Source organism: Klebsiella sp. 141251, assembly GCF_050600725.1.
GTDB lineage: Bacteria > Pseudomonadota > Gammaproteobacteria > Enterobacterales > Enterobacteriaceae > Klebsiella > Klebsiella aerogenes.
Genome location: NZ_JAQIRG010000016.1, coordinates 1 through 41,121, shown reverse-complemented (window position 1 = coordinate 41,121; position 41,121 = coordinate 1). Strand labels below are relative to the sequence as shown.

The window sequence follows — 41,121 nt, the reverse complement described above, 5'->3', positions numbered from 1 at the left end:
GACCCCATGCCGAACTCAGAAGTGAAACGCCGTAGCGCCGATGGTAGTGTGGGGTCTCCCCATGTGAGAGTAGGGAACTGCCAGGCATCAAATTTAGCGTGCTGATATGGCTCAGTTGGTAGAGCGCACCCTTGGTAAGGGTGAGGTCCCCAGTTCGACTCTGGGTATCAGCACCACTTTTTAGGTTAAAGTTCGGCACTTGTAAAGAATTTGCCTGGCGACGAGAGCGCGGTGGTCCCACCTGACCCCATGCCGAACTCAGAAGTGAAACGCCGTAGCGCCGATGGTAGTGTGGGGTCTCCCCATGTGAGAGTAGGGAATTGCCAGGCATCAAATAAAACAAAAGGCTCAGTCGAAAGACTGGGCCTTTTGTTTTTATGTTTTGCGGCCAGACGCGGCACCAGTTCCCCGGTGGCGCTGCGCTTACCGGGGCTACAGTCCTGTAGCCCGGAAAAGGCGCATCGCGCCGCCTCCGGGGAAAGCCGCTGCCATAGCAACGTAAACGAAAGGCTCAGTCGGAAGACGGGCTTTCTGCTTTTGTCTTTTGCGGCCAGACACGCCGCCATCTCCCCCGGTGGCGCTGCGCTTACCGGGGCTACGCAACCCGTAGCTAGGAAAAGGTGCGCAGCACTGCCTCCGGGGAAAGCCGCTGCCATAGCAACGTAAACGAAAGGCTCAGTCGGAAGACCGGGCTTTCTGCTTTTGTCTTTTGCGGCCAGACGCGGTACCAGTTCCCCGGTGGCGCTACGCTTACCGGGGCTACGCAACCCGTAGCCCGGAAAAGGTGCGCAGCACCGCCTCCGGGAAAAGCCGCTGCCATATCAACGTAAACAAAAGGCCCAGTCACACGACTGGGCCTTTTGTTTTTCTGGCGACTGAGCCAAAGGGAACGCCTCCAGGCTGAGCATTCATGGAGAGGAATTGCTAACGAGTCAGCGCCACGATACCTAACGTGAGACCGGCAACCGCTGCGGCCCCACCGGCGATCGCGCCAGCCATTTCCCAGTTATCCTGTGTTGTGCCTTTTACACAGGTATTGGTATGCACCAGTCGGCCCTGCGAGTCATAGACAGGCACGCACGGGGAATCATGGGCACAGCCAGCAAGCAACGTTGCTAACAATGTCACTAATATTAATTTTTTCATGGTATTACCTCTAAATAACCGTTTGCTGTCAACGTTGTTAACACATAACGGAATAGCTTATTTTACCACCGCAATGACCCGGGCCTGGAAGGGGAAATAATCTCAAATTATGAGCAGTGTAAATATCGTGAAGAGAAATGAGAAATAATGAAGAGAATATGCAGGAAGGGATATACCAATGCGTTAGTTGGGGATGAAAAATTAATATTTCTACTAACTTGTTGTTCTGATAGATATAAAAAAAGGCGCCGCGTGGCGCCTTGATAATTATAGTCGATTATTCTGCGTGGCGGGTAAAGCGACGCCTTACGACCACAAAGAACACCGGCACGAAGAAGATGGCCAGCAGCGTTGCAGTAAGCATACCGCCCATCACACCGGTACCGACAGCGTTTTGCGCGCCGCTACCAGCTCCATGGCTAATCACTAATGGCATGACCCCGAGAATAAAGGCTAATGAAGTCATTAATATAGGGCGTAGACGCATACGAGATGCTTCCAGGGGCGCCTCAATAATGCCTTTGCCTTCTTTATCCATAAGATCTTTAGCGAACTCGACAATAAGAATAGCGTTCTTCGCAGATAAACCAATAGTCGTTAACAGGCCGACCTGGAAATAAACGTCATTATTCAATCCCCTAAGCGAGGCTGCTAATAAAGCGCCAATAACCCCTAATGGCACAACCAGCATAACTGAGAATGGAATAGACCAGCTTTCATAGAGTGCTGCCAGACAGAGGAAGACGACTATCAGCGAAATAGCATATAGCGCTGGCGCCTGGTTACCTGATAAACGTTCCTGATAAGACAAGCCCGTCCAGTCATAACCGATACCCGCAGGCAGTTTACTGGCCAGTTGCTCCATCAAGGCCATGGCTTCCCCGGTACTCTTACCCGGAGCCGCTTCGCCGAGGATTTCCATCGAAGGCAGGCCGTTGTAACGTTCGAGGCGCGGAGAACCATATACCCAACGTGAAGTAACAAATGCCGAGAACGGCACCATTTCACCGTTAGAGCTGCGGACATACATGTTATTGATATCACCAGGCAGCATACGGAAACTGGCATCGGCCTGAACGTAGACTTTCTTCACGCGGCCGCGGTCAATAAAGTCGTTCACATAATAGCCGCCCAGCGCCGCTGATATCGTTTCGTTAATGTCGGATAACGAGACGCCAAGCGCCTGCGCTTTCTCTTGATCGACGTCGAGTTTAAACTGCGGTGTATCTTCAAGGCCATTAGGGCGAACGCGTACCAGCTGTTCAGGATGCTGTTTTACCATCCCCAGAAGCTGGTTTCGTGCCTGAGTTAGCTGTGTGTGTCCTAAGCCACCCTGGTCAATCAGCTCGAAGTCGAAACCGGTCGCGGTACCTAACTCGATGATGGCCGGCATGTTGAACGGGAAGACCATTGCATCTTTAATCTGGCTAAATGCGGCGGTCGCACGCTTGATAATGGCTTCAACGCCGTTTTCCGAACCGCTGCGCTCTTCCCATGGTTTCAGACTGACAAACGCCATACCGGAGTTTTGTCCTTGTCCGCTGAAGCTAAAGCCGTTAACGGTGAACACGCTCTCAACATTAGCTTTCTCTTTCTGTAGATAGTAGTCGCTGACGGAGTCGAGCACCTTTTGCGTACGCTCTTGCGTAGCGCCAGCAGGTAACTGAACCATGGTCAGGAACACACCCTGGTCTTCATCAGGCAGGAAGGATGTAGGCAAGCGGACAAACAGCATCGCCATGCCGATAACGATCAGCAGATAGATAACCAGGTAGCGCCCGGTGCCTCGCAGGATCCCGCTTACGCTGTTGGTGTAATGGTTAACGCTTTGGTCAAACCTGGCGTTAAACCAGCCGAAGAACCCCTTCTTGCCATGATGGTCGACGGATGACGGTTTTAACATGGTCGCGCACAGCGCCGGAGTTAACACCAACGCGACCAGCACAGAGAGCGCCATTGCGGAAACGATAGTAATTGAGAACTGACGATAAATCGCCCCGGTCGAGCCGCCAAAGAAGGCCATCGGGACGAATACCGCCGAGAGCACCATGGCGATACCAACCAGCGCCCCCTGAATCTGCTCCATTGATTTCTCTGTGGCTTCAACGGGGGAAAGCTTGTCCTCGACCATGACGCGCTCGACGTTCTCTACCACCACGATGGCATCATCGACCAGTAGCCCAATCGCCAGCACCATGCCGAACATCGTTAGCGTGTTGATGGAGTAGCCGAACATCGCCAGCACCGCGAAAGTTCCCAGCAAAACCACCGGCACGGCAATTGTAGGGATAAGCGTGGCACGGATATTCTGCAGGAACAGATACATCACGAGGAAGACAAGGATAATAGCTTCAAACAGCGTCTTGACCACTTCGTGAATCGAGATTTTAACGAATGGCGTGGTGTCGTAGGGATAAACAACTTTCATCCCTTGCGGGAAGAAGGGCTGCAGCTCGGCAAGTTTCGCCTTAATCGCCGTAGCGGTATCCAGCGCATTGGCGCCGGTCGCCAGTTTAATCCCCAATCCAGAGGCGGGTTTACCGTTAATGCGGGCGACAACGTTATAGTTCTCGCCGCCTAATTCAATGCGCGCGACATCCTTCAGGCGAACGACGGAACCATCGGCGTTAACCCGCAGCGTGACTTTACCGAATTCCTCCGGATCTTTCAGGCGAGTTTGAGCAATGATCGAGGCGTTAAGCTGCTGACCTTTAACAGATGGTGTTCCGCCAAGTTGCCCGGCGGCAATCTGATCGTTTTGCACCTTCAGTTGGTTGATAACATCGACCGGCGTGAGGTTATATTTATTCAGCAGGTTGCCGTCAAGCCAGATACGCATGGCATATTGCGCGCCGAACAATTGCACATCGCCAACGCCGTTAAGGCGGCTAATAGGGTCTTTAATGTTAGAGGCAACGTAGTCGGAAATATCATCCTGGGTAGTGTTTGGATTATCAGAGATAAAACCGGCAACCAGCAGGAAGCTGCTGCTGGATTTCTCAACGCTAATACCTTGCTGCTGTACTTCCTGTGGCAGCAGCGGCGTCGCCAGCTGCAGTTTGTTCTGTACCTGAACCTGAGCGATATCCGGATCGGTGCCGGATTTGAAAGTGAGCGTTATGGTCACACTACCGGATGAGTCGCTGGTAGAGGACATGTACATCAGATTATCGATACCATTCATGTTCTGTTCGATAACCTGGGTGACGGTGTCCTGCACGGTTTGCGCATCCGCGCCAGGATAGGTAGCAGAAATCGCCACCGCAGGCGGCGCGATCGTGGGATATTGCGCAATAGGGAGCTGCATGATGGCCAGGCCACCGGCAATCATCATGATGATTGCCAGCACCCATGCAAACACCGGTCGATGGATGAAGAACTTAGACATAGCGATTCATACCTTATTGTGCAGCTGGGGCAGCGGTATCTTCCGTCGCCTTCACGGTGACGCCAGGGCGAACCTTTTGTAATCCACTAACGATGACTTTGTCGCCGTTTTGCAGACCGCTGGTGATCAACCATTTATCGCCTATCGCCTGCGCGGCGGTGACCTCACGGTTTTCCACCTGGTTCTGCGCATTGACGATCATCACCGTGGCATCGCCGCGCGGCGTGCGGGTAACCCCCTGCTGTGGTACCAGAATCGCTTGCGGATTGATGCCTTCATCGATACGGGCGCGAACAAACATGCCCGGCAGGAGAGTGTGTTGCGGGTTAGGGAATACCGCGCGAAGCGTGATGGACCCGGTACTCTCATCTACGGTGACATCGGAGAATTGCAGCGATCCTTTCAAGGAGTAGGGCTGGCCATTTTCCATAATCAACTGCACGCTTTTGCTGTCATCGCCACGCTGCAGGCTTTCCTGCTTCAGACGCATAAAATCGTTGCTGGATTCGGTCACGTCGACATAGATCGGATCGAGTTGCTGCACCGTCGCCATAGCGTCAGCCTGGCCGTTGGTCACCAGTGCGCCTTCAGTTACGCTGGATTTACCAATGCGACCGTCAATCGGCGAGGTCACTTTGGTGTACGCCAGGTTGATACGGGCGCTTTCGACCGCGGCTTTAGCCGCCACGACGTCGGCATCGGCCTGATGTGCGGTGGCGACGGCCTGATCGTATTCTTGCTGGCTGATGTATTTCGTTCCAAGCAGAGGAACATAGCGTTTTACCGTCAGATGGGCGATAGCCGCTGCGGCTTCGGCTTTCGCCTCGTCGCCTTTGGCGCTGTTCCACGCGGCCTGATAAGTGGCGGGGTCGATTTGATAGAGCGATTCACCGGCCTTGATATCGCTGCCCTCGACAAAATTGCGTTTCAGGATAATGCCGCTGACCTGGGGGCGAACTTCAGCGACGCGAAAAGCCGAAGTCCGCCCCGGTAATTCGGTAGTAACGGAGAGCGGTTCGCTGCGCACCACATGTACGCTAACCTGAGGCGCTTGCGGCTGCGCCTGTTGATCACCTGAATTATCACAACCGGTAAGCAACAAGGTGGAGATAATTAGGCTGGCTAAAAGAGAAACTCTGGCATGACTCGTCATTGCTGTTCCTTATAGATTACGGGCCGGATAGGGCGGCGAATCTGCGAAGAAATAATGAATATTAAAGCGGTTCGTTATCCTACAAATAATCACCGATGGATGTAATAAATAGTTATTTTTGGACAATGAACAAGGCACGCAAAAACAAAAAACAGGCGATTGATTTAGCTCTTCTTCCTTTAATATTTCTTTTGTGAATATGTTCTTTGTTTATATTTGTCTCATGTATAAGATATCTCTGTTATTAAATGTTTGTATCTGCATTTTTGCTAAATAATAATATTTAAGGAATGTTAAGTTGGTAGGTATGTCAGTAAGATTTGTATTCACCGTTCGGCAGCTAGTGGGAAAGGTTATGGCCAGAAAAACCAAAGAGGACGCATTAAGAACGCGTCAGCTCCTGATTGAGTCCGCGATCCAGCAGTTCGCACAGCGCGGCGTTACCAATACCACGCTGACTGATATCGCCGACGCCGCTGGCGTCACGCGTGGAGCGGTATACTGGCATTTTTCCAGCAAGGCGGAGTTGTTTAATGAAATGTGGCAGCAGCAGCCGCCGCTTAGGGAGTTATTGCCCCATCAGCAGTGGGAACTGGATAACCAAAATCCGTTAATGGGGTTACGTAAAAAATTTATTACCGGGTTGCAATATATTGCCGAAACACCCCGACAGCAGGCGCTGTTACAGATTCTTTATCACAAATGCGAATTCGCCAGCGATATGCTGCCGGAAACGGAAATCCGCAAGCGAATTGGCTTTAATTACGCGATAGTCCGTGACGTACTACAACGTTGTGTCAGAAACAGGTTATTACCGGCGGAAACAAATATCGAAATCACGTTAATTATATTACATGGCGCTTTTACAGGAATTATTAAGAACTGGTTAATGGACCCTGAAAAATTCAATCTCTATGAGCAGGCGCCCGTGCTGGTAGACAATATTATGTCGGCGTTATCGCTGCAGCAACCTGGCCATAGCGGGTGGCCGATGGCTGCCGTGGGGCAGTAGTCCAGTATCAAAAATCAGGCCATAAAAAAAGGCGCTTCCCCATGCCGAAGAGCGCCTTTTTAATTCAGCAATTTACTGATTAATATCAGTTCATGCCGTATTTTTTCAGTTTCTTACGCAGAGTACCGCGGTTGATACCCATCATCAGGGCAGCGCGGGTCTGGTTACCACGGGTGTATTGCATCACCATGTCCAACAGTGGCTGTTCAACTTCAGCCAATACCAGCTCATACAGATCATTAACATCCTGACCATTCAGTTGAGCAAAATAGTTCTTCAGTGCCTGTTTAACCGAGTCACGCAGGGGCTTTTGAGTTACCTGATCCTGAGAGTTAACGGTAGAAACGGTCAGTACGTCAGAATTTACGCGTTGTTCGAACATAGTTCTGTCAGCTCTTTATTTCTATTACGCAAAATTTTCGAAGTATGCCTCCAACGCCTCCAGCTGTTCGCTGGCATCCTCAATGGCGTTGAATGTGCGCCGAAACTGGTCATTTGGAGCATGCTCCTGGAGATACCAGGAGACGTGTTTACGTGCGATTCGGTACCCTTTTGCCTGACCGTAAAAGTCATGCAGTTCCCGAACGTGCGCGCAAAGCAAGCGCTTAACCTCTGCCAACGGCAGGGGGGGCAGCAACTCCCCAGTGTCCAGATAATGCTGGATTTCCCGAAAGATCCAGGGTCTTCCCTGAGCCGCACGGCCTATCATGAGGGCGTCAGCCCCCGTGTAGTCGAGCACGGCTCTGGCTTTAAGCGGGTCAGTAATGTCGCCATTCGCGATAATCGGAATGGAAACTTTCTGCTTAACTGCCCGAATACTGTCGTATTCAGCTTCTCCGTTAAACAAGCAGGCGCGAGTGCGTCCGTGAATAGTCAGAGCCTGAATGCCACATTCTTCAGCCAGTTGGGCAATCTCTACACAGTTACGGTGTTCCGGTTCCCAACCGGTGCGAATCTTGAGAGTCACCGGAACGTCCACTGCCTTGACGACCGCGGTCAGGATTGACTTCACCTGATCGGGATACTGCAAGAGGGCTGAACCAGCGAGCTTACGATTCACCTTTTTAGCCGGGCACCCCATATTGATATCAATAATCTGGGCGCCGCTTTCCACGTTAATACGGGCGGCCGCGGCCATCTCTTCCGGTACGCTACCGGCGATTTGCACGGTACGAATACCGGGCTCATCAATGTGCACCATCCGTAACCGGGACTTGTCGCTCTCCCATACCTGCGGGTTGGAGGACATCATCTCGGAGACGGTTAAACCTGCTCCCATCTCGTAACACAGCGTCCTGAATGGTCTGTCAGTGATGCCAGCCATAGGTGCTGCGATCAGGCGATTTCTGAGCTGGTGGTGTCCGATGCGCATGAGTTAAGAAATGACCATACTGTGACTGCAAGGCGGCGTATATTACGCATTTTTTGCGCGAGATGAAAGGCCAAACTTTGACCAATCCTCTGTTACAGATCAATGAATCCAGGAGTAACGTAATAGTCATGAATAAATTATCATATTAATCATTGCGTTATTAGCAATGGGATAATTTGTGTCCAATTATAAAATCGCAAAACTTCTCGATTTTTCTGAGACGAAGGCGATACGAGACGGGATAAAACGCTGTTTTTGTAGCCAAAAAAGGGCATCGTAATGCGATCCGGCTCTCATTTCCTGGCAATATTCGGCGGTTACTGGAAACAAAAATGCGGCCCGTAGGCCGCAGTCTGACTTAGTTTTTCTGTCCGGTAATTCGGCACCACTCCTCTTTCTCCACCACCGGGTCGAGGGTGAAGAGCGGGGCGTAGGCTTCACAAACGCTTTCCGCTTGGCTTGCCAGTATTCCAGAAAGGCCCAGCAGGCCGCCTGTAACCGGCAGGACGCTGATTAAAGGGGCCAGCTCACGCAACGGGCCTGCCAGGATGTTTGCGACCACCACATCGGCTTTCATGGATTCTGGCTGATCCTGCGGCAAATAGAGTTCAAGGCGTTCGGAGACGCCATTACGCTGGGCGTTATCACGGCTGGCCTGAATGGCCTGCGGATCGATATCAATACCGATAGCTTTGGCGGCGCCCAGCTTCAGCGCGGCGATCGCCAGGATGCCGGAACCGCAGCCAAAATCGATAACCGTTTTGCCCTGAAGGTCAAGGCCATCGAGCCACTGCAGACACATCGCGGTCGTTGGGTGAGTGCCGGTACCAAAGGCTAGTCCTGGATCAAGCATCACATTGACTGCATTCTCATCAGGAACATCGCGCCAGCTCGGGCAAATCCACAGGCGTTCGCCGAAACGCATCGGGTGGAAGTTATCCATCCACTCGCGTTCCCAGTCTTTATCTTCCAGCTGTTCAATTTTATGCGCGAAGCCTGCGCCGAGCAGCGGATGCTGCTCAAGGATAGCAACCGCTTCGTTCATGTCGCTTTCCGCGTCGAACAGGCCAATAACGTCGGTATCGCCCCACAAACGGGTTTCACCCGGCAGCGGCTCAAACACCGGCGTGTCGTGGGTGTCCTGGAAGGTAATCGAGACCGCGCCGGCCTCCATCAGCGCGTCGCTCAGTTCTTCCGCGTGAGCGCCGGTCGTATTCAGTTTTAGTTGGATCCAAGGCATGGCAAAACTCTTTATTTATCAGTAGTCATAATAGGGGCTGGCGGTACGGGCTGACCGAAACGGTTCCCGACGACAAAAGCCAACAAACTTAGCAGCAGCGAGGGCACGATAGGGTGGAAGCCCAGGTACTGAATATTAAACGTCGCGAGCACGGCATACAGTACGCCGCCCACTAACATCGCGCTGAGCGCGCCAGCAGCATTTGCCCGCTCCCAGTAGAGACCCAGCACCAGCGGCCATAAGAACACCGCTTCCAGGCCGCCAAAGGCCAGCAGATTAAGCCAGATAATCATTTCCGGCGGCCGCCAGGCGGCCAGCATCATAAGTATGCCGAGCACTAAGGTGGCGATCGTTGAGATCCGCTTCAGCTTCTGCTCATTACGCTTTTTCGTAGGCTGAGCGCTGAGCCACAGATCTTTAATGATCGTAGCCGATGCCTGCAGTAAATGGGCGTTAACGTTAGACATAATCGCGGCCATCGGCGCCGCTAAAAATAGCCCCGCGGCCCACGGCGGCAGCACCTGGACCATCAACGTCGGGATCACCTGATCGGGGACGGTGAGGCCCGGCAGGACGGCGCGGCCAAGCGCGCCGGCGAGATGCATACCGAACATCAGAATCGCCACCACGATGGTGCCAATAACGATCCCGCGGTGCACGGCCTTGCTGTCTTTATAGGAGATACAGCGCACGGCGGTATGCGGCAAGCCGATGACGCCGAAACAGACCAGTACCCAGAACGAGGTCATAAAGGTTGGCGTGAGGATATCATCGGCGCCGTGAGGCGACACCAGCTGCGGGTCGATCCGCTGGAGCGTATCTACCGCCTGATGCAGACCGCCAGCGGCATGCACTACGCCAACCAGCAGGACGATCGTCCCGATCAACATCACCATTCCCTGCATGGTATCGTTGAGTACGCTGGCGCGGAAGCCGCCGAACGCGGTATAGAGCGCGATCGTGATGCCAAATATCAGTAGTCCGGTTTCGTATTTGATACCGGCGGCGGTTTCCAGCAGGCGCGCGCCGCCAATAAACTGCACCGCGATGGCCCCGACAAAGGCCACCAACAGGCTGACGCTGGCAATCCATACCACCGCGCGGCTTTGGTAGCGCGCCTGCAGCATATCGTTAAGGGTAATGGCGTTGTAGCGGCGCGCCAGGATCGCGAACTTCTTGCCGAGGATCCCGAGAGAGAGCCAGATCGTCGGTACCTGGATCATCGCCAGCAGTACCCAGCCCAGTCCATATTTGTAGGCGGCGCCGGGACCGCCGATAAACGAGCTGGCGCTAATATAGGTGGCGGTGAGGGTCATCGCTAATACAAAACCGCCCATCGATCGGCTGCCAAGAAAATACTCGCTAAGGAAGTTCCCGGTACTGCGTTTACGCATCGCGTAAAGAGACAGCCCGAAGACCACAAACAGATAAGCGATCAGCACCACGATAATCTCAAGCTGCATCGTTATCCTCCAGAGAGATATCGCGGAAGATAAAGCGCACCATCGCCCAGCACAGCAGAACGAACAGCAGCGGCACCAGCAGGCAGGCCAGTTCGAACCAGTGTGGCAGCCCGGTAAAGCCAATACCGACGCCCGGTAGATAGGCCGCAGCCAGCCAGGCGGCAAGATAGAGAAGGGTCAGCCACAGCGCCCAGCGCGCTTCTTTATGGGCCTGAACAAATCTTTTGTCCATTTTTTGTCCCTTGAGGATGAAGAAAGCGGGGATTGTACCGCATGGAAAAGTCGAGGGGAGAGAAAAAGAAAAAAGGCCGGATTATCCGGCCTTTTGCAGCGAGTACAGGATTATTTTTCCTGCAGTCCAAGTTTTTTCTCCAGATAGTGGATATTGGTGCCACCATGCTGGAAGTTCTCGTCGCTCATAATGCGCATCTGCAGCTCAACGTTGGTTTTGATGCCATCGATGATCAGTTCCTGCAGCGCGTTCTTCATGCGAGCAATCGCCACATCACGGCTTTCGCCGTAGCAGATCAGTTTGCCGATCATTGAGTCATAGTACGGCGGTACGGTGTAACCGGCGTAGATATGAGACTCCCAGCGCACGCCAAAACCGCCCGGCGCGTGGAAGCGGGTAATTTTACCCGGGCTCGGCAGGAAGGTGTTCGGGTCTTCGGCGTTGATACGGCATTCTACCGCATGGCCGCGAACCTGGACTTCTTCTTGCTTGATAGACAGCGGCTGACCCGCCGCGATGCGCAGCTGTTCTTTGATCAGGTCGACGCCGGTGATCATTTCGGTAACCGGGTGTTCTACCTGAATACGGGTGTTCATCTCAATGAAGTAGAACTCGCCGTTTTCGAACAGGAATTCAAAGGTACCCGCTCCGCGATAGCCGATATCCACACAGGCTTTCGCGCAACGTTCGCCGATGTAGCGACGCAGTTCCGGGGTAATGCCCGGCGCCGGCGCTTCTTCGACGACTTTCTGGTGACGACGCTGCATGGAGCAGTCGCGTTCTGCCAGATAGATAGCGTTGCCCTGGCCGTCCGCCAGCACCTGGATCTCGATGTGACGAGGATTTTCCAGGTATTTCTCCATGTAGACCATGTCGTTGTTGAAAGCCGCTTTCGCTTCCGCTTTGGTCATGGAGATGGATTGCGCCAGTTCAGCGTCGCTGCGCACGACGCGCATACCGCGACCGCCGCCGCCGCCGGAGGCTTTGATGATAACCGGATAGCCGATGCGTTTGGCATGCGCGCGGTTTGCGTCCATGTCGTCGCCCAGCGGGCCATCAGAACCTGGAACGGTCGGAACGCCAGCTTTCTTCATTGCGGTGATGGCAGACACTTTGTCGCCCATCAGGCGGATAGTGTCGGCTTTCGGGCCGATGAAGATGAAACCGGAACGCTCAACCTGCTCGGCAAAGTTAGCGTTTTCGGACAGGAAGCCGTAACCCGGGTGAATCGCTACCGCGCCGGTGATTTCCGCCGCGCTGATGATAGCCGGGATGTTCAGATAGCTTTTTACGGACGGAGCCGGGCCGATGCAGACCGTCTCATCCGCTAATAATACGTGTTTTAAATCGCGATCCGCGGTGGAGTGCACAGCGACGGTCTTGATGCCCAGTTCTTTACAGGCACGCAGGATGCGCAGTGCGATCTCGCCACGGTTAGCGATGACAATTTTATCCAGCATGTTCGCCTCGTTACTCGATGACAACCAGCGGCTCGTCGAATTCTACAGGTTGGCCGCTTTCGATCAGAATGGCTTTAACCACGCCGGCTTTGTCGGCTTCGATCTGGTTCATCATTTTCATCGCTTCTACGATGCACAGGGTGTCGCCCACGTTAACTTTCTGACCGACTTCCACAAAGGCTTTCGCGTCCGGGCTCGGGGTGCGGTAGAAAGTACCGACCATCGGGGAACGTACGATGTGACCACTGATTTCCGCTTTCGCTTCAGCGGCAGGTGCTGCTGCCGGCGCTGCGGCGGCTGGCGCCTGAGGCTGGGCGATTGGCGCAGCATAAGCTTGCTGCATTACCGGATAGCTGGCGGCCGGCGCTGCACGGCTGATGCGTACAGACTCTTCGCCTTCAGAAATTTCCAGTTCGGAGATGCCTGATTCTTCAACCAGCTCGATCAGTTTTTTAATCTTACGAATATCCATGAGTGGGTTCCGTACTCTTTGTTTAGTGTGTTTGTGACAGGCGTTTTACCGCCGTCTGTAAAGCGTATGAATAGCCGTCCGCACCTAATCCGCAGATAACGCCCGAGGCGACATCAGACAGATACGAGTGGTGACGGAACGGCTCGCGCGCATGCACGTTGCTCAGGTGGATCTCGATAAACGGGATACTCACGGCAAGCAGCGCGTCGCGGATGGCCACGCTGGTATGCGTAAACGCGGCCGGATTGATCAGGATATAGTCCACAGAGTCTTTAGCCTGATGAATTCGGTCGATGAGCGCGAACTCCGCATTGGATTGCAGGTGGTCGAGCGTCACGTTTAGCGCTTCCGCTTCTGCGGTTAAACGGTTAACAATTTCTGCCAGCGTTAGCGAACCATACTTCTCGGGTTCACGGCTGCCGAGCATATTAAGGTTTGGTCCGTTCAAAAGCAAAATGCGAAACTTATCAGCCATTGTGCAGCTATCTCCTGCTAATCTCGGGCAAAAAACAAAATATACCTTCGATGCGCGCTTGTCACCTTTTCAGGGTTCGAAAATCCCTTCAGGAAAACCAAAGTCGCACATTATAACGATTTCGTAGCAATTGGCAGCTAAATACTGGTCTTATCAGGGAAGATTATCAACCGCTATCGTAAAAAGAGTCGCGGTTGATAAACGTTCTGCGGGGAACTGCACATATCCGGAGATTAGCGCCACCACTGGCGAAACTTCTTATAGCGGCTGGCTAAAAGTACCATTGCCAGCCCGGCATAAATCAGCGGCTGCGGCGATAAAATTTTCACCGACCATAGATAATGTATAGGGGCGAGGATCGCGACCAGATAGACGAAGTTGTGCAATGTTTGCCAACGACGGCCTAATTTTCGTTGCATGTACTGGGTTGACGTCGCCGCCAGCGCCAGTAAAACCAGCCAACTGATTAAACCAAGCGTGAGATACGGACGGTTGATTATCTCGGAACCGAGTAACGCCAGATTGTTAATGCCTAGCTCCAGCAGCGTATAGCTGGTGAGATGCAACGTTGCCCAGGCAAAGCACCATAACCCTAATAAACGACGGGTGCGTATCAATAATGGCTGTTTAGCGTAACGCGCCAGCGGCGTAATAAGCAAGGTGGCAAGCAAAAACTTCAGTGCCATCCGTCCGGTAAAATGCTGGATATCCTTCGCCGGATCGGCGCTGAAGTAGCCCTGATGCCCGGCCCAGAACAGCCAGACCAGCGGTAAAAAACCGGCTAAATGCAGCACAACTTTCAGCCAGCCTATCTGTTTAACGCTCAGACGCACTAGAAATTCTCCCGTAAGTTAAGTCCGCGATACAGCGAGGCGACTTCCTCGGCATAGCCATTAAACAGCAGCGTTGGCTGGCGTTTTACGTCGAGTACGCCGCCGGCGCCGATGAACCGCTCGCTGGCCTGCGACCAGCGCGGATGATCGACGTGCGGGTTCACATTGGCATAGAAACCGTATTCATCCGGCGCCGCCAGATTCCAGGTGGTCGGCGGCCGCTCGCGGGTTAACTCAATACTCACGATCGATTTAATCCCTTTAAAGCCGTACTTCCACGGCACGGTCAGGCGGATGGGCGCGCCGTTTTGCGGCGGCAACGCTTTCCCGTAGACGCCAACGGTCATCAGCGTGAGCGGGTGCATCGCTTCATCAAGGCGCAATCCTTCGACATAGGGATAGGCCAGGCCGCCGCCGATGAAGCGATCTTTTTGTCCCGGCATCTGTTCCGGCGCATACAGCGTTTTGAAAGCGACGTAGCGGGCGTTGCTGGTGGGCTCCACCAGCGAGAGCAGTTTATGCAGGGGGAAGCCGACCCACGGTACGACCATCGACCAGGCCTCCACGCAGCGCATACGATAAATTCGTTCTTCCAGCGGGAAGCGACGGGTCAGGTCGTCGTGATCGAGCGTCAGGGGTTTGGCGACTTCGCCGCCGATGGTAAGCGTCCAGGGGTCAGTGCGCAGGCTGCCTGCGTTAGCCGCCGGATCGGCTTTATCGAGGCCGAATTCGTAGAAGTTGTTGTAGCCGGCGACTTTATCTTCCGGGGTGAGGGCGAGCTTACTTTGCCATGCTGCGGGTTTATCAAAGGTGAGGGCCTTTCCGGCGGGCGCCGGCGGGCGGTCATGGCCTTTGAACCAATCGAGCAGGTCGGCATGGGCCTTTGTTGAGAGCGACATCGCCGTCGCGCCGATACCGAGCATTTTCAGCACCTGGCGGCGCTGCAGGTTAAATACCGATTCCGCCGTTACGTCGGCTTCCGTCAGTTTTCTGGTTTTCATGGCGTCCTCCGTCATACTTTTTCCTAAGCATGACGGAGGCGGAGCGCGATCGCGAATATGTCACGAAAAATTGCAGATTAGCCGATTTTGACCAGCGTACGACCCTGGATCTGGTTGTTCATGATTTTATCGGCGAAGGCCGGGGCATCGGCAAGGGAGATTTCAGTCGCGCTTTGCGCGTAAAAAGATTCCGGCAGATCGCGCGTCAACCGGCGCCAGGCTTCGGCGCGGCGCGCAGGCGGGGTCATTACCGAATCGACGCCCTGCAGGCGTACGTTGCGTAGGATGAACGGCATCACGGTGGTCGGCAGCGCGAAACCGCCCGCCAGGCCGCAGGCCGCGACGCAGCCGCCATAGTTCATCTGCGCCAGTACCTTCGCCAGTACTTTATCGCCGACGGTATCGATAGCGCCCGCCCAGATTTGTTTTTCCAGCGGCCGGGTCTCGGTAAACTCATCGCGGCCCAGAATACGCTGCGCGCCGAGGCTTTTCAGAAAGTCATGGGTGCTTTCGCGACCGGAAACCGCCGCCACCTGATAACCCAGATGATGCAGCAGAGCGACCGCCGTGCTGCCGACGCCGCCGCTGGCGCCTGTTACGACGATCTCGCCATCCTGCGGTCGTACGCCGGCGTCTTCCAGCGCCATCACGCATAGCATGGCGGTAAAGCCTGCGGTACCGATGGTCATCGCTTTGCGTCCGTCGAGACCTTCAGGCATGGCCACCAGCCATTCACCTTTGACGCGGGCGCGCTCGGCCAGGCCGCCCCAATGGTTTTCTCCCACGCCCCAACCGGTGAGCAACACCTGCTGGCCAACGTGAAAACGCGGATCTTCGCTGGCATGGACGGTACCGGCAAAATCGATACCAGGAATCATCGGAAAGTTGCGGATAATTTTTCCTTTGCCGGTAATGGCCAGGGCATCTTTATAATTGAGGCTCGACCAGTGAATATCGACCGTCACATCGCCTGGCGGCAGCAGGTTGGCATCGATGTTTTGCACCGAGGAAAGGGTTTTGCCATCCTGCTGTTCTAAGATTAAAGCCTGCATATGTGGTTCCTCGCGGTTTGAAGATTGGAAAAATTATTCTGCAGACTATACTCGCTAACGGCATTATTACGTGGATGTAACGCAATAAATTGCCAGATACGCCAGCTTTGGTAGTATGCGTCGCTTCAGAAAGTTAGTACTTACTTAAGCAAAAGTCTTAAAAGGGGCCCGAATGCCCTTCGGGTAGTTATTCACACGCGGAGTTAACACAGGGATGCGATTAACGACGAAATTCTCAGCATTTGTTACGCTGCTCACCAGCCTGACGATTTTTGTCACGCTCATCGGCGCGTCGCTGAGCTTTTACAACGGCATTCAGATTAAAGTTGAGAATCGCGTGCAGGCGGTGGCGACGATGCTGGACAGCCGCCTGGTAACCACCTCTTTTGAAAAGCTCGAACCGCAAATGGACGAGCTGCTGACGCCGGTAGAAGTCGAACATATTGATTTTCTGCTCAACGGCAAATCGCTTTACAGCCATACCCGCGGCGACAGTTATCGTCCGCTGGGCAGTAACAACCAGTATCGTGAAATGACGGTACCCTCGCTCAAACATCCCGGAATTTCGATTCGTCTGGTCTACATGGACCCGATGGTCAATTATTTCCGCTCGCTTCACGTCACCGCGCCGCTCTCCTTCGCCATCGGCTTCATGGTGCTGATTATCTTCTTTTCGATTCGCTGGATCCGCCGCCAGCTGGCGGGGCAAGAACTACTGGAGCTGCGCGCGCGGCGCATTCTCAGCGGCGAGCGCGGGCCGCAGGTGCGCGGTTCGGTTCATGAATGGCCGGCCAGTACCAGCAGCGCGCTGGATATGCTGCTCTCGGAACTGCAGTTCGCCAGCGATCAGCGCAGCCGCATGGATACCCTGATTCGATCCTACGCCGCTCAGGATTCCAAAACCGGCCTCAATAACCGCCTGTTCTTTGATAACCAGCTGGCGACGCTGCTGGACGATCAGGAAAAGGTAGGGGCGCACGGTATCGTGATGATGATTCGCCTGCCGGAGTTTGATCTGCTGCGCGACAACTGGGGACGGGCGGCGGCGGAAGAGCATTACTTCACGCTAATTAATTTGCTGTCTACTTTTATTATGCGCTATCCCGGCTCGCTACTGGCGCGCTATCACCGTAGCGATTTCGCCGTCTTATTGCCGCATCGCACTTTAAAAGAGGCTGATAGTATCGCCGGGCAGTTACTCAAGGCGATGGATGCGCTGCCGTCAACGCGGGTGCTGGATAAAGACGACACGATGCATATCGGCATCTGCGCGTTCCGCAGCGGCCAGTCCACTTCTCAGGTGATGGAACACGCCGAAGCGGCTACCCGCAACGCCGTGCTACAGGGGAGTAATAGCTGGGCGGTTTACGATGATTCACTGCCGGAGAAAGGGCGCGGCAACGTGCGCTGGCGGACGCTTATCGAGCAGATGCTCAGCCGCGGCGGCCCGCGCTTGTATCAGAAACCGGCGGTCATGCGCGATGGGCGGGTACATCATCGCGAGCTAATGTGTCGCATCTATGACGGTAAAGAAGAGGTGATTGCCGCCGAGTATATGCCAATGGTGCAGCAGTTTGGCTTAGCGGAAGAGTACGATCGCCTACAGATTACGCGTTTGCTGCCGTTATTAAGTTATTGGCCTGATCAAACGCTGGCCCTGCAGGTGACCGTGGAGTCGCTGATTCGCCCGCGTTTCCAGCGTTGGCTGCGCGATACCATGATGCAGTGCGAAAAATCACAACGTCGGCGGATTATTTTTGAACTTGCAGAGGCGGATGTTTGTCAATATATCGGCCGTTTACACCCGGTTATGCGGTTGATAAACGCGCTGGGCATTCGCGTCGCCGTGGTTCAGGCCGGGTTGACGTTGGTTGGCACCAGTTGGATCAAGCAGCTGGACGTGGAAGTGATAAAGCTGCATCAAGGGCTATCGCGCAATATTGAAAAACGCAGCGAGAACCAGTTACTGGTTCAAAGTCTGGTGGAGGCCTGTAAAGGGATGCCGGTACAGGTTTTTGCGACGGGAGTACGCAGTCGCAGCGAGTGGCAGGTGCTGTCGCAATGCGGCGTGACCGGCGGGCAGGGGGAATTTTTTGCCGCCTCACAGCCACTTGACACAAATGTGAAAAAATATTCGCAAAGATACTCTGTTTGATCTGCCGTTTGGCGTGATTTCACGTAGAATAACGCGCGCCATAGTAAAGGGGGTGTGCTTGTCTACCCGCCGGAATGTCGCAACTTACGCAAGACTGACCTTTGACAGGTACAAACAGAGCACGGAGCGCAGCTGATTTATTCAGCGCCGAAGGGACTTCGTAAATGTTTGTAACAAAGGAAATGAACTGCACTAATTTTCACCGTAGCAGATGATTTTTGCGCCTTGTCGCTGCTGCGTGTGGTTGGTAAAGTAAGCGGATTTTGTTTTCCGCCCCAGCTTTCAGGATTATCCCTTAGTATGTTAAAAAAATTTCGTGGCATGTTTTCCAATGACCTGTCCATTGACCTGGGTACCGCGAATACCCTTATTTATGTAAAAGGACAAGGCATCGTATTGAATGAGCCTTCCGTTGTGGCCATTCGTCAGGATCGTGCCGGTTCGCCGAAAAGCGTTGCCGCTGTAGGTCATGAAGCGAAGCAGATGCTGGGCCGTACGCCGGGCAACATCGCGGCGATTCGCCCGATGAAAGACGGCGTTATCGCCGACTTCTTCGTGACTGAAAAGATGCTGCAACACTTTATTAAACAGGTGCATAGCAACAGCTTTATGCGCCCGAGCCCGCGTGTGCTGGTGTGCGTGCCGGTTGGCGCGACCCAGGTTGAGCGTCGTGCTATCCGCGAATCCGCGCAGGGTGCTGGCGCCCGTGAAGTTTTCCTGATCGAAGAGCCGATGGCGGCCGCGATCGGCGCAGGCTTACCGGTTTCTGAAGCGACCGGTTCTATGGTTGTTGATATCGGCGGCGGTACTACCGAAGTCGCGGTTATCTCCCTGAACGGCGTGGTCTACTCTTCTTCCGTACGTATCGGCGGCGACCGTTTCGATGAAGCCGTGATCAATTACGTGCGTCGTAACTACGGTTCCCTGATCGGCGAAGCGACCGCTGAGCGTATCAAACACGAAATCGGTTCCGCTTACCCGGGTGATGAAGTACGCGAAATCGAAGTGCGCGGCCGTAACCTGGCTGAAGGCGTTCCACGCGGCTTCACCCTGAATTCCAACGAAATCCTCGAAGCGCTGCAGGAGCCGCTGACCGGCATCGTCAGCGCCGTTATGGTCGCGCTGGAGCAGTGCCCGCCGGAGCTGGCATCCGATATCTCCGAGCGCGGTATGGTCCTGACCGGCGGCGGTGCGCTGCTGCGCAACCTTGACCGTCTGTTAATGGAAGAGACAGGGATCCCTGTCGTAGTTGCAGAAGATCCACTGACCTGCGTCGCTCGTGGCGGCGGTAAGGCGCTGGAAATGATCGATATGCACGGCGGCGACTTGTTCAGCGAAGAGTAGTCAGCCTGAAGGTCTGGGGCAGCTTAAGGGCTGCCTCTGGTCTTTACTGACACGAGAATACGCATAGCCTATGAAGCCAATTTTTAGCCGTGGCCCGTCGCTACAGATTCGCCTTATTCTGGCGGTTTTGGTGGCGCTTGGCGTCATTATCGCCGACAGCCGCCTGGGTACGTTCAGCCAGATTCGAACGTACATGGACACTGCCGTCAGTCCTTTCTACTTTATCTCAAATGGTCCCCGGGAACTGCTCGACAGCGTATCGCAATCGCTGGCGACCCGCGATCAGCTCGAACTGGAAAACCGCGCGCTGCGTCAGGAGTTATTGCTGAAAAACAGCGATCTGCTGATGCTTGGCCAATACAAACAAGAAAATGCCCGCCTGCGTGAACTGCTAGGCTCGCCGCTGCGTCAGGACGAGCAGAAGATGGTAACTCAGGTTATCTCGACGGTTAACGACCCCTACAGCGATCAGGTCGTTATCGACAAGGGCAGCGTTAACGGCGTTTATGAAGGCCAGCCGGTTATCAGCGACAAGGGCGTTGTCGGTCAGGTGGTGGCGGTAGCGAAAATGACCAGCCGCGTGCTGCTGATTTGCGATGCGACCCATGCCTTGCCGATTCAGGTGCTGCGTAACGATATCCGCGTGATTGCCGCCGGTAACGGCTGCACTGATGATTTACAGCTTGAACATCTGCCGGCGAATACCGATATTCGCGTCGGCGATGTGCTGGTGACTTCCGGGCTCGGCGGACGCTTCCCGGAAGGGTATCCGGTTGGGGTGGTCTCCTCGGTACGTCTGGATACTCAGCGTGCTTACACGGTAATCCAGGCTCGTCCGACTGCCGGGCTGCAGCGTTTACGCTATCTGCTGCTGCTGTGGGGCGCCGATCGTAACGGCGCCAACCCAATGACCCCGGAAGAGGTTCACCGCGTTGCCAATGAACGCCTGATGCAAATGATGCCGCAGGTGCTGCCTGCGCCTGATGCGATGGGGCCGCAGATGCCGGCGCCGGCGACGGGCCTGACGCCGCCGCCGTCCGCGCAACCTCTGCCAGCAGGGGGGCAATAGTGGCAAGTTATCGTAGCCAGGGACGCTGGGTTATCTGGCTCTCGTTTCTTATTGCGCTATTGCTGCAGATTATGCCCTGGCCGCAGGACATCACCGTCTTCCGGCCAAACTGGGTGTTGTTGATTCTGCTTTACTGGATCCTGGCGCTGCCGCATCGGGTTAACGTCGGTACCGGCTTTGTGATGGGGGCGATTCTCGACCTCATCAGCGGTTCGACGCTTGGCGTACGCGCGCTGTCGTTAAGTATCGTTGCCTATCTGGTCGCTTTAAAATATCAGCTGTTCCGTAATCTGGCGCTCTGGCAACAGGCGCTGGTGGTCATGCTGTTGTCTCTTGCCGTTGATATCATTGTTTTCTGGGCAGAGTTTTTAGTGATCAACGTCTCTTTCCGTCCGGAAGTGTTCTGGAGTAGTGTAGTAAACGGTGTGCTCTGGCCGTGGCTATTCCTGCTAATGCGTAAAGTGCGTCAGCAATTTGCGGTTCAATAAAGGTTGATATGACAACTCTGTATCTGGCTTCTGGTTCCCCGCGTCGGCAGGAACTGTTAACTCAGCTTGGCCTCTCTTTCGAACGCCTGGTTCCGGGTATTGAGGAACGGCGCGGCCCTCAGGAGAGCGCTGCGCATTATGTTGCGCGTCTGGCGCGAGAAAAAGCGCTGGCTGGCGTGGCTATGGCGCCGCGAGATCTGCCGGTGTTGGGGGCGGATACGATTGTCATTCTTAACGGCGAAGTGCTGGAAAAGCCGCGCGATGCCGGGCACGCCGCAGAAATGCTTCGCATGCTTTCCGGAAAAACCCACCAGGTGATGACCGCGGTGGCGTTGGCGGATAAGCAGCAAACGCTGGATTGTCTGGTGGTGACGGAAGTGACCTTCCGTCTGCTCTCCGAGCAGGATATCGCTACCTACGTAGCCAGCGGCGAACCTTTAGATAAAGCAGGCGCATACGGTATTCAAGGGTTGGGTGGTTGTTTTGTCAGGAAGATAAATGGCAGCTATCACGCCGTAGTCGGCTTACCGCTGGTGGAAACGTATGAGTTGCTGAGTAACTTTAACTCACTGCGTGAAGAAAAGGGATAAAGATGACGGCTGAATTATTAGTTAACGTAACGCCATCCGAGACGCGCGTCGCGTATATCGATGGCGGGATCCTGCAGGAAATTCATATTGAGAGAGAAGCGCGGCGCGGAATCGTAGGCAATATCTACAAAGGTCGTGTCAGTCGCGTGTTGCCTGGAATGCAGGCGGCTTTTGTAGATATTGGCCTGGATAAGGCCGCCTTCCTGCATGCTTCCGATATCATGCCGCACACCGAGTGCGTGGCGGGTGAAGAGCAGAAGCAGTTTACCGTTCGCGATATTTCCGAACTGGTGCGTCAGGGCCAGGACCTGATGGTACAGGTGGTGAAAGATCCGCTGGGCACCAAAGGCGCGCGTCTGACCACCGACATCACCATACCTTCCCGCTATTTAGTGTTTATGCCCGGCGCTTCGCACGTCGGCGTATCGCAGCGTATTGAAAGCGAGGCCGAGCGCGAACGCCTGAAAAGCGTGGTCACCGAATATTGCGACGAGCAGGGTGGGTTTATTATCCGCACCGCGGCGGAAGGCGTGCATGAGCAAGAGATGGCGGCGGATGCGGCCTACCTTAAGCGCGTCTGGACCAAAGTCATGGAGCGCAAAAAGCGCAACCAGACCCGTTATCAGATGTACGGCGAGCTGGCGCTGGCCCAGCGCGTGCTGCGCGATTTCGCCGATGCTCAGCTTGACCGCATTCGCGTGGATTCGCGCCTGACCTACGAGGCGCTGCTGGAGTTCACCGCGGAATACATCCCTGAAATGACCAGCAAGCTGGAACATTACAGCGGCCGCCAGCCTATTTTCGATCTCTTTGACGTTGAGAACGAAATCCAGCGCGCGCTGGAGCGTAAAGTCGAGCTGAAATCAGGCGGCTATCTGATCATCGATCAGACCGAAGCGATGACCACCATCGATATCAACACCGGGGCGTTCGTTGGCCACCGCAATCTCGACGACACTATCTTCAATACCAATATTGAAGCCACGCAGGCCATCGCGCGCCAGCTGCGTCTGCGTAACCTGGGCGGCATTATCATCATTGATTTTATCGATATGAATAATGAAGATCATCGTCGTCGGGTACTGCATTCGCTGGAGCAGGCGCTGAGTAAAGACCGGGTGAAAACCAGCATTAACGGCTTCTCGCAGCTGGGGCTGGTCGAGATGACCCGTAAACGCACCCGCGAAAGCGTGGAACATGTGCTGTGTAACGAGTGTCCTACCTGTCATGGGCGCGGCACGGTAAAGTCGGTCGAAACGGTCTGTTATGAGATCATGCGCGAGATAGTCCGCGTGCATCATGCGTATGACTCAGACCGCTTCCTGGTCTATGCTTCACCTGCCGTCGCGGAAGCTCTGAAAGGGGAAGAGTCCCACGCGCTGGCGGAAGTCGAAATCTTTGTCGGCAAGCAGGTTAAAGTACAAATTGAGCCGCTCTATAATCAAGAGCAGTTCGATGTGGTAATGATGTAATCATTCAGCCCGTCGTTCCCGATGGCGTCGGGGGCGGTAAACAGGCGGGCTGAAGGATGAGGCGTAACAGGCTGACAAGGAGAGATGCGTTGAGGCGATGGCCCGGGATATTACTGCTCACCGTGGCAACCGTGGTGGTGATTGTTGCGCTGCTGGTGAGCGGCCTGCGTCTGGCATTGCCGCAGCTAAATAACTGGCGTCCCCAACTGCTGGAGAAAATTACCGCAGTATCCGGGGTGGCGGTCGATGCCTCGCAGATCAACGCCAACTGGGAAAACTTCGGCCCGACGCTGGACGTTCGCGATATTAAAGCCACCTTGAAAGACGGTGGCGAAATGACGATCAAACGGGTTACCCTTGCGCTCGACGTCTGGCAAAGCCTGCTACATATGCGCTGGCAGTTCCGCGACCTGACCTTCTGGCAGCTGCAAATCCACACCAATACCCCCATCCAGACCAACGACGACGGCGCCAGCCTGAAGACCGACCGAATCAGCGATCTGTTCCTGCGTCAGTTTGACCACTTTATTCTCCGCGATAGCCATTTGAGCTTCCTGACGATTTCCGGTCAGCGTGCTGAACTGGCGATCCCGCAGCTTACCTGGCTTAATGGTAAAAACCGCCACCGCGCCGAGGGACAACTGAGCCTTTCGAGCCTCACCGGCCAGCACGGCGTCATGCAGGTGCGGATGGATTTACGTGACGAGAACGGCCTGCTCAATAAGGGGCGCCTCTGGTTACAAGCCGACGACATCGACGTTAAACCCTGGCTCGGGCGCTGGATGCAGGACAACATCGCCCTGCAGAGCGCGCGCTTTAGTCTCGAAGGTTGGATGACCATCGATAAAGGCGATGTCGCCAGCGGCGATGTGTGGCTGAAAAAAGGCGGCGCCAGCTGGCAGGGTGACAAGCATCTGCATCAGCTGTCGGTGGATAACCTGACGGCGCATATCACACGCGAAAATCAAAGTTGGGCATTTCATATCCCCGACACGCGGATCTCGATAGACGGTAAAGCCTGGCCGCGCGGCGCGCTGGCGATGGCGTGGATCCCGGCGCAGGAAGTGGGTGGTAATAACAATCAGCGTAGCGATGAGCTGCGCATCCGCGCCAGCAATCTCGAGCTTGGCGGCCTGACCGGTCTGCAGCCGATGGCCGATAAGCTGGCGCCGAGCTTTGGCGAAGTGTGGCGAACTACCCAGCCGAGCGGCAAGATCAACCTGTTGGCATTGGATATCCCGCTGCAGGCAACGGAAAAGACCCGTTTCCAGGCCGACTGGAGCGATCTGGCGTGGAAGCAGTGGAAGCTGCTGCCGGGGGCCGAGCACTTTTCCGGCAGCCTGAGCGGCAGCGTTGAAAACGGCGAACTGCGCGCGCATATGACCCAGGCGAAAATGCCCTATGAAACGGTCTTTCGCGCGCCGCTGGAGATAGCCCAGGGCGATGCGACTCTGAGCTGGGAGAAGAACAGCAAGGGCTTTATGCTGGATGGCCGCGATATCGACGTACAGGCTACCGGCGTTCGCGCGCGCGGCGGCTTCCGCTATCTGCAGCCGGAAGGCGATGAGCCGTGGTTAGGCATCCTGGCGGGTATCAGTACCAACGATGGCGGCCAGGCGTGGCGTTATTTCCCGGAAAACCTGATGGGCAAAGCGCTGGTGGATTACCTGAGCGGCGCAATTAAGAGTGGCCAGGCCAGCAATGCCACCCTGGTTTACGGCGGCAACCCGCATCTGTTCCCTTATGAGCATAACGAAGGCCTATTCCAGGTCTCGGTACCGCTGAAGAACGCGACCTTCGCCTTCCAGCCGGACTGGCCAGCGCTGACCGGCCTGGATATCAACCTTAACTTCGTTAATAACGGCCTGTGGATGAAGGCGGATAAAGCGATGCTGGGCAACGTCACCGCCAGCAACCTTGACGCGGTGATCCCCGACTATTCCCATGAAAAACTGTTTATTGATGCCGATGTTAACGGACCGGGCAAAGAGGTCGGCCCTTATTTCAAACAGACCCCGCTGAAGGATTCGCTCGGCTCGGCGCTGGATGAACTGCAGCTGGATGGTAATGTGAGCGCTCGCTTACATCTTGCTATCCCGCTCGATGGCGAGATGACCACCGCCAAAGGCGATGTGCGGCTGAAAAATAACGATCTGTTTATCAAGCCGATTGACGCGACGCTGAAGAACCTCAATGGTCAGTTCAGCTTTGAGAACGGAGATTTAAAAAGCGGGCCGCTAAGCGCGACCTGGTTTAATCAACCGCTGAACCTCAATTTCACCACTACTGAAGGGGCGAAAGCCTTCCTCGTTGACGTCGGCATGAACGCTAACTGGCAGCCGACGCGTACCGGCCTGCTGCCGAAAGCGGTCAATGATGAACTCAGCGGCAGCGTCCCCTGGGATGGCAAAGTGGCCATTGAGTTACCGTATCACGGTAGCGCGAGCTACAAAGTCGATATCAACGGCGATCTGAAAAATGTGAGTAGTCACTTACCTGCGCCGGTGAATAAATCGGCGGGCGAACCGTTGCCGGTGAAAATCAACGTGACCGGTGGCTTAAACAGCTTCGATCTGACCGGCAACATCGGCAGCAAGAACCACGTCAATAGCCGCTGGTTACTGAATAATAAGCTGACGCTCGACCGGGCGATTCTGACCTCCGACAGCAAAGCGATTCCTTCGCTGCCTGAAGCATCAGGCGTCGAGCTGAACATGCCGGCGATGGATGGCGCGCAATGGCTGGCGTTGTTCCAGCGGGGGGCCGTCAACGAAGTGAGCAGTAATATGGCTTTCCCTGAGCGCGTGACGCTTCGTACACCGTCGCTGGCGTTCGCCGGGCAAAACTGGAATAACGTCAGTCTGGTCTCCCAGCCTGACGGTAGCGGCTCGAAGGTGGAGGCGCAGGGGCGCGAAATCAACGCTACGTTGACGATGCATAAGAACGCGCCCTGGCTGGCGGCTATTCGCTATCTCTATTACAACCCTTCCAGCGATAACAACGGCACGGCGAAAAAAGAGAGCGGCCCGCTGGCTGATACCCGTCTGGATTTCCGCGGCTGGCCTGATTTACAGCTGCGCTGTAAAGAGTGCTGGCTGTGGGGGCAAAAATATGGGCGAATCGACGGTGACTTCGATATCAAGGGCGATACGCTCACCCTCAGTAATGGCCTGGTGGATACCGGCTTTGGCCGGCTCACTACCGATGGCGTCTGGGTGAATGCGCCCGGCGGCGTGCGTACCTCGCTGAAAGGCAAGCTGCACGGTAATAAAACGGATGACTTCGTGAACTTCTTTGGCGTTTCGACGCCGGTAAAAGGCTCGTCGTTTGATGTCGATTACGATCTGCACTGGCGCGCGCCGCCATGGCAGCCTGATGTCGCTTCGCTGAACGGGATCCTCAAAAGCCGCCTCGGCAAAGGCGAGTTTACTGACCTGAGCACCGGTCATGCCGGTCAGCTGTTACGGCTATTGAGCGTTGACGCGCTGCTGCGTAAGCTACGCTTCGATTTCAGCGACACCTTCCAGGAAGGCTTCTGGTTTGATTCGATTCGCAGTACGGCATGGATTAAAGACGGCGTATTGAATACGGATGATACGCTGGTGGATGGCCTTGAAGCCGACATCGCGATGAAAGGTTCGGTCGATCTGGTGCGCCGTCGTTTAGATTTACAAGCGGTGGTGGCGCCGGAAATATCGGCGACCGTGGGCGTAGCGGCGGCATTCGCCGTCAACCCGATCGTCGGCGCGGCGGTTTTTGCCGCCAGCAAGGTGCTTGGGCCGCTGTGGAACAAAGTGTCGATTCTGCGCTATCGCATTACGGGTCCAATCGATCAGCCGGAAATCAACGAAGTGCTGCGCCAGGCGCGCAGCAACAAAAAGCAATGATTTGACGAGTACGGGGAATTATCGCACTCTCAATAGAGGGCATTTTCTCCCCGTCATCTTTTTCGCCGCATGGCATTCCCCTGTGTCAGGCGGCAATAAACGAGTAGCGTAACGATGAGTTTGAACCTGGTAAGTGAACAATTACTGTCGGCAAATGGCCTGAATCATCAGGACCTGTTTGCCATTCTTGGCCAACTGGCTGAGCGCCGTCTCGATTACGGCGATCTTTATTTTCAGTCGAGCTATCACGAATCCTGGGTTCTGGAAGACAGCATCATTAAAGATGGGTCGTACAATATTGACCAAGGCGTAGGCGTCCGGGCGGTAAGCGGCGAGAAAACTGGTTTTGCCTATGCGGACCAAATCAGCAAACTGGCGCTTGAGCAGAGCGCGCAGGCGGCGCGTACTATCGTCCGCGACCATGGCGACGGCAAAGTGCAGACGCTCGGCGCGGTGGAGTACAGCTCTCTCTATACCAGCGTCGATCCGCTGCAGAGCATGAGCCGTGAAGAGAAACTGGATATTCTGCGCCGCGTCGATAAGGTGGCGCGTGCCGCCGATAAGCGCGTGCAGGAAGTTTCCGCCAGTCTGAGCGGCGTCTACGAGCTTATCCTGGTAGCGGCAACGGACGGGACGCTGGCCGCTGATGTCCGTCCGCTGGTTCGTCTCTCCGTGAGCGTGCTGGTGGAGGAAGACGGCAAACGCGAGCGCGGCGCCAGTGGCGGCGGAGGACGGTTTGGCTATGATTATTTCCTCGCGCCGCTGGATGGCGACGTACGGGCGGATGTCTGGGCGCGTGAAGCGGTACGTATGGCATTAGTCAATCTGTCCGCGGTTGCGGCGCCAGCCGGTATGCTGCCGGTGGTGCTTGGCGCGGGCTGGCCTGGCGTGCTGCTGCATGAAGCCGTCGGCCACGGCCTGGAAGGTGACTTTAACCGTCGCGGCACCTCGGTCTTCAGCGGTCACATGGGCGAATTAGTCGCCTCTGAACTGTGCACCGTCGTGGATGACGGCACCATGGCCGATCGCCGTGGTTCGGTCGCGATTGATGACGAAGGTACGCCGGGTCAATACAACGTGCTTATCGAAAACGGCGTCCTGAAAGGTTATATGCAGGATAAGCTCAACGCGCGTCTGATGGGCGTCGCGCCGACCGGTAATGGTCGCCGCGAATCTTATGCGCATCTGCCGATGCCGCGGATGACCAACACCTATATGCTGGCCGGTAAGTCGACGCCGCAGGAGATTATCGAATCGGTCGATTACGGTATCTATGCGCCGAACTTTGGCGGCGGTCAGGTGGACATTACCTCCGGTAAATTTGTCTTCTCGACCTCGGAAGCCTATCTGATTGAAAAAGGCAAAGTGACCAAGGCAGTCAAAGGCGCGACGCTAATCGGTTCCGGTATCGAAGCGATGCAGCAGATTTCCATGGTCGGTAACGATCTGAAGCTGGATAGCGGCGTTGGCGTGTGCGGTAAAGAAGGGCAGAGCGTGCCGGTCGGCGTCGGCCAGCCGACGCTGAAAGTCGACAACCTTACCGTTGGCGGCACCGCCTGATAACCTCTGGTCCCGGCGGCGCGGTGCCGCTGCCGGGATGTCAGTTAACGGGTCATCCCGCGCCCGTGCATTCCCTGATAGATCTTCGCCACCTCGACAAAATAATCCGTCAGATAGTTAATACATACCTGCACCTTCAGCGGCAGCTTATCTTTTTCGGTATATAGCGCATAGACCGGTCGCGGATCCGATTGATAGCTCGGCAGCAGGATCTCCAGTTCACCGCGGTTGATCTCGTCGATCGCCCACATCAGCGGAACGTAGGCCACGCCAACGCCGGCAGTCAGCCAGCGGATCAGCGTCATCGGGTCGTTGGTGACGAAGCGTCCTTGTGGGATCAGGCGCGTTGAGATCCCCTCCGGGGCGATAATTTCGAACTCATTATCTGGCCGTACGCTATATTCCAGCCACGAGTGGCTGGCAAGATCCGCTGGTTTTTCCGGACATCCCGCGTGCTGAAGATAGCTTTTCGCCGCGCAGAGCACCATTGGCATTGAGCCTAACCGCCGCGAGAAGAGGCTGGAATCCTGCAATGCGCCGACGCGTATCACCACGTCGAGGCCGTCGGCAATCAGGTCCGGCGCGGGGATGCCGGTCACCAGATTAATCGATAAACCCGGATATTCTTTGAGCATTTCGGCGGTTATGCGCGCCAGCACATTCTGTGCCATAGTTGAAGAGCTACCGATGCGCAGCGTGCCGATAGGGGTATTGTTGAAGGCATACAGCTGTTCATGGACGTCCTGCGCTTCAAAGAGCATTCTTCGGCAGCCCTGGTAATAAATTTTACCCGCTTCTGTTAAGCCCAGGCTGCGGGTGCTGCGGTTGAGCAGCTTTACCTGAAGCTCGTCTTCCAGTTTAGCAACGGTCTGGCTGATAGATGAAACGCTCATCTGGAGCTGGCGTGCGGCGGCGGTGAAAGAGCCCAGCTCAACCACTTTGGCGAACACCGACATGCGTTTTAGTCGTTCCATTATTCACTCTGGCTTAAAAGTGATTTAGATCACATATTATAGATAAGGCTGCAATTGTTACGTTAATATATAGTTAGCTACATAATAAACGCATCACGCTACCACCTGTACGCTTCTTATCAAGGTCATCATGAGTCTGTTTCCTGTCATAGTGATTTTCGGCCTATCGTTTCCGCCGATCTTCTTTGAGCTGCTATTGTCGCTAGCCATCTTCTGGCTGGTGCACCGTTTGCTGGTTCCGACCGGTATTTATGATTTTGTCTGGCACCCTGCACTGTTTAATACTGCGCTGTATTGCTGTCTGTTTTATCTGATATCGCGCTTGTTCGTTTGAGGTCGATGTGAAAACACTAACAAGAAATATCCTGCGTACTGCCATCACTGTGATACTGGTTATTCTGGCGTTTATCGCTATTTTTCGCGCATGGGTGTACTACACCGCGTCGCCGTGGACGCGCGATGCGCGCTTTAGCGCCGATATCGTCGCCATCGCGCCGGACGTGTCGGGGCTCATTTCGCAAGTGAATGTCAAGGATAACCAACTGGTTAAGAAAGACCAGGTATTGTTCGTTATTGACCAACCTCGTTACCAAAAAGCGCTGGCGGAGGCGGAAGCCGACGTCTCTTATTACCAGACGCTGGCTCAGGAAAAACGCGTTGAAGCCGGGCGCCGTAACAGGCTCGGCGTGCAGGCCATGTCGCGCGAAGAGATTGACCAGGCCAACAACGTACTGCAAACCGTTGAGCATCAGCTGGCGAAAGCGGTGGCCAGCCGCGACTTAGCCAAGCTGGATCTTGAACGTACGGTTATCCGTGCGCCTGCCGATGGCTGGGTGACCAACCTGAACGTCTACTCCGGCGAATTCATCACCCGCGGTTCGACCGCGGTCGCTTTGGTGAAACAAAATACCTTCTACGTGATGGCCTATCTGGAAGAGACCAAGCTGGAAGGCGTGCGTCCGGGCTACCGCGCCGAAATCACCCCGCTCGGCAGTAGTAAGGTGATAAAAGGTACCGTCGACAGCGTTGCCGCGGGCGTAACCAACGCCAGCAGCAGCAGCGATGCGAAAGGCATGGCTTCTGTTGACTCCAACCTTGAGTGGGTACGTCTGGCGCAGCGCGTGCCGGTACGTATCCGTCTTGACCAGCAGCAGGGCAACCTCTGGCCGTCGGGCACCACTGCGACCGTTGTCATCACCGGCAAAGAAGATCGCGACGCCAGCCAGGCCAACTTCTTCCAGAAAGTCGCCATGCGCTTGCGTGAGTTTGGTTAATCGCCATGGGGACCTATACCATTGCTCCCCGGCATCTCCGCTTTGCCATTAAGCTTGCATGCGCGGTGGTGCTGGCGCTGTTCGTCGGCTTTCATTTTCAGCTTGAGACGCCGCGCTGGGCCGTATTGACCGCGGCTATCGTGACCGCCGGTCCGGCATTTGCCGCTGGCGGTGAGCCCTATTCCGGGGCGATTCGCTACCGCGGGATGCTGCGTATTGCCGGGACGTTTATCGGCTGTATTGCCGCGCTGGCGATCATCATCCTCATGATCCGCGCGCCGCTATTGATGATGCTGGTCTGCTGTCTCTGGGCCGGTTTCTGCACCTGGATCTCCTCGCTGGTGAAGGTCGAAAACTCCTACGCCTGGGGGCTGGCGGGTTATACGGCGCTGATTATCATCATCACCATTCATACCGACCCGATGCTGGCGCCGCAGTTTGCCGTCGAGCGCTGCAGCGAAATCGTCATCGGGATCGTCAGCGCCATCGTCGCTGACCTGCTATTTTCTCCGCGTTCTATCAAAAAAGAGATCGACCTCGAACTGGATAACCTGCTGCTGGATCAGTATCGCCTGATGCAGCTTTGTGTCGCCCATGGCGATAGCGAGGTGGTGGACAAAGCCTGGGGAGCGCTGGTGCGACGTACTGCCGCACTGGAAGGAATGCGCGGCAATCTGATCATGGAATCTTCGCGCTGGTCGAAGGTAAACCAGCGGCTAAAGGCGATCAACACGCTATCGCTGACGCTGATTACTCAGGCCTGCGAAACCTATCTGATTCAGAACTCTCGTCCGGAGATGGTGACTGACGACTACCGCGAGCTGTTCGCGGAGCCAGTGGAAACGGTACAGGATGTGCATCAACAGCTTAAGCGTATGCGCCGCTTCCTGACATGGAAAGGTGAACACAATACGCCGGTCACTATTTATAGCTGGGTCGGCGCGGCGACGCGTTACCTGCTGCTGAAGCGCGGCGTGGTCGGCAATACCAAAATCAGCCGTATCGAAGATGAAGTCTTACGCGGCGAAACGGTGGTGAAGGTTGAGTCCGCCGAGCGTCACCACGCGATGGTCAATTTCTGGCGAACCTCTATTTCGTGTATTCTCGGCACCTTGTTCTGGTTGTGGACCGGCTGGACATCCGGTAGCGGGGCGATGGTTATGATTGCCGTGGTGACCGCGCTGGCGATGCGTCTGCCTAACCCGAGGATGGTGGCCTTAGACTTCCTCTATGGCACCCTTGCCGCTCTACCGCTCGGCGCGCTGTTCTTCCTTGTCGTCATGCCTGCGACGCAGCAGAGCATGCTGTTACTGTGTATCAGCCTTGCCGCGATGGCGTTCTTTATCGGCATTGAGGTACAAAAGCGGCGGTTGGGATCGCTTGGGGCCCTGGCGAGCACCATCAATATTCTGGTGCTGGATAACCCGATGCAGTTCCAGTTTAGCCAGTTCCTCGATAGCGCCCTGGGGCAGATTGTCGGCTGTTTCCTCGCGCTGATGGTGATTCTGTTAGTGCGTGATAACTCGCAGGCCCGCACCGGACGGGTGCTATTGAACCAGTTCGTCTCGGCGGCGGTCTCTTCGCTGACCACGAATAGCGCCCGGCGTAAAGAGAACCATTTGCCGGCGCTGTATCAACAGCTATTTTTACTGCTGAACAAGTTTCCCGGCGATATCGCCCGCTTCCGGCTGGCGCTGACGCTGATTATTGCGCACCAGCGTCTACGCGATGCCCCGGTGCCGGTAAACGAGGATCTGTCGGCCTTCCACCGCCAGCTGCGGCGAACCGCCGATCACGTTATCTCCGCCGGCAGCGATGATAAGCGCCGCCGTTACTTTACCCGTCTGCTGGAAGAGCTTGATGTTTATCAGGAAAAACTCCTTCACTGGCAGGCGTCGCCCCAGGTCACTGAGCCGGTGCGACGGCTGGTCGATATGCTGAAGAAATATCAGCACGTGCTCACCAACAGCTAAGCTGCGAACCGACGCCCCGGCGTCGGTTTTTTTATCGCTATACTTATTTGGTGTAGAGGGACAGAGCTTAAGGGGCGCCGGGCAATGACTATTTATACCTTTGATTTTGATGAAATAGCTGAGCAACAGGATTTCTATCGCGAGTTTTCCCGCGCCTTCGCGCTACCGGATAAGCAGGTGGATAACCTCGACGCGCTGTGGAGCGCGGTGACGGGAGGGAGCTTACCGTTCCCGCTGGAGATTGAATTTGTTCATCTGGATGAAAAACAGCGTCGTCGCTTTGGCGCGTTAATTTTGCTGTTCGATGAAGCGGAAGAGGAGCTGGAAGGACTACTACGTTTCAATGCCCGTTGGGCATAAAAAAGCCCCCGGCAGGGCGGGGGCAAGTCGTCGGATAAGACGACGAGGGTTTATTTGTACAACTCAGCAGTCGCGTGCCAGCTGTCGCCGGTACGAGCTTCAATAATGCGGTAGCTGCTGGCGCCTTCTTTCTCGGCTTTAGCCGCCAGTTCCTGGCGCATATCCATTGGCGCGCTACCTACTTGAGATACAGAGATAGTGCCCATTGGTTGCAGATTTTGTGCTTGATCGGCGTTCACTTGCTGTACGGCTGCGCTTGCGCCGAAAGAGAGAACAGATGCCAGACCCAGGGATGCGATGATAATTGCGCTTTTCATAATCTTTACTCCAACCATTTGTGCAGCGGCGGGAGATTTCGTATGAACCCAGGCCGCTGAAGAGATACTGTTTCAGTTAATGACCGACAATCGTTAAAGCTTATTTATAAAGTTCAGCAGTGGCGTGCCAGTGGTCGCCGGTGCGAGCTTCGATAATGCGATAAGAAGAAGCACCTTCTTCTTGTGCTTTTTTGTTCAGCATTTCGTGCATATCCATCGGGGAAGAACCTACCGCGCCGATAGATACGGTGCCCAGTGACTGGCGGCTTTCCGCTTGAGTGCTGTTGATTGAATCAGCGGCGAAAGCGCCAAAGGACAGTACGGATAGCATGCTGAGTGCGGCTACAGTGGTTTTGATTTTCATGATGTTCACCTCGTCGAATTTTATTATTAGGGGGCTTTGTTTCGTGACCCTCATCACAAAATCAAGTATACACTAATCACTAAAAATATTAATACCATGCTAATTGTTTTCAGTGTAAATAATTTCCAAGAAATGTCGTTTTTATAACGTATAAGAATTAGAAATGTCATTCATGGGGTGAATATCATGATTATTTATATTTAAATCAAATAGATATTTCGCTTTGATCTTTTGTGCGCTTTAGCCGTTATCATTCGGTAAAGGAATGTATAGAGGTGGAAAACCACACTAAATGTTAAAAAAATGCTGCATTATTTGAAGGTGTGAGGGGGAGCGTTTTGCGGGGAAGAACCCTCTGGCGGGAACCAGAGGGGGAGCGTTTAGAGTTCCTGTTCGAACAGGACCAGAATCGCGTCGTAGAGATCTTTAACGGAAAAACCGCGGGCAGGGGTGGTAAAGATAGTGTCATCCCCCGCGATACTACCCAGAATACCTTCGGCTTTACCTAAGGAATCCAGCAGGCGTGCGATCAGCTGCGCCGCGCCGGGGCTGGTGTGAATCACTACCACCGCATCGTTATAATCGATGTCCAGCACCAGGTTTTTCAGCGGGCTGGAGGTCGTCGGCACGCCGAGTTCGGCAGGCAAACAGTAGACCATTTCCATTTTGGCGTTACGCGTGCGAACGGCGCCAAATTTTGTCAGCATGCGGGAAACTTTCGATTGGTTGATGTTCTCGAAACCTTCTTCCTGCAGCGCCTGAACGATTTCGCCTTGCGAGCTGAATTTTTCTTCTTTAAGCAGCGATTTAAACGCTTTAACCAGTTCTTCTTGTTTTGCCGAACTACGCATAAGTCACCCAGATTATGGTGGTAAAAACAACATCATTATGCATACAAGTGCATTTTTATGCAAATAATCCGCAAAGGAATAGCGTAAATAATGTTATGAAAGGCGCATATTTTAGCAAATAACCCTGATGAGGAACATGCCTGCATCACAGCGGGTAAATTGCTGTAAAAGTGAAATAAATGTTATGAAATTGATATTGTTTTGCCGAGCGAGCTGGGTGTATTGTAACCAATAGTCGATCCGGTACTACGGCTTTGCTGGATGGCCAGTCTCAGGAAGAAAAATGCGAATTTGCTGCATCATTGCGCGTACCCCGCATTCTTCAGCCATAATTATTGTAATTGTTCATCTTGTGAATTAAGGTCCAGGCGACGGAATAACGAAAGACTATACCCGTCATACTTCGAGCTGCATGTGCGTTGGCTGCAATCGTTCACCCCAGTCACTTACTTCAGTAAGCTCCTGGGGATTCACGCTCTTGCCGCCTTCCTGCAACTCGAATTATTCAGGGTGTAAATTAACCATAATAAGGAGTTTAGGATGAAAGTTGCAGTCCTCGGCGCCGCTGGTGGCATCGGCCAGGCGCTTGCCCTACTACTTAAGACCCAACTGCCTTCAGGTTCAGAGCTCTCGTTGTACGACATCGCTCCGGTTACGCCGGGCGTGGCGGTAGATCTAAGTCATATTCCCACAGATGTAAAAATCAAAGGTTTCTCCGGTGAAGATGCAACCCCGGCGCTGGAAGGCGCTGATGTGGTGCTGATTTCCGCCGGCGTCGCGCGCAAGCCCGGCATGGATCGTTCCGACTTATTTAATGTTAACGCCGGTATCGTTAAAAATCTGGTGCAGCAGATCGCAAAAACCTGTCCGCAGGCCTGCATCGGTATTATCACCAACCCGGTAAATACCACCGTCGCTATCGCCGCCGAAGTGCTGAAAAAAGCCGGCGTGTACGATAAAAACAAACTGTTTGGCGTCACCACGCTCGACATTATTCGCTCTAATACTTTTGTCGCCGAGCTGAAAGGCAAGTCGGCAACCGAGGTTGAAGTTCCGGTCATTGGCGGCCACTCTGGCGTCACTATCCTGCCTTTACTGTCGCAGATTTCTGGCGTCAGCTTTAGCGAGCAGGAAGTCGCGGATCTCACCAAACGTATTCAAAACGCCGGGACGGAAGTCGTGGAAGCGAAAGCGGGCGGCGGGTCGGCGACGCTGTCGATGGGCCAGGCGGCTGCGCGTTTCGGGCTCTCACTGGTGCGTGCCATGCAGGGTGAAAAAGGCGTGGTTGAATGTGCCTACGTCGAAGGTGACGGCCAGTATGCCCGTTTCTTCTCGCAGCCGCTGCTGCTGGGCAAAAATGGCGTGGAAGAGCGTCAGTCTATCGGTAAACTCAGCGCTTTTGAACAGCAGGCGCTGGAAGGCATGCTGGATACGCTGAAGAAAGATATCGCCCTCGGCGAGGATTTCGTCAACAAGTAACATCTCCTTAGCAGAAAAGCCGGAACCGTCGTTCCGGCTTTTTTATCGCCTCATCTCCCTGCCGAATGCGCCGCCTGGCGGCTAAATCTGCTAAAATCCCCGCGTCTTAAGCCCCACGCAATGAGGACGTTGTGAAAAAGATCGAAAGAAAGCAGACCAGGGACCACATTACGCAAATCATTCGCTATCAAATTCTTTCCGGAGCGATAAAACCGGGAGATGAGCTGGCGCAGGAGAGTATTGCTGAGCAGCTAGGGCTTTCACGTATGCCGGTTAGAGAAGCGTTGCAGTCTCTTGAACAAGAGGGGTTTCTGGTGCGCTTGCCTAACCGTCATATGCAGGTATCAAAGCTGGTGCCCGATGATGTTAGCCATATTTTTCGCGTGATCGCGGTGATGGCTGCCGAATTGTTCACTCTCGTGCCGGCAAACCAGGGGGAATTGCTGCTCGGGCGCGCGCAAGCGCTGGCGCAGCCTGGCGACAAAACTCGCGAACTGGAATTTCATCAGTTGCTGATTTCTTATCTCGATAACCGCTATCTGGCGAAGGCGTATCAGCAATTTTTGGATGGATATATTTCTTATGTCATCCTGTATCTGAAAGACGATAGCCAGGAATCGGCACTGATACTACATGAACTGGCTGGAGCCATTAGCCGCGGCGATGTGGGCAATATTGCTCAGGCAACACAGCGTTATTTCCTCATGCTTGCGGAAATTATGCGTCAACATATGAAGGATTGGGAAAGTGCAGAAGCCTAAATTAGGGAAAATTAAGCTTCTTTCGGCGAAAGAGCAGGTCGCTGCGGTATTACGCAAAGCGATTCTTTCGCGGGATTTAGTGGAAGGGCAGGAGATAACTCTCGAAGGCATTGCCCGGATGGTCGGCGTTTCCAGCATGCCGGTGCGCGAAGCGTTTCAGATTTTAGCCGCCGATGGCCTGATTAAAGTCCGCCCTAATAAAGGCGCGGTGGTGTTGGGGATCAACGAACAGACGATTCGCGAGCATTATGAAATTCGCGCGCTGCTGGAAAGTGAGGCGGTGGCGAAAGCCTCCCGTCCCGGCACGGATATTTCGTCCATTGCCCGGGTACACGATGCGGCGGAAAAAGCGCTGGCCGATAATAACTTCACTGAATATTCCGACCTGAACCAGGCCTTCCATATGGAGATCTGGAACGCCGCGGGCAACGAAAAAATGAAGATGCTGCTCTGTAATATGTGGAACGGACTGTCGATGGGGCACAAGGTCACCGAAGCAGAATACGCCGCTATCTCCATTCGCGAACATAAGGAGATTTTACAGGCACTTGAACAGCATAATGAAGAACTGGCGCGTCAGCGCATGCGCGAGCATATTATTCGCTCAATGGAAAATATGCTCACGCGATACCTTCCCGAAACCTCTGTATAGCGCTAAAGCCTGTTGGTTTTAGTCGTATTCATCAACGCTATTAATCATCTCTTGTGACGATCTGCAGAGGATCTTGATGCAGATCGCACTGCGCGATCTTTGTTTAAAAACGCATTGACTTACTTTTTGCATGGGCATAATTTCTCCCTCTTCAATATTGGATACAATATCATATATCATTGATAGGGATAATTATAAATATGGAACCGATTACCATCACCTTATGTTTGCTGGTGTTCGCTATCGTCATGTTTGTCTGGGAGAAGGTGCCTTTGGCAGTGACTTCCATGGTGGTCTGCGTGGCGTTAGTGCTCACCGGCGTGTTGGATCTAAAACAAGCTTTTGCCGGTTTTATCGACTCCAACGTCATTCTTTTTGTCGCCATGTTTATCGTCGGCGGGGCGTTATTTGAAACCGGGATGGCCAATAAAGTCGGTGGGGTGATCACTCACTTCGCCAAAACCGAAAAACAGCTGATCTTCACCATCATGGTGGTCGTCGGCGTGATGTCGGGTTTTCTTTCCAACACCGGTACGGCGGCGGTATTGATCCCGGTAGTAATTGGCGTCGCGGCGAAATCGGGTTTTGCCCGCTCGCGTCTGCTGATGCCGCTGGTATTTGCCGCCGCGCTCGGCGGCAACCTGTCGCTGATTGGCGCGCCCGGCAACCTGATCGCGCAATCGGCGTTGCAGAATATCGGTAGCGGCTTTGGCTTCTTTGAGTATGCGAAAGTGGGTTTACCGATGCTGCTCTGCGGCATCTTCTATTTCCTGACTATCGGCTATAAATTTCTGCCTGCTACCGCGAATAGCGGTGAAGTCGGTAGCGTCGGCGAACAGCGTGATTACAGCCACGTTCCGCGCTGGAAACAGATCCTGTCGCTGGTGGTGCTGATCGCCACGATCCTCGGCATGATTTTTGAGAAACAGACCGGCATTAGCCTGACGGTGGCAGGCTGTATCGGTGCGTTAGTCCTGGTGTTTACCGGCGTGCTGACGGAAAAGCAGGCCTATAAGGCGATTGATTCACAGACTATTTTCATTTTTGGCGGCACGCTGGCGCTGGCAAAAGCGCTGGAAATGACCGGTGCTGGCAAGCTGGTTGCCGATCATGTCATCGGCATGCTGGGCCAGAACTCTTCCCCGTTCATGTTGATGGTGGTGGTCTTTGCGCTGTCCGTCATCATGACCAATTTTATGTCCAATACCGCCACCGTCGCGCTACTGGTACCGGTGAGTTTGTCGATCGCGGCCGGAATGGGCGCCGATCCGAAAGCGGTTCTGATGGCGACCGTAATCGGCAGTTCCTGCGCCTACGCGACGCCGATCGGTATGCCCGCCAACATGATGGTGCTATCGGCAGGCGGCTATAAGTTTGTCGATTACGCCAAATCGGGCCTTCCTCTGATTATCGTTTCTACCATTGTCAGCCTCGTACTGCTGCCAATTCTTTTCCCTTTTCACCCGTAATTTACGGACGCTGTTCTGACTAAGGAGCCTTTATGAGCAAAAGCGAACAGATATCCCGAATGACCGATATTATGGCCAAATTCGTGGGATATACCGGCAAAGTATTGCCTGATGACGTCACTGCAAAACTGAAAGAGTTGCATAAGAAAGAGACCAGCCAGCTGGCTGACGTCATCTTTACCACCATGATTGAAAACCAGCGTCTGGCGAAAGAGCTGGATCGTCCCTCTTGCCAGGACACCGGCGTCATTCAGTTTTTGGTTGAGTGCGGCGCTAATTTCCCGCTGATTGGCGAGCTGGAAGCGCTGCTGCGCGAATCGGTGATTAAAGCCACCGTGGATTCTCCGCTGCGCCACAACAGCGTTGAGACCTTTGACGAATACAACACCGGTAAAAACGTGGGTAAAGGTACGCCGACGGTATTCTGGGAGATCGTCCCCGATTCCGACCAGTGCAGCATTTACACCTATATGGCCGGCGGCGGCTGCTCGCTGCCGGGTAAAGCGATGGTGCTGATGCCGGGCGCCGGTTACGAAGGCGTAACCCGTTTCGTACTGGATGTGATGACCAGCTATGGCCTGAACGCCTGTCCGCCGCTGCTGGTTGGCGTTGGCGTCGCGACTTCCGTTGAAACGGCGGCGCTGCTGTCGAAGAAAGCGCTGATGCGTCCGGTGGGATCGCGCAATGAGAATGAACGCGCCGCATCGTTGGAGAAAATGCTCGAAGACGGCATTAATAAAATTGGCCTTGGCCCGCAGGGGATGTCCGGCAATACCTCCGTGATGGGCGTCAATATCGAAAATACCGCACGCCACCCTTCCACTATTGGCGTGGCGGTCAACGTCGGCTGCTGGTCGCACCGCAAAGGACATATCGTTTTCGATAAAGATTTGAATTACACCATTACGTCTCACACAGGAGTGGCTTTCTGATGACTAAAAAAATACTTACTACGCCAATTAAAGATGAAGATTTAGCTGATATTAAAGCGGGCGATATTATTTATCTTAATGGTCATATTGTTACCTGTCGTGATGTTGCTCATCGTCGTTTAATTGAAGGCGGTCGCGAATTGCCGGTCAACGTTGCCGGCGGCGCGATATTACATGCCGGGCCAATTGTGCGGCCGATTAAAGGTACAGAAGATAAATTTGAAATGGTCTCTGTTGGACCAACCACCAGTATGCGTATGGAGAAATTTGAAAAAGAATTTATTGCTAAGACCGGTGTGAAACTCATTGTCGGTAAAGGCGGCATGGGCAAAGGTACCGAAGAAGGCTGCGCCGAACATAAAGCGCTGCACTGCGTATTCCCGGCCGGCTGCGCGGTGGTTGCCGCGGTCTGTGTGGAAGAAATTGAAGACGCCCAGTGGCGTGATTTAGGTATGCCGGAAACCTTATGGGTTTGCCGGGTAAAAGAATTCGGCCCACTTATTGTGTCGATCGATACCCATGGAAATAACCTGTTTGAGCAGAATAAAGTGATATTTAATCAGCGCAAAGAGATTGTCGCTGATGAGATCTGTCAGCACGTAAGTTTTATTAAATAACTCCTGGCTAAATATATTGCGCAGTAGTGGCGAGAATTAAATTCCGCGATAAAGAGGCTTCTGACCATGTGGTCCGGGGAAATCCACTCTGCTATCGCGGGTTCATCACGCCATTATTGCGCCCCTCCAAAGGCTATTTTATGACTGATGCTGCGCTGTTAGGCGAGGGCTTCACCCTGATGTTTCTTGGCATGGGCTTCGTGCTGGCGTTCCTGCTGCTGCTCATTTTCGCCA

Annotated in this window: 37 protein-coding genes, 1 tRNA gene, 2 rRNA genes and 1 pseudogene; 23 read left to right on the top strand and 18 right to left on the bottom strand. The window is 54.3% G+C overall.

Features of this window, described 5'->3' with window-relative positions; all coding sequences use genetic code 11:
* The 3 genes from rrf (PGR09_RS23950) to rrf (PGR09_RS23940) form a co-directional block, all read left to right on the top strand.
* Nucleotides 1-86, top strand: a 5S ribosomal RNA gene (rrf, locus tag PGR09_RS23950); the annotation flags it as partial.
* A 14-nt stretch (nt 87-100) separates the two neighbouring features.
* Nucleotides 101-176: transfer RNA gene (locus PGR09_RS23945), tRNA-Thr, on the top strand.
* Between the two features lie 37 nt (nt 177-213).
* Nucleotides 214-329: ribosomal RNA gene (gene rrf, locus PGR09_RS23940) — 5S ribosomal RNA — on the top strand.
* A 595-nt stretch (nt 330-924) separates the two neighbouring features.
* Here the strand turns inward: rrf (PGR09_RS23940) and PGR09_RS23935 are convergent.
* From PGR09_RS23935 to PGR09_RS23925, 3 genes are all read right to left on the bottom strand, one after another.
* Entirely contained in the window at nt 925-1,146 is a 222-nt protein-coding gene (locus tag PGR09_RS23935) for a hypothetical protein (protein ID WP_430916567.1), read from the bottom strand.
* A gap of 277 nt (nt 1,147-1,423) precedes the next feature.
* Complete coding sequence (locus tag PGR09_RS23930) at nt 1,424-4,534, bottom strand: efflux RND transporter permease subunit (RefSeq protein ID WP_430916566.1); 3,111 nt, start codon at nt 4,532-4,534, stop codon at nt 1,424-1,426.
* 13 nt (nt 4,535-4,547) lie between these two features.
* Nucleotides 4,548-5,687: an efflux RND transporter periplasmic adaptor subunit gene (locus tag PGR09_RS23925; protein WP_047047118.1), complete on the bottom strand. Its 1,140-nt coding sequence runs from the start codon at nt 5,685-5,687 to the stop codon at nt 4,548-4,550.
* 355 nt (nt 5,688-6,042) lie between these two features.
* On the opposite strand from PGR09_RS23925, the gene envR reads away from it, so the two are divergent.
* A complete protein-coding gene (envR, locus tag PGR09_RS23920) occupies nt 6,043-6,699 on the top strand; it encodes an acrEF/envCD operon transcriptional regulator (RefSeq protein WP_047047122.1) in 657 nt (218 codons plus the stop codon).
* A gap of 85 nt (nt 6,700-6,784) precedes the next feature.
* Here the strand turns inward: envR and fis are convergent, their stop codons facing one another.
* The 11 genes from fis to PGR09_RS23865 all read right to left on the bottom strand — a co-directional run bounded on the left by fis (nt 6,785) and on the right by PGR09_RS23865 (nt 16,299).
* Nucleotides 6,785-7,081 carry a DNA-binding transcriptional regulator Fis gene (gene fis / locus PGR09_RS23915; protein WP_000462905.1) on the bottom strand — a complete coding sequence of 99 codons (297 nt, stop codon included), beginning with the start codon at nt 7,079-7,081 and terminating at the stop codon, nt 6,785-6,787.
* A 24-nt stretch (nt 7,082-7,105) separates the two neighbouring features.
* Nucleotides 7,106-8,071: a tRNA dihydrouridine synthase DusB gene (dusB, locus tag PGR09_RS23910; protein WP_015369451.1), complete on the bottom strand. Its 966-nt coding sequence runs from the start codon at nt 8,069-8,071 to the stop codon at nt 7,106-7,108.
* Between the two features lie 358 nt (nt 8,072-8,429).
* Nucleotides 8,430-9,311, bottom strand: a complete 882-nt coding sequence (prmA, locus tag PGR09_RS23905; protein WP_045397245.1) for a 50S ribosomal protein L11 methyltransferase — start codon at nt 9,309-9,311, stop codon at nt 8,430-8,432.
* A gap of 11 nt (nt 9,312-9,322) precedes the next feature.
* Nucleotides 9,323-10,774 carry a sodium/pantothenate symporter gene (gene panF / locus PGR09_RS23900; protein WP_045397242.1) on the bottom strand — a complete coding sequence of 484 codons (1,452 nt, stop codon included), beginning with the start codon at nt 10,772-10,774 and terminating at the stop codon, nt 9,323-9,325.
* Nucleotides 10,764-11,006, bottom strand: a complete 243-nt coding sequence (locus PGR09_RS23895; protein ID WP_015369454.1) for a DUF997 family protein — start codon at nt 11,004-11,006, stop codon at nt 10,764-10,766. Before PGR09_RS23895 ends, panF begins: the two co-directional genes overlap by 11 nt.
* A gap of 110 nt (nt 11,007-11,116) precedes the next feature.
* Nucleotides 11,117-12,466, bottom strand: coding sequence for an acetyl-CoA carboxylase biotin carboxylase subunit (gene accC / locus PGR09_RS23890; protein WP_015369455.1), 1,350 nt, complete (start codon nt 12,464-12,466; stop codon nt 11,117-11,119).
* Between the two features lie 10 nt (nt 12,467-12,476).
* On the bottom strand, nt 12,477-12,938 hold the full coding sequence (accB, locus tag PGR09_RS23885; RefSeq protein ID WP_015369456.1) for an acetyl-CoA carboxylase biotin carboxyl carrier protein: 462 nt from the start codon (nt 12,936-12,938) through the stop codon (nt 12,477-12,479).
* Between the two features lie 22 nt (nt 12,939-12,960).
* The gene (gene aroQ, locus PGR09_RS23880) at nt 12,961-13,413 is read right to left on the bottom strand and encodes a type II 3-dehydroquinate dehydratase (RefSeq protein WP_015369457.1); all 453 of its coding nucleotides are present in this window, start codon (nt 13,411-13,413) and stop codon (nt 12,961-12,963) included.
* Nucleotides 13,414-13,646: 233 nt separating this feature from the next.
* Nucleotides 13,647-14,246, bottom strand: coding sequence for a protein-methionine-sulfoxide reductase heme-binding subunit MsrQ (msrQ, locus tag PGR09_RS23875; protein ID WP_047047133.1), 600 nt, complete (start codon nt 14,244-14,246; stop codon nt 13,647-13,649).
* A complete protein-coding gene (gene msrP / locus PGR09_RS23870) occupies nt 14,246-15,247 on the bottom strand; it encodes a protein-methionine-sulfoxide reductase catalytic subunit MsrP (RefSeq protein WP_045397237.1) in 1,002 nt (333 codons plus the stop codon). Before msrP ends, msrQ begins: the two co-directional genes overlap by 1 nt.
* Nucleotides 15,248-15,324: 77 nt before the next feature.
* Entirely contained in the window at nt 15,325-16,299 is a 975-nt protein-coding gene (locus PGR09_RS23865; protein ID WP_047047136.1) for an MDR family oxidoreductase, read from the bottom strand.
* A gap of 214 nt (nt 16,300-16,513) precedes the next feature.
* Here PGR09_RS23865 and csrD point away from each other — a divergent pair, with 214 nt between their 5' ends.
* From csrD to tldD, 8 genes are all read left to right on the top strand, one after another.
* Entirely contained in the window at nt 16,514-18,454 is a 1,941-nt protein-coding gene (csrD, locus tag PGR09_RS23860) for an RNase E specificity factor CsrD (RefSeq protein ID WP_015369461.1), read from the top strand.
* 300 nt (nt 18,455-18,754) lie between these two features.
* A complete protein-coding gene (gene mreB, locus PGR09_RS23855; protein ID WP_002918653.1) occupies nt 18,755-19,798 on the top strand; it encodes a rod shape-determining protein MreB in 1,044 nt (347 codons plus the stop codon).
* A 70-nt stretch (nt 19,799-19,868) separates the two neighbouring features.
* The gene (gene mreC, locus PGR09_RS23850) at nt 19,869-20,867 is read left to right on the top strand and encodes a rod shape-determining protein MreC (protein WP_015369462.1); all 999 of its coding nucleotides are present in this window, start codon (nt 19,869-19,871) and stop codon (nt 20,865-20,867) included.
* Entirely contained in the window at nt 20,867-21,355 is a 489-nt protein-coding gene (gene mreD, locus PGR09_RS23845) for a rod shape-determining protein MreD (protein WP_015369463.1), read from the top strand. The genes mreC and mreD overlap by 1 nt, the downstream gene beginning before the upstream one ends.
* An 8-nt stretch (nt 21,356-21,363) precedes the next feature.
* Nucleotides 21,364-21,945, top strand: coding sequence for a Maf family protein (locus PGR09_RS23840; RefSeq protein ID WP_015369464.1), 582 nt, complete (start codon nt 21,364-21,366; stop codon nt 21,943-21,945).
* Between the two features lie 2 nt (nt 21,946-21,947).
* On the top strand, nt 21,948-23,417 hold the full coding sequence (rng, locus tag PGR09_RS23835) for a ribonuclease G (protein ID WP_015369465.1): 1,470 nt from the start codon (nt 21,948-21,950) through the stop codon (nt 23,415-23,417).
* A gap of 89 nt (nt 23,418-23,506) precedes the next feature.
* Nucleotides 23,507-27,304, top strand: a complete 3,798-nt coding sequence (gene yhdP / locus PGR09_RS23830) for an AsmA2 domain-containing protein YhdP (protein ID WP_430916565.1) — start codon at nt 23,507-23,509, stop codon at nt 27,302-27,304.
* A 114-nt stretch (nt 27,305-27,418) separates the two neighbouring features.
* Nucleotides 27,419-28,864 carry a metalloprotease TldD gene (gene tldD / locus PGR09_RS23825; protein WP_015369467.1) on the top strand — a complete coding sequence of 482 codons (1,446 nt, stop codon included), beginning with the start codon at nt 27,419-27,421 and terminating at the stop codon, nt 28,862-28,864.
* A 44-nt stretch (nt 28,865-28,908) separates the two neighbouring features.
* Here tldD and aaeR read toward each other — a convergent pair whose 3' ends face one another.
* Nucleotides 28,909-29,838, bottom strand: a complete 930-nt coding sequence (gene aaeR, locus PGR09_RS23820) for an HTH-type transcriptional activator AaeR (RefSeq protein ID WP_015703623.1) — start codon at nt 29,836-29,838, stop codon at nt 28,909-28,911.
* 130 nt (nt 29,839-29,968) lie between these two features.
* Here aaeR and aaeX point away from each other — a divergent pair, with 130 nt between their 5' ends.
* The 4 genes from aaeX to PGR09_RS23800 all read left to right on the top strand — a co-directional run bounded on the left by aaeX (nt 29,969) and on the right by PGR09_RS23800 (nt 33,445).
* A complete protein-coding gene (aaeX, locus tag PGR09_RS23815; RefSeq protein ID WP_002918640.1) occupies nt 29,969-30,172 on the top strand; it encodes a p-hydroxybenzoic acid efflux pump operon protein AaeX in 204 nt (67 codons plus the stop codon).
* A 7-nt stretch (nt 30,173-30,179) separates the two neighbouring features.
* Nucleotides 30,180-31,112 carry a p-hydroxybenzoic acid efflux pump subunit AaeA gene (aaeA, locus tag PGR09_RS23810; RefSeq protein ID WP_045397228.1) on the top strand — a complete coding sequence of 311 codons (933 nt, stop codon included), beginning with the start codon at nt 30,180-30,182 and terminating at the stop codon, nt 31,110-31,112.
* 5 nt (nt 31,113-31,117) lie between these two features.
* The gene (gene aaeB / locus PGR09_RS23805) at nt 31,118-33,085 is read left to right on the top strand and encodes a p-hydroxybenzoic acid efflux pump subunit AaeB (protein WP_015369470.1); all 1,968 of its coding nucleotides are present in this window, start codon (nt 31,118-31,120) and stop codon (nt 33,083-33,085) included.
* Between the two features lie 84 nt (nt 33,086-33,169).
* Complete coding sequence (locus PGR09_RS23800; RefSeq protein ID WP_430916564.1) at nt 33,170-33,445, top strand: barstar family protein; 276 nt, start codon at nt 33,170-33,172, stop codon at nt 33,443-33,445.
* 50 nt (nt 33,446-33,495) lie between these two features.
* Here the strand turns inward: PGR09_RS23800 and yhcN-B are convergent, their stop codons facing one another.
* The 3 genes from yhcN-B to argR form a co-directional block, all read right to left on the bottom strand.
* A complete protein-coding gene (gene yhcN-B / locus PGR09_RS23795; protein ID WP_015369472.1) occupies nt 33,496-33,762 on the bottom strand; it encodes a DUF1471 family stress response protein YhcN-B in 267 nt (88 codons plus the stop codon).
* Between the two features lie 100 nt (nt 33,763-33,862).
* Nucleotides 33,863-34,126 carry a peroxide/acid stress response protein YhcN gene (gene yhcN, locus PGR09_RS23790; RefSeq protein ID WP_015369473.1) on the bottom strand — a complete coding sequence of 88 codons (264 nt, stop codon included), beginning with the start codon at nt 34,124-34,126 and terminating at the stop codon, nt 33,863-33,865.
* A gap of 380 nt (nt 34,127-34,506) precedes the next feature.
* Nucleotides 34,507-34,977, bottom strand: a complete 471-nt coding sequence (gene argR / locus PGR09_RS23785; RefSeq protein WP_015369474.1) for a transcriptional regulator ArgR — start codon at nt 34,975-34,977, stop codon at nt 34,507-34,509.
* Between the two features lie 540 nt (nt 34,978-35,517).
* Here argR and mdh point away from each other — a divergent pair.
* From mdh to PGR09_RS23750, 7 genes and pseudogenes are all read left to right on the top strand, one after another.
* Entirely contained in the window at nt 35,518-36,456 is a 939-nt protein-coding gene (gene mdh / locus PGR09_RS23780) for a malate dehydrogenase (protein ID WP_045397222.1), read from the top strand.
* A gap of 131 nt (nt 36,457-36,587) precedes the next feature.
* Nucleotides 36,588-37,217 (top strand): GntR family transcriptional regulator, encoded by a 630-nt coding sequence (locus PGR09_RS23775; RefSeq protein WP_047047146.1) that lies wholly within the window; start codon nt 36,588-36,590, stop codon nt 37,215-37,217.
* Nucleotides 37,204-37,869, top strand: coding sequence for a GntR family transcriptional regulator (locus PGR09_RS23770; RefSeq protein ID WP_045397216.1), 666 nt, complete (start codon nt 37,204-37,206; stop codon nt 37,867-37,869). Before PGR09_RS23775 ends, PGR09_RS23770 begins: the two co-directional genes overlap by 14 nt.
* Before the next feature lie 200 nt (nt 37,870-38,069).
* On the top strand, nt 38,070-39,338 hold the full coding sequence (locus PGR09_RS23765; RefSeq protein WP_213293005.1) for an SLC13 family permease: 1,269 nt from the start codon (nt 38,070-38,072) through the stop codon (nt 39,336-39,338).
* 32 nt (nt 39,339-39,370) lie between these two features.
* Entirely contained in the window at nt 39,371-40,270 is a 900-nt protein-coding gene (gene ttdA / locus PGR09_RS23760; protein ID WP_045397212.1) for a L(+)-tartrate dehydratase subunit alpha, read from the top strand.
* Entirely contained in the window at nt 40,270-40,887 is a 618-nt protein-coding gene (ttdB, locus tag PGR09_RS23755) for a L(+)-tartrate dehydratase subunit beta (protein WP_015703618.1), read from the top strand. The genes ttdA and ttdB overlap by 1 nt, the downstream gene beginning before the upstream one ends.
* 140 nt (nt 40,888-41,027) lie before the next feature.
* Nucleotides 41,028-41,121, top strand: a pseudogene (locus tag PGR09_RS23750) (oxaloacetate decarboxylase gamma chain); the annotation flags it as partial.

What these genes read in the sequence shown, in the direction of transcription:
- PGR09_RS23935 (WP_430916567.1), bottom strand. Translation starts at nt 1,146, where the DNA reads ATGAAAAAATTAATATTAGTGACATTGTTAGCAACGTTGCTTGCTGGC.
- PGR09_RS23930 (WP_430916566.1), bottom strand. Translation starts at nt 4,534, where the DNA reads ATGTCTAAGTTCTTCATCCATCGACCGGTGTTTGCATGGGTGCTGGCA.
- PGR09_RS23925 (WP_047047118.1), bottom strand. Translation starts at nt 5,687, where the DNA reads ATGACGAGTCATGCCAGAGTTTCTCTTTTAGCCAGCCTAATTATCTCC.
- envR (WP_047047122.1), top strand. Translation starts at nt 6,043, where the DNA reads ATGGCCAGAAAAACCAAAGAGGACGCATTAAGAACGCGTCAGCTCCTG.
- fis (WP_000462905.1), bottom strand. Translation starts at nt 7,081, where the DNA reads ATGTTCGAACAACGCGTAAATTCTGACGTACTGACCGTTTCTACCGTT.
- dusB (WP_015369451.1), bottom strand. Translation starts at nt 8,071, where the DNA reads ATGCGCATCGGACACCACCAGCTCAGAAATCGCCTGATCGCAGCACCT.
- prmA (WP_045397245.1), bottom strand. Translation starts at nt 9,311, where the DNA reads ATGCCTTGGATCCAACTAAAACTGAATACGACCGGCGCTCACGCGGAA.
- panF (WP_045397242.1), bottom strand. Translation starts at nt 10,774, where the DNA reads ATGCAGCTTGAGATTATCGTGGTGCTGATCGCTTATCTGTTTGTGGTC.
- PGR09_RS23895 (WP_015369454.1), bottom strand. Translation starts at nt 11,006, where the DNA reads ATGGACAAAAGATTTGTTCAGGCCCATAAAGAAGCGCGCTGGGCGCTG.
- accC (WP_015369455.1), bottom strand. Translation starts at nt 12,466, where the DNA reads ATGCTGGATAAAATTGTCATCGCTAACCGTGGCGAGATCGCACTGCGC.
- accB (WP_015369456.1), bottom strand. Translation starts at nt 12,938, where the DNA reads ATGGATATTCGTAAGATTAAAAAACTGATCGAGCTGGTTGAAGAATCA.
- aroQ (WP_015369457.1), bottom strand. Translation starts at nt 13,413, where the DNA reads ATGGCTGATAAGTTTCGCATTTTGCTTTTGAACGGACCAAACCTTAAT.
- msrP (WP_045397237.1), bottom strand. Translation starts at nt 15,247, where the DNA reads ATGAAAACCAGAAAACTGACGGAAGCCGACGTAACGGCGGAATCGGTA.
- PGR09_RS23865 (WP_047047136.1), bottom strand. Translation starts at nt 16,299, where the DNA reads ATGCAGGCTTTAATCTTAGAACAGCAGGATGGCAAAACCCTTTCCTCG.
- csrD (WP_015369461.1), top strand. Translation starts at nt 16,514, where the DNA reads ATGCGATTAACGACGAAATTCTCAGCATTTGTTACGCTGCTCACCAGC.
- mreB (WP_002918653.1), top strand. Translation starts at nt 18,755, where the DNA reads ATGTTAAAAAAATTTCGTGGCATGTTTTCCAATGACCTGTCCATTGAC.
- mreC (WP_015369462.1), top strand. Translation starts at nt 19,869, where the DNA reads ATGAAGCCAATTTTTAGCCGTGGCCCGTCGCTACAGATTCGCCTTATT.
- PGR09_RS23840 (WP_015369464.1), top strand. Translation starts at nt 21,364, where the DNA reads ATGACAACTCTGTATCTGGCTTCTGGTTCCCCGCGTCGGCAGGAACTG.
- rng (WP_015369465.1), top strand. Translation starts at nt 21,948, where the DNA reads ATGACGGCTGAATTATTAGTTAACGTAACGCCATCCGAGACGCGCGTC.
- tldD (WP_015369467.1), top strand. Translation starts at nt 27,419, where the DNA reads ATGAGTTTGAACCTGGTAAGTGAACAATTACTGTCGGCAAATGGCCTG.
- aaeR (WP_015703623.1), bottom strand. Translation starts at nt 29,838, where the DNA reads ATGGAACGACTAAAACGCATGTCGGTGTTCGCCAAAGTGGTTGAGCTG.
- aaeX (WP_002918640.1), top strand. Translation starts at nt 29,969, where the DNA reads ATGAGTCTGTTTCCTGTCATAGTGATTTTCGGCCTATCGTTTCCGCCG.
- aaeB (WP_015369470.1), top strand. Translation starts at nt 31,118, where the DNA reads ATGGGGACCTATACCATTGCTCCCCGGCATCTCCGCTTTGCCATTAAG.
- PGR09_RS23800 (WP_430916564.1), top strand. Translation starts at nt 33,170, where the DNA reads ATGACTATTTATACCTTTGATTTTGATGAAATAGCTGAGCAACAGGAT.
- yhcN-B (WP_015369472.1), bottom strand. Translation starts at nt 33,762, where the DNA reads ATGAAAAGCGCAATTATCATCGCATCCCTGGGTCTGGCATCTGTTCTC.
- yhcN (WP_015369473.1), bottom strand. Translation starts at nt 34,126, where the DNA reads ATGAAAATCAAAACCACTGTAGCCGCACTCAGCATGCTATCCGTACTG.
- argR (WP_015369474.1), bottom strand. Translation starts at nt 34,977, where the DNA reads ATGCGTAGTTCGGCAAAACAAGAAGAACTGGTTAAAGCGTTTAAATCG.
- mdh (WP_045397222.1), top strand. Translation starts at nt 35,518, where the DNA reads ATGAAAGTTGCAGTCCTCGGCGCCGCTGGTGGCATCGGCCAGGCGCTT.
- PGR09_RS23765 (WP_213293005.1), top strand. Translation starts at nt 38,070, where the DNA reads ATGGAACCGATTACCATCACCTTATGTTTGCTGGTGTTCGCTATCGTC.
- ttdA (WP_045397212.1), top strand. Translation starts at nt 39,371, where the DNA reads ATGAGCAAAAGCGAACAGATATCCCGAATGACCGATATTATGGCCAAA.
- ttdB (WP_015703618.1), top strand. Translation starts at nt 40,270, where the DNA reads ATGACTAAAAAAATACTTACTACGCCAATTAAAGATGAAGATTTAGCT.